53 protein-coding genes (2 of these 53 running past the window's edge) are annotated in these 57,016 nt (G+C 70.3%); 18 read left to right on the plus strand and 35 right to left on the minus strand.

Translation table 11 applies throughout. The features are described 5' to 3' along the window. The 3 genes from M1203_RS32685 to M1203_RS32695 all read left to right on the plus strand — a co-directional run. Window positions 1–445, plus strand: the 3' portion of a protein-coding gene (locus M1203_RS32685) for an AIM24 family protein (RefSeq protein WP_249953462.1). 206 nt of this gene lie to the left of the window's left edge; only the last 445 of its 651 coding nucleotides appear in the window; the start codon falls outside the window, past its left edge; it ends in the stop codon at window positions 443–445. After that, a complete protein-coding gene (locus M1203_RS32690) occupies window positions 442–1,233 on the plus strand; it encodes an AIM24 family protein (RefSeq protein WP_249953463.1) in 792 nt (263 codons plus the stop codon). Before M1203_RS32685 ends, M1203_RS32690 begins: the two co-directional genes overlap by 4 nt. 115 nt (window positions 1,234–1,348) lie before the next feature. Then, window positions 1,349–1,825, plus strand: coding sequence for a MarR family winged helix-turn-helix transcriptional regulator (locus tag M1203_RS32695; protein ID WP_249953464.1), 477 nt, complete (start codon window positions 1,349–1,351; stop codon window positions 1,823–1,825). A 63-nt stretch (window positions 1,826–1,888) separates the two neighbouring features. Here M1203_RS32695 and M1203_RS32700 read toward each other — a convergent pair whose 3' ends face one another. Beyond that, window positions 1,889–3,469, minus strand: coding sequence for a HAMP domain-containing sensor histidine kinase (locus M1203_RS32700; RefSeq protein ID WP_249953465.1), 1,581 nt, complete (start codon window positions 3,467–3,469; stop codon window positions 1,889–1,891). Continuing rightward, the gene (locus tag M1203_RS32705) at window positions 3,466–4,128 is read right to left on the minus strand and encodes a response regulator transcription factor (protein WP_249953466.1); all 663 of its coding nucleotides are present in this window, start codon (window positions 4,126–4,128) and stop codon (window positions 3,466–3,468) included. The genes M1203_RS32700 and M1203_RS32705 overlap by 4 nt, the downstream gene beginning before the upstream one ends. Before the next feature lie 125 nt (window positions 4,129–4,253). Here M1203_RS32705 and M1203_RS32710 point away from each other — a divergent pair, with 125 nt between their 5' ends. Further along, on the plus strand, window positions 4,254–5,045 hold the full coding sequence (locus M1203_RS32710; RefSeq protein WP_249953467.1) for a PepSY domain-containing protein: 792 nt from the start codon (window positions 4,254–4,256) through the stop codon (window positions 5,043–5,045). Window positions 5,046–5,131: 86 nt separating this feature from the next. Here M1203_RS32710 and meaB read toward each other — a convergent pair whose 3' ends face one another. Next, window positions 5,132–6,091, minus strand: coding sequence for a methylmalonyl Co-A mutase-associated GTPase MeaB (meaB, locus tag M1203_RS32715; RefSeq protein WP_249953545.1), 960 nt, complete (start codon window positions 6,089–6,091; stop codon window positions 5,132–5,134). 75 nt (window positions 6,092–6,166) lie between these two features. Continuing rightward, window positions 6,167–7,366: an acetyl-CoA C-acetyltransferase gene (locus tag M1203_RS32720; protein ID WP_249953468.1), complete on the minus strand. Its 1,200-nt coding sequence runs from the start codon at window positions 7,364–7,366 to the stop codon at window positions 6,167–6,169. A 145-nt stretch (window positions 7,367–7,511) separates the two neighbouring features. Between M1203_RS32720 and mce the strand changes: the two genes are divergently transcribed. From mce to M1203_RS32755, 7 genes are all read left to right on the plus strand, one after another. Beyond that, on the plus strand, window positions 7,512–7,940 hold the full coding sequence (mce, locus tag M1203_RS32725; RefSeq protein ID WP_249953469.1) for a methylmalonyl-CoA epimerase: 429 nt from the start codon (window positions 7,512–7,514) through the stop codon (window positions 7,938–7,940). A 159-nt stretch (window positions 7,941–8,099) separates the two neighbouring features. Then, entirely contained in the window at window positions 8,100–11,819 is a 3,720-nt protein-coding gene (gene scy, locus M1203_RS32730) for a polarized growth protein Scy (RefSeq protein WP_249953470.1), read from the plus strand. 114 nt (window positions 11,820–11,933) lie between these two features. Beyond that, window positions 11,934–12,872, plus strand: coding sequence for a cellulose-binding protein (locus tag M1203_RS32735; protein ID WP_030351964.1), 939 nt, complete (start codon window positions 11,934–11,936; stop codon window positions 12,870–12,872). 124 nt (window positions 12,873–12,996) lie between these two features. Further along, a complete protein-coding gene (locus tag M1203_RS32740) occupies window positions 12,997–14,004 on the plus strand; it encodes an ABC transporter ATP-binding protein (protein WP_249953471.1) in 1,008 nt (335 codons plus the stop codon). A 1-nt stretch (window position 14,005) separates the two neighbouring features. Continuing rightward, window positions 14,006–14,785 carry an ABC transporter permease subunit gene (locus M1203_RS32745; protein ID WP_249953472.1) on the plus strand — a complete coding sequence of 260 codons (780 nt, stop codon included), beginning with the start codon at window positions 14,006–14,008 and terminating at the stop codon, window positions 14,783–14,785. Window positions 14,786–14,976: 191 nt separating this feature from the next. Continuing rightward, on the plus strand, window positions 14,977–16,188 hold the full coding sequence (locus M1203_RS32750; RefSeq protein WP_249953473.1) for an ABC transporter ATP-binding protein: 1,212 nt from the start codon (window positions 14,977–14,979) through the stop codon (window positions 16,186–16,188). After that, window positions 16,185–17,063 (plus strand): ABC transporter permease subunit, encoded by an 879-nt coding sequence (locus tag M1203_RS32755; RefSeq protein WP_249953474.1) that lies wholly within the window; start codon window positions 16,185–16,187, stop codon window positions 17,061–17,063. Before M1203_RS32750 ends, M1203_RS32755 begins: the two co-directional genes overlap by 4 nt. A gap of 31 nt (window positions 17,064–17,094) precedes the next feature. Here the strand turns inward: M1203_RS32755 and M1203_RS32760 are convergent, their stop codons facing one another. After that, window positions 17,095–17,424: an ATP/GTP-binding protein gene (locus tag M1203_RS32760; RefSeq protein ID WP_249953475.1), complete on the minus strand. Its 330-nt coding sequence runs from the start codon at window positions 17,422–17,424 to the stop codon at window positions 17,095–17,097. 211 nt (window positions 17,425–17,635) lie between these two features. Between M1203_RS32760 and M1203_RS32765 the strand changes: the two genes are divergently transcribed. Beyond that, window positions 17,636–18,664 (plus strand): LLM class flavin-dependent oxidoreductase, encoded by a 1,029-nt coding sequence (locus tag M1203_RS32765; protein WP_249953476.1) that lies wholly within the window; start codon window positions 17,636–17,638, stop codon window positions 18,662–18,664. Between the two features lie 61 nt (window positions 18,665–18,725). Here M1203_RS32765 and M1203_RS32770 read toward each other — a convergent pair whose 3' ends face one another. Beyond that, the gene (locus M1203_RS32770; protein ID WP_249953477.1) at window positions 18,726–19,118 is read right to left on the minus strand and encodes an SCO5389 family protein; all 393 of its coding nucleotides are present in this window, start codon (window positions 19,116–19,118) and stop codon (window positions 18,726–18,728) included. Window positions 19,119–19,330: 212 nt separating this feature from the next. Between M1203_RS32770 and nucS the strand changes: the two genes are divergently transcribed. Further along, entirely contained in the window at window positions 19,331–20,002 is a 672-nt protein-coding gene (gene nucS, locus M1203_RS32775) for an endonuclease NucS (protein WP_193563976.1), read from the plus strand. Window positions 20,003–20,234: 232 nt separating this feature from the next. Continuing rightward, a complete protein-coding gene (locus M1203_RS32780; protein WP_249953478.1) occupies window positions 20,235–21,266 on the plus strand; it encodes a medium chain dehydrogenase/reductase family protein in 1,032 nt (343 codons plus the stop codon). Window positions 21,267–21,299: 33 nt separating this feature from the next. On the opposite strand, the gene M1203_RS32785 is transcribed toward M1203_RS32780, so the two are convergent. The 3 genes from M1203_RS32785 to M1203_RS32795 all read right to left on the minus strand — a co-directional run bounded on the left by M1203_RS32785 (window position 21,300) and on the right by M1203_RS32795 (window position 25,411). Further along, on the minus strand, window positions 21,300–23,885 hold the full coding sequence (locus tag M1203_RS32785; protein ID WP_249953479.1) for an ATP-binding protein: 2,586 nt from the start codon (window positions 23,883–23,885) through the stop codon (window positions 21,300–21,302). A 205-nt stretch (window positions 23,886–24,090) separates the two neighbouring features. After that, window positions 24,091–24,414, minus strand: a complete 324-nt coding sequence (locus tag M1203_RS32790) for an STAS domain-containing protein (RefSeq protein ID WP_030351976.1) — start codon at window positions 24,412–24,414, stop codon at window positions 24,091–24,093. Between the two features lie 148 nt (window positions 24,415–24,562). Beyond that, complete coding sequence (locus M1203_RS32795; protein ID WP_249953480.1) at window positions 24,563–25,411, minus strand: 3-hydroxyacyl-CoA dehydrogenase family protein; 849 nt, start codon at window positions 25,409–25,411, stop codon at window positions 24,563–24,565. A gap of 247 nt (window positions 25,412–25,658) precedes the next feature. Between M1203_RS32795 and M1203_RS32800 the strand changes: the two genes are divergently transcribed. Then, a complete protein-coding gene (locus M1203_RS32800) occupies window positions 25,659–26,231 on the plus strand; it encodes a cob(I)yrinic acid a,c-diamide adenosyltransferase (protein WP_249953481.1) in 573 nt (190 codons plus the stop codon). A 2-nt stretch (window positions 26,232–26,233) separates the two neighbouring features. Here M1203_RS32800 and M1203_RS32805 read toward each other — a convergent pair whose 3' ends face one another. Beyond that, window positions 26,234–26,821, minus strand: a complete 588-nt coding sequence (locus M1203_RS32805) for a hypothetical protein (protein ID WP_249953482.1) — start codon at window positions 26,819–26,821, stop codon at window positions 26,234–26,236. 243 nt (window positions 26,822–27,064) lie between these two features. Here M1203_RS32805 and M1203_RS32810 point away from each other — a divergent pair, with 243 nt between their 5' ends. The 3 genes from M1203_RS32810 (at window position 27,065) to M1203_RS32820 (ending at window position 30,871) form a co-directional block, all read left to right on the plus strand. Further along, entirely contained in the window at window positions 27,065–28,222 is a 1,158-nt protein-coding gene (locus M1203_RS32810; protein WP_249953546.1) for a sensor histidine kinase, read from the plus strand. Beyond that, window positions 28,219–28,869: a response regulator transcription factor gene (locus tag M1203_RS32815; RefSeq protein ID WP_249953483.1), complete on the plus strand. Its 651-nt coding sequence runs from the start codon at window positions 28,219–28,221 to the stop codon at window positions 28,867–28,869. The genes M1203_RS32810 and M1203_RS32815 overlap by 4 nt, the downstream gene beginning before the upstream one ends. Window positions 28,870–29,014: 145 nt before the next feature. Beyond that, window positions 29,015–30,871 (plus strand): glycoside hydrolase family 18 chitinase, encoded by a 1,857-nt coding sequence (locus M1203_RS32820; protein WP_249953484.1) that lies wholly within the window; start codon window positions 29,015–29,017, stop codon window positions 30,869–30,871. Between the two features lie 84 nt (window positions 30,872–30,955). On the opposite strand, the gene M1203_RS32825 is transcribed toward M1203_RS32820, so the two are convergent. The 25 genes from M1203_RS32825 to M1203_RS32945 form a co-directional block, all read right to left on the minus strand. Next, entirely contained in the window at window positions 30,956–31,402 is a 447-nt protein-coding gene (locus M1203_RS32825) for a DUF2550 domain-containing protein (RefSeq protein ID WP_249953485.1), read from the minus strand. A 127-nt stretch (window positions 31,403–31,529) separates the two neighbouring features. Continuing rightward, window positions 31,530–31,904, minus strand: a complete 375-nt coding sequence (locus M1203_RS32830) for a F0F1 ATP synthase subunit epsilon (protein ID WP_249953486.1) — start codon at window positions 31,902–31,904, stop codon at window positions 31,530–31,532. Between the two features lie 121 nt (window positions 31,905–32,025). Continuing rightward, window positions 32,026–33,480 carry a F0F1 ATP synthase subunit beta gene (gene atpD, locus M1203_RS32835; RefSeq protein WP_249953487.1) on the minus strand — a complete coding sequence of 485 codons (1,455 nt, stop codon included), beginning with the start codon at window positions 33,478–33,480 and terminating at the stop codon, window positions 32,026–32,028. Then, window positions 33,480–34,394 carry a F0F1 ATP synthase subunit gamma gene (locus M1203_RS32840; protein WP_249953488.1) on the minus strand — a complete coding sequence of 305 codons (915 nt, stop codon included), beginning with the start codon at window positions 34,392–34,394 and terminating at the stop codon, window positions 33,480–33,482. Before M1203_RS32840 ends, atpD begins: the two co-directional genes overlap by 1 nt. Window positions 34,395–34,414: 20 nt before the next feature. Then, a complete protein-coding gene (gene atpA / locus M1203_RS32845; RefSeq protein WP_249953489.1) occupies window positions 34,415–36,010 on the minus strand; it encodes a F0F1 ATP synthase subunit alpha in 1,596 nt (531 codons plus the stop codon). A 172-nt stretch (window positions 36,011–36,182) separates the two neighbouring features. After that, the gene (locus M1203_RS32850) at window positions 36,183–36,998 is read right to left on the minus strand and encodes a F0F1 ATP synthase subunit delta (RefSeq protein WP_249953490.1); all 816 of its coding nucleotides are present in this window, start codon (window positions 36,996–36,998) and stop codon (window positions 36,183–36,185) included. Next, window positions 36,995–37,549 (minus strand): F0F1 ATP synthase subunit B, encoded by a 555-nt coding sequence (locus tag M1203_RS32855; RefSeq protein WP_249953491.1) that lies wholly within the window; start codon window positions 37,547–37,549, stop codon window positions 36,995–36,997. The genes M1203_RS32850 and M1203_RS32855 overlap by 4 nt, the downstream gene beginning before the upstream one ends. Before the next feature lie 44 nt (window positions 37,550–37,593). Beyond that, window positions 37,594–37,821, minus strand: coding sequence for an ATP synthase F0 subunit C (atpE, locus tag M1203_RS32860; RefSeq protein ID WP_249953492.1), 228 nt, complete (start codon window positions 37,819–37,821; stop codon window positions 37,594–37,596). 73 nt (window positions 37,822–37,894) lie between these two features. Continuing rightward, window positions 37,895–38,731 (minus strand): F0F1 ATP synthase subunit A, encoded by an 837-nt coding sequence (atpB, locus tag M1203_RS32865; RefSeq protein WP_249953547.1) that lies wholly within the window; start codon window positions 38,729–38,731, stop codon window positions 37,895–37,897. A 210-nt stretch (window positions 38,732–38,941) separates the two neighbouring features. Beyond that, a complete protein-coding gene (locus tag M1203_RS32870) occupies window positions 38,942–39,379 on the minus strand; it encodes a hypothetical protein (protein WP_249953493.1) in 438 nt (145 codons plus the stop codon). Between the two features lie 274 nt (window positions 39,380–39,653). Continuing rightward, window positions 39,654–41,006, minus strand: coding sequence for an MraY family glycosyltransferase (locus tag M1203_RS32875; RefSeq protein WP_249953494.1), 1,353 nt, complete (start codon window positions 41,004–41,006; stop codon window positions 39,654–39,656). A 145-nt stretch (window positions 41,007–41,151) separates the two neighbouring features. Further along, on the minus strand, window positions 41,152–42,408 hold the full coding sequence (gene glyA, locus M1203_RS32880; RefSeq protein WP_249953495.1) for a serine hydroxymethyltransferase: 1,257 nt from the start codon (window positions 42,406–42,408) through the stop codon (window positions 41,152–41,154). A 313-nt stretch (window positions 42,409–42,721) separates the two neighbouring features. After that, a complete protein-coding gene (locus M1203_RS32885; RefSeq protein ID WP_249953496.1) occupies window positions 42,722–43,381 on the minus strand; it encodes a protein-tyrosine-phosphatase in 660 nt (219 codons plus the stop codon). Beyond that, window positions 43,378–44,025 carry an L-threonylcarbamoyladenylate synthase gene (locus M1203_RS32890; protein WP_249953497.1) on the minus strand — a complete coding sequence of 216 codons (648 nt, stop codon included), beginning with the start codon at window positions 44,023–44,025 and terminating at the stop codon, window positions 43,378–43,380. The genes M1203_RS32885 and M1203_RS32890 overlap by 4 nt, the downstream gene beginning before the upstream one ends. A gap of 104 nt (window positions 44,026–44,129) precedes the next feature. After that, a complete protein-coding gene (gene prmC / locus M1203_RS32895; protein ID WP_249953548.1) occupies window positions 44,130–44,969 on the minus strand; it encodes a peptide chain release factor N(5)-glutamine methyltransferase in 840 nt (279 codons plus the stop codon). Window positions 44,970–45,065: 96 nt separating this feature from the next. Then, on the minus strand, window positions 45,066–46,145 hold the full coding sequence (gene prfA / locus M1203_RS32900) for a peptide chain release factor 1 (RefSeq protein WP_249953498.1): 1,080 nt from the start codon (window positions 46,143–46,145) through the stop codon (window positions 45,066–45,068). 101 nt (window positions 46,146–46,246) lie between these two features. After that, window positions 46,247–46,471: a 50S ribosomal protein L31 gene (gene rpmE, locus M1203_RS32905; RefSeq protein ID WP_066950131.1), complete on the minus strand. Its 225-nt coding sequence runs from the start codon at window positions 46,469–46,471 to the stop codon at window positions 46,247–46,249. A gap of 212 nt (window positions 46,472–46,683) precedes the next feature. Then, window positions 46,684–47,784 (minus strand): LCP family protein, encoded by a 1,101-nt coding sequence (locus M1203_RS32910; RefSeq protein ID WP_249953499.1) that lies wholly within the window; start codon window positions 47,782–47,784, stop codon window positions 46,684–46,686. A 209-nt stretch (window positions 47,785–47,993) separates the two neighbouring features. Beyond that, entirely contained in the window at window positions 47,994–50,069 is a 2,076-nt protein-coding gene (rho, locus tag M1203_RS32915; RefSeq protein WP_249953500.1) for a transcription termination factor Rho, read from the minus strand. 394 nt (window positions 50,070–50,463) lie between these two features. Further along, the gene (gene thrB, locus M1203_RS32920) at window positions 50,464–51,381 is read right to left on the minus strand and encodes a homoserine kinase (protein WP_249953501.1); all 918 of its coding nucleotides are present in this window, start codon (window positions 51,379–51,381) and stop codon (window positions 50,464–50,466) included. 279 nt (window positions 51,382–51,660) lie between these two features. Next, window positions 51,661–52,743: a threonine synthase gene (thrC, locus tag M1203_RS32925; RefSeq protein WP_249953502.1), complete on the minus strand. Its 1,083-nt coding sequence runs from the start codon at window positions 52,741–52,743 to the stop codon at window positions 51,661–51,663. A 7-nt stretch (window positions 52,744–52,750) separates the two neighbouring features. After that, window positions 52,751–54,052: a homoserine dehydrogenase gene (locus M1203_RS32930; RefSeq protein ID WP_249953503.1), complete on the minus strand. Its 1,302-nt coding sequence runs from the start codon at window positions 54,050–54,052 to the stop codon at window positions 52,751–52,753. A gap of 108 nt (window positions 54,053–54,160) precedes the next feature. Next, window positions 54,161–55,555, minus strand: a complete 1,395-nt coding sequence (gene lysA / locus M1203_RS32935) for a diaminopimelate decarboxylase (RefSeq protein WP_249953504.1) — start codon at window positions 55,553–55,555, stop codon at window positions 54,161–54,163. Between the two features lie 23 nt (window positions 55,556–55,578). Next, window positions 55,579–56,736, minus strand: a complete 1,158-nt coding sequence (nrtL, locus tag M1203_RS32940; RefSeq protein WP_249953505.1) for an ArgS-related anticodon-binding protein NrtL — start codon at window positions 56,734–56,736, stop codon at window positions 55,579–55,581. Window positions 56,737–56,791: 55 nt separating this feature from the next. Continuing rightward, a protein-coding gene (locus M1203_RS32945; protein ID WP_374404577.1) for a response regulator crosses the window boundary here: on the minus strand, window positions 56,792–57,016 show its end. It continues 258 nt past the right edge of the window; 225 of the gene's 483 nt are visible here — the last part of the coding sequence; its start codon lies beyond the right edge, outside the window; its stop codon occupies window positions 56,792–56,794.

The raw sequence follows: 57,016 nt of genomic DNA on the forward strand, positions 1-57,016 counted from the left end.
CGGCACGGTGATGTTCGGCCATGGCGGCCATCACATCCAGGTCATCAATCTGGCGGGCGACACCCTGTATGTGGAGGCGGACCGGCTGCTCGCCTTCGACGGGACCCTCCAGCAGGGCACGATGTTCATGGGCTCGCAGGGCGGGGTCATGGGCATGGTGCGGGGACAGGTGACGGGCCAGGGCCTGTTCACCACCACCCTCAAGGGCCATGGCGCGGTCGCGGTGATGGCGCACGGCGGGGTGATCGAGGTGCCCATCGCCCCGGGGCGCGAGGTCCATGTGGACCCGCAGGCGTATGTCGCGCACCACGGCGACGTACGGAACAAACTGTCCACGGCGCTCGGCTGGCGCGACATGGTCGGGCGCGGCTCCGGCGAGGCCTTCCAGCTGGAGCTGAGCGGCAGTGGCGCGGTGTACGTCCAGGCGTCGGAGGAGAAGCTGTGAGCGCGCCCGTGATCCATGACCCGATGACGCTGCCGAGCGACGACAACGTCAACGCGTACACCTTCTGTGTGGAGTTGAAGGGGAGCCAGTGGTTCCTGCAGAAGGGGAAGATGATCGCCTACTACGGGCAGATCACCTTCGACGGCGTCGGCCACGGCCGGTTCGAGCGGCTGATGCGTACGAGCTTCCACTCACCGCTGCACGCCAGTGACTGGGTGGTGGCGGAGGGCAGCGGCAAGATGCTGCTCGCCGACCGCGCCTTCGACGTCAACTCGTTCGATCTGGAGGACGGCAATCTGACGATCCGGTCCGGCAATCTGCTGGCCTACCAGCCCACGCTGGCGCTGAAGCAGTCGATCGTGCCGGGCTTTCTGACGCTGATCGGTACGGGGAAGTTCGTGGCCGCGTCCAACGGGCCCGTGGTCTTCATGGAGCCACCCCTGCGGGTGGATCCGCAGGCGCTGGTGGGCTGGGCGGACTGCCCGTCGCCGTGCCACCACTACGATCATGGCTATATGTCCGGAGTGCTGGGCGGGATCAGGTCGTTGACGGGGATCGGCGGTACGTCGGGCGAGGAGCATCAGTTCGAGTTCGTCGGGGCCGGGACGGTGCTGTTGCAGTCCTCGGAGGCGCTGATGGCGGAGCAGCCGTTGGGCGCGGTCACCACGGAGCCCGGGGTGCCGGGCGGCGGCGCCCCCTCGGGGCACTCCGGGCATCAGGGGTCACACGGGTCCACGCCCCGGATGCCGGGGCAGCTCGGCGATCTCCAGCGTCGCTTCGGGCTGTGAGCGGTAGTCTGCGGAGTGTGACGTCGAACGCCTGCGCCCCTGGCCGGTGATCGGGTGCGCGGGGTCACATCCGGAGGCTTCGTACAGATTTCAACTTCTTAGGTAGAATCCATACATGGAGACCGAGACCGCCACCCGCTGGCTGACCGACGCTGAGCAGTGCGCCTGGCGCACCCATCTGGATGTCAACAAACTGCTGACGCACCAGCTGGAGAAAGACCTCCAGCCGTTCGGCCTGACCATGAACGACTACGAGATCCTGGTGAATCTCTCGGAGTCGGCGGAACGGCGCATGCGGATGAGTGACCTCGCGGCCACCACGCTCCAGTCCAAGAGCCGGCTCTCCCACCAGATCACCAGGATGGAGACCGCGGGGCTGGTCCGCCGGGAGAACTGCGAGTCCGACCGGCGCGGGCTGTACGCGGTCCTGACGGACCAGGGGATGGAGACCATGCAGAAGGTCGCGCCGCACCATGTCGCGTCCGTACGCAAGCACTTCATCGATCTGCTGACGCCCGAGGCGCTGGCGGAGCTGCGGGCGTCGCTGACGCCGGTGGCCGAGCAGCTGCGCGGACGGCGCGGCAGGAGCTGATACGGGGCGGTCGCCGGGCCCGGGTCGAGGGCTCGGCCGCCGCGTCGCCGGGCCGCCCTTGGCTCAGGCGCCCGCTGCCGCGTCGGTGGTGTCGGTGCTTTCGCTGCCGTCGGCGCTCGTACCGTCCGCACGGGGCAGGCGCAGCTCGAAGAGGGCGCCGCCCGTCCGAGCTCCGCCGACCGTGAGCGTCCCGTCGTGGCGCACGGCCACATCGCGTGCGATGGCCAGCCCGAGACCGGCGCCGCCGTCGTCGCGGCTGCGCGCGTCGTCGAGCCGTACGAACCGCTCGAAGATCCGCTCACGCTCCGCCTCCGGCACCCCGGAGCCGTCGTCGGCCACCGCGAGCACCACCTGATCGCCCGACCGGTACACGGACGCGGTGACCGAGGCGCGGGTGTGCCGCTGGGCGTTGTCCAGCAGATTCCCCAGCACCCGGGCCAACTGCCCCCGCGACCCGGCCACTTCGAGCCCCGACCCGACATCGAGCGTGACCGGGACGCGGTCCCTGGTCCGCTGCGAGACCTCCTCGCGGACCAGCGCGCCCAGGTCGAACCGCGCCCGGCCCGGCCGCTCCCCCGCGTCCAGCCGGGCCAGCAGCAGCAGATCCGCGGCGAGTTGCTGGAGCCGTACGGTGTCCGCGACCGCGCCCGGCACATCCAGCAACTCCGGGTGCGCGTCGCCCACTTCGAGCTGAGTACGGAGCGAGGCGATGGGGCTGCGCAGTTCGTGCGAGGCGTCCGCGACAAAGCGGCGCTGCCGCTCCACGGCGGCCTCCAGCGCGGTGAGCGTCTCATTGGTCGTACGGGCCAGCCTGGCCACCTCGTCGTCCGAGGCGGGCTCCGGCACCCGGCGGGAGAGATCCGTCGAGGCGGTGATGGCCGCCATCTCGCGCCGGATGCCCTCCACGGGCCGGAACGCCCGCCGGGTCATCAGCCAGGTCACTCCCCCGACGACCAGCAGCAGGACGGGGAGCCCCAGCAGCATGGAGACGGTGGTCGTGTTGACGGCGGCCTGCCGGTCCGCGAGCGAGGCGCCCGCGTGGACGACGACCGTCTCGCCCGCGCGGTCGGTCACCTCGACGGCGGCGAAACGGTACTCACCGCTCTCGCCGTCGACGGTCGCGCTGCCGGTGGTGAAGGAGGAGCGGTCGGCTATCTCGCCGACCGCGGGGTCGTCGTCACCGTGCCCGTTGTCGTCCCCGTCGTCGTCGCCCCCGTTGTCGTCCGTGCCGCTGTCGTCGTCGGCGCCCTCGTCGTCGTCATCACCGGGTGCGGCGGTCGCCCCCGGGGCGGGGATCTTCGCGGGGGTCACCGCGGACACCGCCGTACCACTGATCCGCTGGAGGCCCTTGGTCGCCGCGAGCAGCCTGCCGCCCTCGTCGGTGACCTGTACGGGGTGTTCCGCGTTGTCCTGCAGATCGAGCCGGGCGTACGAGGCCCGGTCGGTCACCAGGGAGGCGATGTCCAGGGCGACTTCGCGGGCCGCCCGATCCGCGCTGCGGTCGGCCCCGTCGGTGAGGTTCGAGCGGAGCGAGAGAACGACCGCGATCCCGGCGGCCACCAGCGCGACCGCCACGACGGCCGTCGCGCCGAGCGAGGCCCTGGCCCGTACGGAGGACGCGAACCGGCGTCCGCCCACGCTCATGACGCGACCAGCCGGTAGCCGGCGCCGCGCACCGTCTGGATGGTCGCGGCCCCGAGCTTGCGCCGCAGGGCGCTGATGTAGACCTCGATGATGTTGGGGTCGCCGTCATAGGCGAAGTCCCAGACGTGCTCAAGGATCTCCGGTTTGCCGACCACTTCCCCCGCCCGGACCGCCAGTTGCTCCAGCACGGCGAACTCCTTCGCGGTGAGCGCCACCTCGGTCCCGTCCCGCACGACGCGGCGGGCGGCGGTGTCGACGCTGAGGCCCCCGATCCTCAGCACAGGCGAGGCGCCGGACGAACCGCGGCGGCGCAGCAGGGCCTTGACCCGGGCGACGAGCACGACGTAGGAGAACGGCTTGGTCAGATAGTCGTCGGCGCCGGTGTCCAGCCCCTCCGCCTCGTCGTACTCGCCGTCCTTCGCGGTGAGCATCAGGATCGGTACGTCATGACCGGCCGCGCGCAGTGCGGCGCAGACGCGGTAGCCGTTCATGCCGGGCAGCATGATGTCGAGCACGACCAGGTCGTACACGCCCTCGCCCGCCCGGTGCAGCCCTTCGAGGCCGTCGTGGACGACATCGACGGCGAAGCCTTCGGCCCGCAGCCCTTTGGCGAGCGACACCGCGAGCCGCTTCTCGTCCTCCACGATCAACAAACGCATGGCCCCAGCTTCCCAAACCGAACCTGAAGATCACTTCAGGTGGCTTCAGGCTGGCTTCAGCTTCGCTCCGCCACATTGAAGTCGTTCCACACGGACTGCACGGACCGACTCGGGGAGGAACCCTCATGAAGCGCAATCTCGCCATCGCGGCCATCACCATGGCGGCACTGATCGGCGGCGGCACCTACACGGCGGTCGCCATGGGAGACGACGACAGCCGGGGCGCGGGTACGGCGACGCTTCCCACGCCGGTCGCGAAGCTGGGGACGGTGCCGGACGACTCCGGGAACGACATCCTGGACGACTCCCAGAACGGCGGAAAGGACAGCGGGAAGGACGACAGGAGGGACGACCGGGCGCCGGAGAAGCGGCAGCCGGCCGCCGGGAGCGGTACGGGCCTGACCGCGAGCGAGGCCGCCGCCGTGGCGCTGAAGGAGTACCCGGGCGCCGTGGCCTCCGTCGAGCGGGACGACGACGGGGACCGCCACTGGGAGATCGACCTGTTCGGCAAGGACAACCGCTGGCACGAGCTGCGGGTCGACGCGGCCAACGGCACGGTGCGGGTGGACCGCGACGACGACGGGGACGACGACCACGGCGACGACCGTGCCACGCTGCGCGCCGCCTCGGTGGACGTCCGGCGCGCGACGGCCGCCGCCCTCGCCTCCGTACCCGGGGCGGTGACCTCCGCCGAGATCGACGACGACCACAACGGCCGCTGGGAGATCGACGTACGGGGCAAGGACGGCCGTACGCACGAGCTGAACGTCCACGCCAGGACCGGCAAGGTCACCGTGGACAGCGATGACGACCGCTGGGACGACAACGGCCGTGGCGACGACGACAGTCGGGACGACGACGGTCAAGACGACCGGGACGACCACGACGCCCGGGACGACGACGGTTACGACGACTGAGCCGACCCGGACGCGTCACCGGCGCGGTCACCCGCACTCCGCCCGGCCCCCTCGGCCGGGCGGTTCGGTCCGTCGTGTCCCGGCCGTCACGCCGGGTCCGTCAGCCCCGCCACCAGTTCGTCCGCCGCCGTGTACGGGTCCAGCTCCCCCGCCACGATCCGGTCCGCCAGCGCGCCCAGCCGCCGGTCGCCGTGCAGATCGCCGATGCGCCGGCGGAGCGTGGTGACGGCGATGGTCTCCACCTCATGGGCGGCGCGGCGGGCGCGGCGCCGGGTGAGGGCGCCGTGCTCCTCCAGCCAGGCGCGGTGCTTCTCCAGGGCCTCCACCACCTCGTCGATGCCCTCGCCCCGCGCGGCGACGGTCTTGACGATGGGCGGGCGCCAGTCGCCGGGCCCCCGGGCCTCGCCGAGGCCCAGCATGTGGTTGAGCTCACGGGCGGTCGCGTCGGCGCCGTCGCGGTCCGCCTTGTTGACCACGTACACATCGCCGATCTCCAGGATCCCGGCCTTGGCCGCCTGGATGCCGTCGCCCATGCCGGGCGCGAGCAGCACCACGGAGGTGTCGGCCTGGGAGGCGATCTCCACCTCGGACTGGCCGACCCCGACGGTCTCCACCAGGATCACGTCGCAGCCCGCCGCGTCCAGCACCCGGATCGCCTGCGGGGCGGCCCAGGCGAGCCCGCCGAGATGGCCGCGGGTGGCCATGGAGCGGATGTAGACGCCGGGGTCGGAGGCGTGCTCGGACATCCGCACACGGTCGCCGAGCAGCGCTCCGCCGGAGAACGGGGACGAGGGGTCGACGGCCAGCACCGCGACCCGCTTGCCCGCCTTGCGGTACGCGGTGACGAGAGCGGAGGTCGAGGTCGACTTGCCGACACCGGGCGATCCGGTCACCCCGACGACATAGGCGTTGCCCGCCAGCGGCGCCAGCGCGGCCATCACCTCGCGCAGCTGCGGGGACGCCCCCTCGACCAGTGAGATCAGCCGGGCCACGGCTCGCGGCCGGCCCTCCCGCGCCTGAGCCACCAGCTCGGGGACGTCCTGCATCACAGCTCCGCTCCTTCGATCCGTACCCGTGCCCGCGGCCCGTACCCGTGCCCGCGGCGCGTTCCCGCTCGGTTCCTACTTGGCGACGCGCAGGATCAGCGCGTCACCCTGGCCGCCGCCACCGCACAGCGCCGCCACACCGGTCCCGCCGCCGCGCCGCTTCAGCTCCAGCGCGAGATGGAGGACGAGCCGGGCGCCGGACATGCCGATCGGATGCCCGAGCGCGATCGCGCCGCCGTTCACATTCACCCTTTCCGGGGAAACCCCGAGGTCCTTCATCGACTGCACCGCGACGGCCGCGAACGCCTCGTTGATCTCGATGAGGTCGAGGTCCTCGACGCCGATGCCCTCCTTCTTCAGGGCGTGCTGGATCGCGTTCGAGGGCTGGGACTGGAGCGAGTTGTCCGGGCCCGCCACATTGCCGTGCGCGCCGATCTCCGCGATCCACTCAAGACCCAGCTCCTGGGCCTTGGCCTTGCTCATCACCACGACCGCCGCCGCGCCGTCGGAGATCTGTGAGGACGTGCCGGCCGTGATCGTGCCGTCCTTGTCGAACGCGGGCCGCAGCTTGGCCAGGGACTCCACGGTCGTCTCGGCCCGGATGCCCTCGTCGTGCGAGAAGAGCACCGGATCGCCCTTGCGCTGCGGGATCTCGACGGGCGTGATCTCGGCCTCGAAGACACCGTTCTTCTGTGCCGCCGCGGCCCGCTGGTGGGAGAGCGCGCCGAACTCGTCCTGAGGGGCGCGCGCGATACCCAGCCGGGTGTTGTGCTTCTCCGTCGAGGCGCCCATGGCGATGTCCTCGAACGAGTCCGTCAGCCCGTCGTACGCCATGGAGTCGAGCATCTCCACGGCGCCGTACTTGTAGCCCTCACGGGACTTGGGGAGCAGGTGCGGGGCGTTGGTCATCGACTCCTGGCCGCCCGCGACCACCACCTCGAACTCGCCGGCGCGGATCAGCTGGTCCGCCAGCGCGATCGCGTCGAGTCCGGAGAGACAGACCTTGTTGACGGTGAGCGCGGGGACGCTCATCGGGATGCCGCCCTTGACCGCGGCCTGACGTGCCGGGATCTGCCCTGCCCCGGCCTGGAGCACCTGGCCCATGATCACGTACTGCACCTGGTCGCCGCTGATCCCGGCCCGGTCCAGCGCCGCCTTGATCGCGAAGCCGCCCAGCTCCGCGCCGGAGAAGGACTTCAGCGAGCCCAGGAGCCGCCCCATGGGGGTGCGGGCGCCCGCGACGATCACAGACGTGGTGGTGTTCGTATCCGACATGAGACGCGATCCCCTTTGCGTACAGCTTGAGGAGTGAACGAGGGTTTACTTTCAATGTACTGAGCCGTTCTCCCACGGGTCACCAGGCAGCGCGTGTGATCGCGCGCACGTTGCGTAATCACCGCGGTACCGCTGCACTGTCCCCATGCTGACGCGAATCGACCACATCGGAATCGCCTGCTTCGACCTCGACAAGACCGTCGAGTTCTACCGGGCGACCTACGGCTTCGAGGTCTTCCACACCGAGGTCAACGAGGAGCAGGGCGTACGGGAGGCCATGCTCAAGATCAACGAGACGTCCGACGGCGGGGCTTCGTACCTCCAGCTCCTCGAACCCGTCCGGGAGGATTCGCCCGTCGGGAAATGGCTGGCGAAGAACGGCGAGGGTGTTCACCACATCGCGTTCGGTACGGCGGATGTCGACGGTGACGCCCAGTCGGTCCGTGACAAGGGCGTACGCGTTCTGTACGACGAGCCGCGCACCGGCTCCATGGGCTCCCGCATCACGTTCCTCCACCCCAAGGACTGCCACGGCGTACTCACGGAACTGGTCACCTCCCGCCCGGAGCACTGACCTTAAGGATTCCCGGCCCGGTAGAGTGGGGCGCTCCGGGCCGGGGCCGGGCCGGGGCCGCGCCCCTGCCGTAGATCTGTCACCATTCCCCGGGGGGCCGTTCGCCGCGAACGGTGCTCGATTGGGCAGTTGCGACCAGGGGACGGATGGGACCGCGCAGTGCGGGGCTACGAACGCCAGGAGAGCCACCGAGCTGACGACGACCACCTCTCGCGGTTCGAAGCCGAGATGGACCGGCTGAAGACCGCGCGGGAGAAGGCCGTCCAGCACGCCGAGGACCTCGGTTACCAGGTCGAGGTCTTGCGCGCCAAGCTCCACGAGGCACGCCGTGCGCTGGCGACCCGTCCCTCGTCGTACGACAGCGGGGACCTCGGCTATCAGGCCGAACAGCACCTGCGCAACGCCCAGATGCAGGCGGAGCAGATGCGCGCGGACGCCGAGCGCGAGCTGCGGGACGCGCGCGCCCAGACACAGCGCATCCTCCAGGAGCACGCCGAGCACCAGGCCAGGCTCCAGGCCGAGCTGCACGCCGAGGCCGTCCAGCGCAGGCAGCGGCTCGACCAGGAGCTGGCCGAGCGCCGGCAGACCGTCGAGTCGCATGTCAACGAGAACGTCGCCTGGGCCGAGCAGCTGCGGGCCCGTACCGAATCCCAGGCCCGCCGGCTGCTCGACGAGTCCCGTGCCGAGGCCGAGCAGTCCCTGGCCGCCTCCCGCGCGGAGGCCGCCCGGGTCACCGAGGAGGCGCGGCGGCGGCTGGGCGCGGAGTCCGAGGCGACCCGCTCCGAAGCGGAAGCGATCCTGCTGCGGGCCCGCAGGGACGCCGAGCGGCTGCTGAACGCCGCCTCCTCGCAGGCGCAGGAGGCCACCAGCCACGCCGAGCAGCTGCGTACGTCCACCACCGCCGAGGCCGACCAGGCCCGCCAGCAGGCAGCCGAGCTGGGCCGCGCGGCCGAGCAGCGGATGCAGGAGGCGCAGGAGCGGCTGCGGGAGGCCCGCGCCGAGGCGGAGAAGATCGCCGCGGAGGCCAAGGAGACCGCGGTCAAGCGGGTGGCCGCGGCCGAGTCACAGAACGAGCAGCGCACCCGTACCGCCAAATCGGAGATCGCCCGGCTGGTCGGTGAGGCCACCAAGGAGGCCGACGCCACCAAGGCCGAGGCCGAGCAGGCGCTCGCCGACGCCCGCGCGCAGGCCGAGAAGCTGGTCGCGGAGGCCGCCGAGAAGGCCCGTACGGTCGCCGCCGAGGACACCGCGGCCCAGCTGGCCAAGGCGGCCCGTACCGCCGAGGAGGTGCTGACCAAGGCGTCCGACGACGCGAAGGCCACCACCAAGTCCGCGAGCGAGGAGGCCGAGCGGATCCGCCGCGAGGCCGAGGCCGAGGCGGACCGGCTGCGCGGCGAGGCGGCGGAACAGGCCGACCAGCTCAAGGGCGCGGCCAAGGACGACACCAAGGAGTACCGCGCCAAGACGGTCGAGCTCCAGGAGGAGGCCCGCAGGCTGCGCGGCGAGGCCGAGCAGCTGCGGGCCGACGCGGTCGCGGAGGGCGAGCGGATCCGCGGCGAGGCGCGCCGCGAGGCCGTCCAGCAGATCGAGGAGGCGGCCAGGTCCGCCGAGGAACTGCTGACGAAGGCCAAGGCGGACGCCGACGAGCTGCGCTCCGGCGCCACCACGGAGAGCGAGCGGGTACGCACCGAGGCCATCGAGCGCGCCACGACGCTGCGCCGGCAGGCCGAGGAGACCCTGGAGCGCACCCGCGCCGAGGCCGAGGCGCTGCGCGCCGAGGGCGAGGAGCAGGCCGAGGCCACCAAGGCCGCCGCCGAGCAGGCCGCGGCCGAGCTGCGCGAGGAGACCGAGCGGGGCGTCAGGTCCCGTAAGGACGAGGCCGCCGGCGAGCTGACACGGCTGCACACGGAGGCCGAGCAGCGGCTGTCCTCCGCCGAGGAGGCGCTCGCCGAAGCCCGCGCGGAGAGCGAGCGGATCCGGCGGGAGGCCGCCGAGGACATCGACCGGCTGCGCGCCGAGGCCGCCGAGCGGATCCGTACGCTCCAGGCACAGGCGGAGCAGGAGGCGGAGCGGCTGCGTGACGAGGCCGCCGCCGACGCCTCGCAGTCCCGCGCCGAGGCGGAGAACGCGGCCGTACGGCTGCGGTCCGAGGCCGCCACGGAGGCGGAGCGGCTCAAGACCGAGGCGCAGGAGAGCGCGGACCGGATCAGGGCCGAGGCCGCCGCCGCGGCCGAGCGGGTGGGCACCGAGGCCGCCGAGGCGCTGGACGCCGCGCAGGAGGAGGCGACCCGCCGCCGCCGCGAGGCCGAGGAGACGCTGACGGCCGCCCGCGGCGAGGCGGACCAGGAGCGCGAGCGGGCCCGTGAGCAGAGCGAGGAGCTGCTCGCCTCGGCCCGCAACCGGGTCGAGGAGGCCCAGACCGAGGCACAGCGGCTGGTCTCGGAGGCGGACTACCGCGCCACGGAGCTGGTGGCCGCCGCCGAGCAGACCGCACAGCAGGTACGGGACGCCGTCGCCGGTCTCCAGGACCAGGCCGAGCAGGAGGTCACCGGGCTGCGGGCCGCCGCCGAGCACGCGGCCGAGCGGACGAGGACCGAGGCGCAGGAGGAGGCCGACCGGGTACGCGCGGACGCGTACGCGGAGCGGGAGCGCGCCACCGAGGACGCCAACCGGGTCCGGGCGCGGGCGCAGGAGGAGTCGGACGCCGCGCAGGTGCTCGCGGAGCGCACCGTGGGCGAGGCAATCGCCGAGGCGGAGCGGCTGCGCGCCGACACCGCCGAGTACGCGCAGCGGGTGCGGACCGAGGCGTCGAACTCGCTCGCGTCGGCGGAGCAGGACGCGTCCCGCACCCGCGCCGAGGCCCGTGAGGACGCCAACCGGATGCGTGGCGACGCGGCGGGCCAGGCCGACCGGCTCATCGGCGAGGCCACCGGTGAGGCCGAGCGGATGCGCGCGGAGGCCGCGGAGACGGTGGGCGCCGCGCAGCAGGCGGCCGAGCGGTTGCGGGTCGAGGCCGAGCAGTTCAAGCGGGACACCGAGGCCGCCGCGGAACGGCTCAGGACCGAGGCCCAGGAGGAGACGGACTGGCTCCTGGACGAGGCGCGCAAGGACGCGGCCAAGCGCCGCGCGGACGCCGCCGAACAGGCCGACCAGCTCATCAACAAGGCCCAGGAAGAGGCGCTTCGGGCCGCCACCGAGGCCGAGACGCAGGCCGATACGATGGTGGGGGCCGCCCGCAAGGAGGCGGGCCGTATCACCGCGGACGCCACCGTCGAGGGCAACTCCCTGGTGGAGAGGGCCCGTACGGACGCGGACGAACTGCTCGTCGGAGCGCGCCGGGACGCGACAGCCGTCCGGGACCGGGCCGAGGAGCTTCGTGTCCGCGTCGAGGGCGAGATCGAGCAGCTGCACGAGCGGGCCAGGCGCGAGACGTCCGAGCAGCTGAGAACGGCGGGAGAGCGTGTCGACAACCTGATGAAGGCGGCCAATGAGCAGCGCGCCGAGGCCGAGGCGAAGGCCAAGGAGCTGGTGGCCGAGGCCAATTCGGAGGCGAGCAAGGTCCGTATCGCCGCCGTGAAGAAGGCCGAGGGGCTGCTCAAGGAAGCCGAGCTGAAGAAGGGCGAACTCGTCAGGGAGGCCGAGAAGCTGCGCGCGGACGCCGCTCAACAGGCCAAACAGACAGTCGACGAGGGCAAGCGCGAACTCGATGTACTGGTCCGCAGACGAGAGGACATCCAGGCCGAGATCTCCCGTGTTCAGGACGTACTCGAAGCGCTGGAGTCATTCGAGGCACCTTCCGTGCCCGCGAAGGACAACCCCGTCAAGGCGGGTGCGGCGGCGGGGACCACCCGTTCGAGTGGCAAGTCTTCCGACAGCTAGCCACTCAAAAGGCTGGACATTCTCCATATCAAACCCGCATCAGCTCGATGACACGCCGCTTTGGCCCCTAGGATTCCCCCTATCACCTCACCGGTCTCATTCGACAGGAACCCCATGAGCGACACTTCCTCCCCATTCGGCTTCGAGCTCGTGCGGCGTGGTTACGACCGCGGTCAGGTGGACGACCGCATTACCAAACTCGTCGCCGACCGTGACAGTGCTCTGGCCCGCATCACCTCTCTGGAAAAGCGCATCGAGGAGCTCCACCTCGAAACGCAGAACGCCCAGGCCCAGGTCAGCGACGCGGAGCCGTCGTACGCCGGGCTCGGTGCCCGCGTCGAGAAGATCCTCCGCCTCGCCGAGGAGGAGGCGAAGGACCTGCGCGAGGAGGCCCGCCGCGCGGCCGAGCAGCACCGCGAGCTGGCCGAGTCGGCGGCGCAGCAGGTGCGCAACGACGCCGAGTCGTTCGCGTCCGAGCGCAAGGCCAAGGCCGAGGACGAGGGCGTCCGTATCGTCGAGAAGGCGAAGGGCGACGCCGCCACGCTGCGCTCGGAGGCGCAGAAGGACGCGCAGTCCAAGCGCGAGGAGGCCGACGCGCTCTTCGAGGAGACCCGCGCCAAGGCCGCCCAGGCCGCCGCGGACTTCGAGACGAACCTCGCCAAGCGGCGTGAGCAGTCGGAGCGCGATCTGGCGTCGCGTCAGGCGAAGGCCGAGAAGCGTCTGGCCGAGATCGAGCACCGCGCCGAGCAGCTGCGTCTGGAGGCCGAGAAGCTGCGCACGGACGCGGAGCGCCGGGCCCGTCAGACCGTCGAGACGGCCCAGCGTCAGTCCGAGGACATCGTGGCGGACGCGAACGCCAAGGCCGACCGGATCCGCAGCGAGTCGGAGCGCGAGCTGGCGGCGCTCACCAACCGCCGCGACTCGATCAACGCCCAGCTGACCAACGTCCGCGAGATGCTGGCCACGCTGACCGGTGCCGCGGTGGCCGCCGCCGGCACCCCGGCCGACGACGAGCCGATCTCGCGCGGCGTCCCGGCCCAGCAGTCCCGCTGAGCCGGGGCGACCGTCCGGCCGGTGGCGCTTCGCCGGTCGGTAGGGATCGCGTCGGATAACGATCGCGCCAAGCCCCCCGTCACTCCGGTGGCGGGGGGCTTCGTGCCCCCCTAGGTTGGTCCGCATGATCGAGGTCCACGGGCTCACCAAACGCTTCGGCCGCAAGGTGGCGGTCGATCAGCTCTCCTTCCAGGTGCGGCCGGGGGTGGTGACGGGTTTTCTCGGCCCCAACGGCGCGGGCAAGTCGACCACGATGCGGATGATGCTCGATCTCGACAATCCGACCAGTGGTTCGGTACGGATCGACGGCAGGCATTACCGCGAGCTGGCGGAGCCGCTCAAGCACATCGGGGCGCTGCTTGAGGCGAGGGCGATGCATGGCGGCCGCACCGCGTACAACAATCTTCTGGGTCTGGCGCAGAGCAATCGCATCCCGGCGAGCCGGGTGGACGAGGTGCTGGACATGGTCGGACTGAGCGCCGTCGCGAAGAAGAAGCCGAAAGGTTTCTCTCTCGGAATGGGGCAGCGGCTCGGGATCGCTTCCGCGCTCCTGGGTGATCCCGAGATCCTGATGTTCGACGAACCGGTGAATGGTCTGGACCCCGAAGGCATCCACTGGGTACGCAATCTGATGAAGGCTCTGGCCCGCGAGGGACGCACCGTCTTCGTTTCGAGCCATCTGATGAGTGAAATGGCGCTGACCGCCGACCATTTGATCGTGATCGGTCAGGGCCGGCTGCTGGCGAACACCTCGATGGCCGACTTCATCCGCGAGAACTCCCGCAGTTACACGCGGCTGCGTTCGCCGGAGCGCGGGCGGCTCGAAGACGCCCTGCGCGACGCGGGGTTCACGGTGGTCGAGGCCGAGGATGGCGTACTGGAGATCGACGGCGCGTCCACCGAGGAGCTGGGGGAACTGGCCGCGCGGCACGGGATCGTGCTGCATGAGCTGAGTTCCCAGCGCGCCTCGCTCGAAGAGGCGTTCATGCGGATGACGGCGGAGTCGGTGGAGTATCACGCCCACGCCGGCCCCGGTGGCGGGCCGACGCCCGCGGGCCCCCGATGGGGAGCGGACCCGGGCGCGGCCCCGGGCGCGGACCGGGGCGACGACCGGCGCGGCGAGGGGATCTGACATGGCATCGGTAACGGCGGTCCTCCGGTCCGAGTGGACCAAGATCCGTACGGTCTCCTCGACGACCTGGACGCTGATCAGCGCCCTGGTGGTGACCGTGGCGCTGGGCGCCGCGCTGTCCGCGGTGCTGAACTCGCAGTTCGGTGATCTCTCCGCGGAGGAGCGGGCCACCTTCGACCCGACGTACACCAGCTTCTCGGGGATGGTCCTCGGTCAGCTGGCGATGGTGGTCTTCGGGGTGCTGGTGGTCGGCTCCGAGTACTCCTCGGGCATGATCCGCACCTCGCTGGCCGCCGTGCCGCGGCGCGGCACGTTTCTCCTCTGCAAGATCCTGGTGGCCGGGGTGCTGGCGCTGGTGGTGGGGGTGCTGACCGGATTCCTCGCGTTCTTCGTGGGCCAGGCGCTGCTCGGCGAGCACGGTACGACCATCGGCGAGCCGAACGTGCTGCGCGCGGTGATCGGCAGCGGGCTGTACATGACGCTGATCGCGCTCTTCTCGATGGGGGTGGCGGCGATGCTGCGCAGCTCCGTCCTCTCGCTCGGCATCCTGATGCCGTTCTTCTTCCTGGTCTCGCAGATCCTGGCGGCCGTTCCCGGCGCCAAGGAGGTCGCCCGGTACTTCCCCGATCAGGCCGGCCGCCAGATCACCCAGGTCGTCCCGAACGCGCTGAGCGCCAGCCCGGCCCCCTACGGACCCTGGGCCGGTCTCGGGATCATGGCCCTGTGGGTGGTGGCGGCGCTGGCGGGCGGATACGCGGTCCTCAAGAAGCGCGACGCGTAGGCTCGGGCCGTGGGGACTCCGCTCGTCGCGGCGCTCCGCGGCATCTCGTACGAGGAAATCACCCGGCGACGCCCCGTCGTAACGACTTGGCCGGAACCGTCAAGGCACGGATATCCTCGTAACTCTTACGGGGGCTTCAGGTCAGGAACGGCCACTGCCCCGACGACCTGACCTGTCGATGGGGCTGGAGAATGATCGAGGCAGTCGGCCTGACGAAGCGCTACGGCGCCAAGACGGCCGTGTACAACCTTTCCTTCCAGGTACGGCCGGGATACGTCACCGGGTTCCTGGGCCCCAACGGTTCCGGCAAATCGACGACGATGCGGATGATCCTCGGGCTGGACCGGCCGACCGCCGGCCAGGTGCGGATCGGCGGGCATCCCTTCCGGCAGCTCCCGAACGCACCGCGCCAGGTGGGCGCGCTGCTGGACGCCAAGGCCGTGCACGGCGGGCGCAGCGCGCGCAATCACCTGCTGTCGCTGGCCCAGCTCTCCGGGATCCCGGCCGCCCGGGTCGACGAGGTCCTCGGGGTCGTCGGTCTCCAGGGCGTGGCCAAGAAGCGTTCCAAGGGCTTCTCGCTCGGTATGGGCCAGCGGCTCGGTATCGCGGCGGCGCTCCTCGGCGATCCGCAGGTGTTGCTGTTCGACGAGCCGGTGAACGGGCTCGACCCCGAGGGCATCCTCTGGGTCCGGAATCTGATGAAGCAGCTGGCCTCCGAGGGCCGTACCGTCTTCGTCTCGTCCCATCTGATGAGCGAGATGGCGGTGACCGCCGACCATCTGATCGTGATCGGCCGCGGTCAGCTGCTGGCCGATATGACGATCAAGGATTTCATCTCGGCCAACTCCGCGGACTTCGCGCGGGTGCGTACGCCGGAGACCGATCCGCAGCGGCGCGAGAAGCTGACCACGGCGCTCGCCGAGGCGGGCGGCCAGGTGCTGTCCGAGCCGGACGGGGCGCTGCGGATCACGGGGCTGGCGCTGTCGCGGATCAGTGATCTGGCGCACGAGGCGGAGGTACGGCTCTGGGAGCTCTCGCCGCACCAGGCGTCGCTGGAGGAGGCGTATATGCGGATGACCCAGAGCGCCGTGGACTACCGTTCGACGGCCGACGCGCTGGAGGGCTTCGAGCCGCCCTATCAGCCCGGCTACGGGCCGCCGGGGGCCTCCGCGGCGCCCGTCGTCCCTGAGGTGCCGCAGCAGGGCTGGTACGCCCCGCCGCCGCCCGGAGCCAACCCGTACGCGGGCGCTCCCCCGGCCTCGGCGACGGCACAGGCACCGGCGTCGGCACCCGCGCCGGCCCCCGCGTCCACACCCCCACCCGCGTCCGCACCGTCGGCCGCTCCCGCGGCGGCTTCCGCCGCAGACATGACGAAGCGCGACAGCAACGAGGACGCCCGATGACGACCCCGTACCAGCAGCCTCCGCAGCCCCCGACGTCACAGCGGACCGCGCAGTGGCAGGGCGGCGGCCCCACGGCCGGTTACACCTCGCCGATCCCGGTCCGCCGGACACATCTCGGCGACGCCCTCGCCTCCGAGTGGACCAAGCTGCGTTCCGTACGGTCCACGATGTGGACCCTCGGCGTCATGGTCGTGCTCATGCTGGGCATCGGACTGCTCGCGGCCCTGCTGGTCTCCACCGTTTCGAGCGACCCGGCGACCCCCAGCGGCCAGGACGCGCTCTCCCTCGGCTTCTTCGGTGTGCTGCTCGGCTCGATGTGCGTGATCACGCTGGGCGTGCTGACGATCGCGTCGGAGTACGGCACGGGCATGATCCGTACGACCCTCACCGCGTGCCCGAGCCGGGGCCGGGTGCTCGCGGCCAAGTCGCTGGTCTTCTTCCTGCTGGTCTTCGTGATCTCGATGGTGGTCACGATGACCGTCGCGGCGCTCCAGGTCTCGATCGTGGGCGCGGAGTCGCCCGACGCCCGGGGCTGGCTGCTGGCGACGGCCGGGGTCAGCCTCTATCTGGCGACGCTCGGACTGCTCTCGCTGGCGGTCGGCACGCTGATCCGGCACTCCGCCGGAGCGATCACCGTCATGATCGGTGTGGTGCTGCTGCCGCTCGTGCTGGCGATGTTCATGTTCTCGGACTCGCTCACGGCGCTGCGCGAGAGCCTGTTCGACTACTCGATCCCGAACCAGATGGCGGCGTTCTACAGCGACGGCGTCCGCGTCTCCGGGCCTTCGGGCTGGGAGCCGCTGTGGCTTCTGCTGGGCGTGACGGCGATCGCGTTGGCGGCGGCGTACTTCGCGCTGGACAAGCGGGACGTCTGAGCGGTCCCGCGTCGCCGCGTCGCCGCCTCGCTCAGTACTTCGGTGCGTTACGGGACCGCTGCACCCGCGTGGTGCGGCGGTCCTTCGCGTTCCAGCACGCCTGGTGCCAGTGCCGCCGGTCATCGACACCGCCGTACTCCGGCCAGGCCACCACATGCGGCACCGCGCCGGGGATCTCCTGGTCGCAGCCGGGGCAGCGATAGCGCTTGCCCTCGGCGCTGGCCCCGGCGACATGGCGCACCGACCAGCCCTCGCCCTGCCAGGACTCGGACCGCTGGAAGCCGCCGTACCGGTCCCCCGCCTCGCCTGCTCGCTCGGTCGGGTTCTCGCCGCCTCGGGGGCGGTTGCGGCGCGGGGACACAGGACACCTCACGGGGCAGACAGCACGGTTCCCTCCAGCCTACGGCCCGCGACACGGGGTACACGCCCCTCGCGGCCCTGGTCCGTCCGGGGCGGGAAAGGCACTGACCGGACAATCGCAAGAATTTCCCAAGAGGGCCGTGCCCTTGGCACGTGTCAGACGTTGTTGCCAGGCAGGGGGAGTCGCGTCGGCCGCAAGGAGGCAGAAGGCGATGCGTGTGGGAGCTTTTGTACTGGCCGCCCAGTTCCCGGGCCAGGGACAGGGGGAGGCGCTGCACCGGGCGGTGCGCACCACGGAGTTGGCGGAGGAATCCGGGCTCGACTCGGTCTGGCTCGCCGAGCACCATTTCGTGCCGTACGGCGTCTGTCCGTCGGCCGTGACCCTGGCCGGAGTGCTGCTCGGCCGAACCCGACACATCCGGGTGGGAACGGCGGTCAGCGTGTTGCCGAACGTACATCCGGTGGCCCTCGGCGAGCAGGCGACGCTGCTGCATCTCGTCTCCGGCGGCCGGTTCACGCTCGGTGTGGGACGCGGCGGCCCCTGGGTCGACCTGGAGGTCTTCGGCACGGGTCTGAGCGCCTACGAGGAGGACTTCCCGGAATCCCTCGCCCTGCTGCTGCGCTGGCTGCGCGAGCCGAGTGTGGGGGCATCGGGGGAACGTTTCCGCTTCCGCGAGGTCCCCGTCGTACCGCGCCCCGACGAGCTGATCGAGCCGAACACGGGCCCCGAGACGGTCATGGCCTGCACCTCGCCCAAGAGCGTCAGACTGGCCGCCGAGCACGGTCTGCCGATGCTGCTCGGCATGCACTGCGGCGACGAGGAGAAGGCGGAGATGGTCGCCCTGTGGCGTACGCACGCGCGCGCGGCGGGCCGTACGGCCGGCGAGATCGACGGCGCGGCGCATGTGTCGGCCGGGGTGGCGCAGATCGGCGACGGCCGCGCGGAGGCGACCGAGACGCTCGTCAAGGCGATGCCCGGCTGGCTGCGCCAGGGCCTCGGCGCCCATGTCACGGTCGACGGAAGAGTCCGACCGATGCGGGACCCCGTGGAGTACACCGAACTGCTCTGCGCTCTCCACCCGGTGGGCCCGCCCCGGCTGGCCGCGGACCGTCTCGCGGCCACCGCGGAGCGCACCGGCATCACCCGCTTCGCCCTGCTCGTGGAGGGCTCGGGCGATCTGGCGACAACGGAGGAGAACGTACGGCGGCTGGGCGCGGACGTACTGCCCCAACTCGCCTGAGGGACGCTGCCGCTCCGACACCGTGCAGCCGGGGCGCGATGCGGAGCGGCAGCAAGAGGCGTCAGCAGTCCCGGAGTTCGGGTGACTGATTGAGCAACTGGGCCCGCACCGAGGTGAAGAGGGCCAGCCGCTCATCGACCGTGGAGTCCAACGGGAACACCGCGACACGGTGGCAGTTCTGGAATGCGAGACGCACCCCGAAGTGACGCTGCAGCGCACCGCGAATGGCATCACTCGCGAGCGCGCGCAACAGCTGACCACGTGCTTGCTCGTCCGGCGGGGGCGTCTGGTTGTCGGCGAACTGTCCACCGTCCACCTTCAGCTGTGCCACCAGAGAACTGATCATCTCCCATGCGTAGGGCAGGGAGGTCCGGACGCAGTCGACGAAAGCCGCTTCATCGACCTCGCCTCGCTCGGCCTGATCCAACAGCGCCGGTGAGACGTCGAGCGACATGGGTTCTCCTCTCGCGACCCCGGGAGGCGGGGTCTTACGGGCAGGGAAGGAGGCGACGACGACGCAGCGTGCACGACCGGCGACCTCCTGCATCCACGTTAGGCGCGCTGTCCGGACCACACCAGCAGAATGGGAACACAACCGGCCAACAACGAAGGGGGCTTCCGGGGCGAATCGCGCGCGGCGGCGGCAGTCGAGTAGCGTTGCCGACCATGCGTCTCGTCATTGCCCGCTGCTCCGTGGACTACGCGGGCCGGCTCACCGCCCACCTGCCCTCCGCTCCCCGTCTCATCCTGGTCAAGGCCGACGGGAGTGTGTCGATCCACGCCGATGACCGGGCGTACAAACCGCTCAACTGGATGTCACCGCCCTGCACACTGAAGGAAGGCGCCGACGCGGACGCCGGCGTATGGACCGTCGTGAACAAGGCGGGCGAGAAATTGATCATCACCATGGAGGAGGTCCTCCATGACTCCTCGCACGAGCTGGGCGTCGATCCCGGCCTCATCAAAGACGGCGTAGAAGCACACCTTCAGGAGCTGCTGGCCGACCGGATCGAGACGCTGGGCGAGGGCTACACACTGATCCGCCGCGAGTACCCGACGGCCATCGGCCCGGTGGACATCCTGTGCCGGGACGCCGACGGCGTGACGGTCGCGGTGGAGATCAAGCGGCGCGGTGAGATCGATGGCGTGGAACAGCTGACGCGCTACCTGGAGCTGCTGAACCGCGATCCCCATCTCGCGCCGGTGCGGGGGGTGTTCGCCGCGCAGGAGATCAAGCCACAGGCCCGGGTGCTGGCGACGGACCGGGGCATCGGATGCGTGGTGCTGGACTACAACGGGATGAGGGGCATCGAGGACGACAAGTTGCGGTTGTTCTGACGGGGAGTTCACCGCCGTCCCGTGACGAGGGGCCCGAGCGCTCGGCCGATGCCGCGCCCGGGCCCTCTCTCATGTCCGCGCCCGCGCGCCCCTCTCCGCATCCACGCCATCACACTTCTCGCTTTAGTTAGAGGCTATCGCGAAACCTGTTGACACTCCCCTTCCGTACTGGTTATAACTTATAACGAACGCGAGAGTGAGTAACCCAACGGAGTGCGCGGTGGAGGTCGTCATGAACCCCGAAGAACTGGTCGAAGTCATCCTGCCCGGCAAGGTGGAGCCGGAAGGGCTGCGGATCCGGCGCGGAACCGTCCCCACCCCGGGCCCGGGACAGGTCGTGATCCGGATGGAGGCGACCGGGGTCTCCTTCGCCGAGCAGCAGATGCGCCGCGGCAGGTACTACGACCAGCCGGCGTTCCCCTTCGTGCCCGGCTACGACCTGGTCGGCACGGTGGTGGCGACCGGCGAGGGGGTCGGGCCCGGTGTGGCCGGCACCCGGGTGGCCGCGCTGGTCAAGGTCGGCGGCTGGGCCAGCCATGTGCGCGTCGACGCGGCGGACACCGTCGAGGTTCCCGCCGGGATCGGCGCGGCCGAGGCGGAGACCCTGGTGGTCAACGGCATCACCGCCTGGCAGATGCTGCACCGCAGGGCACGCGTCCGCGCGGGGCAGACCATCGTGGTGCACGGCGCCAACGGCGGCGTCGGCTCGGTCCTGGTCCAACTCGCCCACGCCGCCGGGGTGGAGGTGATCGGCACGGCGTCCGCCCGCCACCACGACGCCCTGCGGGAACGGGGCGTCACGCCCGTCGACTACCGCACCGAGGACGTCACCGCGCGGATCCGCGAGCTGGCCCCCGGCGGGGTGGACGCCGTCTTCGACCATGTCGGCGGCCGGGGCATCGTCGACTCCTGGAGCCTCCTCGCCCCCGGCGGGACGCTCGTCTCGTACGGCAGCGCCTCCACCCGGGACGACGAAGGGTCCAAGCAGTGGCCCGTGTTCAAGCTGCTCGGCCGGGTGTGGGTGTGGAACGCGCTGCCCAACCGCCGCCGTGCCTACTTCTTCAACGTCTGGGCCGGACGCGCCCTGGCCAAGGACCGGTTCCGGGCCCGGCTGCGCGCCGACCTGACCGAGGTCTTCGCCGCCTTCCGGCGCGGTGATGTCACCGCTCAGATCGCCGCCCAACTGCCGCTCACCCGCGTCGCCGACGCCATGCGGCTGGCGGAGTCCGGCACCGTCGCCGGAAAGGTCGTACTCACCCCGTAGCGCGGCCGGACAGGACCGGGCCCTGGCCCCGGCCTACACGACCGTCGGATCCGGCGAGGGTTCGGACTCCGCCGGATTCGAGCCGCTCACCGTGGTCTGAGGGGACGACGGCGGTGGCGGGGTGTCCGTGGGATCCCCCGTCGGATCGTCGTCGCTCGGCGTCGTCGACGGTGACGGCGGCGGGCTCGACGAGCTGGTCGGCGGCTTGCTCGGCGAGGTCGGCGGCTTCGGCGGCGGCTCGGACGGGGAGCCGGGCTCCGAGGGGTCGTCGTCGGGGGACGAGGCGCTGTCCGACGGGGTGCCCGAGGGGGACGCCGATTCGGAAGGGCTCGCGCTGTCCGTCGGAGCGGCGCTGCCGGAGGCGCTGGGTGCGGGCAGTTGGACGTCCGGGTTCGGGGGCACGTCGTCGACGGGCTGGTCGGCCGGCAGGTCGTCGCCGCCGTTGTCCGCGTCCGGGGACTGTCCCGTACGGACGTTGTCCGACGGGGTGTTGTCGCTGCCCGAGGTCGCGCCCAGCGTCACCACCGTGCCCAGAACGGCCGCGAGCACCGCGCCCGCTCCCGCCGCGACCAGGTTGCGGCGGGCGCCGAAGACAGGGCCGCGGCGACGGTGGGGCGCGGGCAGCGGAGCGGTGCCGGGTCCGGGGCCGGGGCCGGGTCCGGGCACCGGGGACTCGCGCCGGGTGACCAGCGTCTCGCTCTCGCCCGGGGCCGGGGCCGCGTCGGGAGCGAAGGCCGGTCCCGGGCCCAACGCCGGCGGCCCCTCCGCGCCCGTCGGCAACGCGGGCAGCACAAGCGGCGCGGACGTGCCGGGCCGTTCGGTCTCGCGGTCACTGACCAGTGCCAGCGCCCTGCGTCCCGCGACCGTACCGACCTTGTCGGCGACGGCCCCGCGCATACCGATCGACGCCTCCAGCTCCGCGCGGGCCCGCTCCAGGTTTCCCACGCAGAGCGCGAGGATGCCCAACTCGTGGTGGAAGTACGCCTCCTCCGCGACCTCTCCGGCGATCCTGGCGGCCTCGGAGCCGGACCGCAGCACACGCTCCCAGGCGCCCCAGTGGAGCCCGGCCAGAAAGGCGGGCGCGGCGCTGCGGGCCAGCAGGACGGCCGCGCTCGGGTGTCCCGATTCCTGACCCGGGACCAGCGGGCCCATCGCCGCGAGGATCGCGTCCGCCTCCGCCGCCGCGCGTTCGGGGGTGACCGAGGGGTGCCCCGCCCACCAGGCGTAGTGCTGGGCGGCGGTGTGCGCGTGGGCCACGGCGTCGTCCGCGTAACCCTTCGCCTCCAACTGCGTGGCGACGCCAGGCGCGAGCCGGTAGCGCGCGCCGACCGGGGTGAGCAGGCCGCAGCTCATCAGCTCGCCGAGTGCGGCGTCCGCGTGGGTGTCGCCCACCAGCGCCGGCAGATGCGCCTGGTGCGGGACCTCACCGCCGAGCGCGACCGCGAAGCGCAGCGTGGCGCGGGCGGCCTCGCTCAGCCGGGAGGCGAGCAGGACGGCGGGCGCGGCGCCCTCGCCGAGGGTGGGCAGCGGAATGTCGTAGCCGTCGGGGGTGGCGGCGGCGAGTGGTGACGCGTCGTCGGATTTCCGCTCGAAGGGCCGTACGAAGGGCTCGAACTCGTCGGAGGCCTCGGAGTTGCCGCGCAGCTGGTCGCGCTGCCGCAGCAGCGCGCCCGCCTGGACGAAGCGCACCGGCAGTCCCTCGGACTCGAACCAGAGGTCACCCGCCCAGTTCGCCTCCTCGTCGGTGAGGGCCCGTTCGACGACGCGCTCAAGCAGTTCGAGCGAGGAGCCGCGGCCGAGACCGCCGAGGGCGACCTCCTCCAGTCCCGCGTCCGCGGAGGGCGGGTCGGTGTCGGGCGTCGCGGCCAGCAGATAGGCGCATTCGGGGGTCGCGGCGAGGAGTTCGTCCAGCGCCTCCCCGCCGAGCTCCAGATCGTCCAGGACGACGATCGCGCCGATCTCATGGACCAGTGGGAGCAGTTCCGCGCGGTCGGGGCGGTGGAGCGCGGAGTGGTGGACGGCCGCGAACAGCTCGTACAGCAGCTCGGTGGTGGTGCGGCGGTGGCCGGAGAGGCGTACGACCCCGTCGGGCGCGAGGTCCGCGCAGTCCACGGCGACGGCTTCGAGCAGCGCGGTACGTCCGGAGCCCGGGGAGCCGGTGAGACGTACGGACCGGCCGCGCCCCAGCAGCCCCGCCAGCCGCTCGCGTTCCTCGCCGCGCTCCAGCAGCGGAAGGGGTGGCGCGGCGGGTCCCGGTGGTACGGAGGGCCGGCCCGCGCGCTGGACATCGGCGCGTTCGGCGGCGGTGCGCCGCGCGGGGGCGTCGGGCTGTCTGCCGGGCGGGCAGAGTTCGATCTCGCTGCCGTCGACGGGGTTGACGGTGAGCAGGTACTCGCCGGAGATCAGCTGGACCGTGCGGACGGGCGGCGGGGTGGTGACGGGCCCGGCGCCCTTGAGATGCGCCAGGGCAGGGGTGACATGGGCGGGGGTGACATGGGAAGGCGCGGCGGGCGTGGCCGCGGGCACGATCTCGGCGCGCGGCGGACGTGCCGAGTCCGCGCCCTCACCCGCGCGTTCGTCGTGGCCGTACTCTGCCGGTCCCCGGTCTATCGGGTCCATGGTGAAAAGCTCCCCAGATCCTGGTGTGCGATGCCCCCCGGCCTCACACACCCATCTGTCGCTTCTGGTGCCGGTGTCTGCGTCTACGGGTCAGTCATTCGGCAGACGGCCGAACCCTAGACCTCCGCAGGGTATCCGCCCGCAGCCGGGGTACCACGCCGTCCAAGACATCACGGTCTCATGAGAATTGTGCGATGTGGGACGGTCAGACCCGAGGAAGTGACTCTGCGGCGATTCCACCCTCGATGGCGAGAATGCGGTGCAGTCGGGTCGCCACCAGCAGTCGCTGCATCTGCGGCGGGACACCGCGCAGCACAAGCCTACGGCCGCACCGCCCCGCGCGTCGGTGGGCTCCCATGATGACGCCGAGTCCGGTGGCGTCCCAGGAGTCCAGTGCGGTCAGGTCGAGCACCAGATCGCCGACGCCGTCGTCGACCGCCGAGTGCAGGACCGTACGGGCGTCCGCCGCGCTGCGTACGTCGAGGCGGCCCCCGACGACCAGCTCGGCGTGGTCGCCCCTGATGTGCATATGCGCTCCCCGAGAGTGCTTTCCGTGCTCCGTAGTCTGTTCTGTCTTCCAACAACTGACTGCCGCGCGACCCAAGAAGTTGCCGTCTGTAAGCGAACCGATATCGAATTCACCCTGTGGGGTGAGGTGCGGGTACCGGTGGCGCGGCTCAGTGCTTGTAGAACCCCTGCCCGCTCTTGCGGCCGATGTCACCCGCGTCCACCATCCGGCGCATCAGCTCCGGCGGTGCGAACTTCTCGTCCTGCGACTCGGTGTAGATGTTGTCGGCCGCGTGGAGCAGGATGTCGACACCCGTCAGATCGGCGGTGGCGAGCGGGCCCATGGCGTGGCCGAACCCCAGCTTGCAGGCGGTGTCGATGTCCTCGGCCGAGGCGACGCCCGACTCGTAGAGCTTGGCGGCCTCGACGACGAGGGCGGAGATGAGCCGCGTGGTCACGAAGCCCGCCACATCGCGGTTGACGACGACACAGGTCTTGCCCACCGATTCGGCGAACTCCCGTGCGGTGGCGAGGGTTTCGTCGCTCGTCTTGTAGCCGCGCACCAGCTCGCAGAGGCGCATCATGGGCACCGGCGAGAAGAAGTGTGTACCGACGACACGTTCCGGGCGCTCGGTCACGGCCGCGATCTTCGTGATCGGGATCGCCGAGGTGTTGGAGGCGAGGACGGTGTCGTCCCGTACGAGCTTGTCGAGCGTACGGAAGATCTCGTGCTTGACGTCGAGCTTCTCGAAGACGGCCTCGACGACGATGTCCGCGTCGGCCGCGGCGTCCAGGTCGGTGGTCGTGGTGATCCGGGCGAGCGCCGCGTCGGCGTCGGCCTCTTCGAGCTTGCCCTTGGCGACGAACTTGCCGTACGAGGCCCTGATCCCGTCGATGCCCCGGGCCAGCGCGGCGTCGGTGACATCCCGCAGCACGACGTCCCAGCCCGCCTGCGCCGAGACCTGCGCGATTCCGGACCCCATGAGTCCGGCCCCGATGACGGCGAGCTTCCTTGCCACGACGCACCCCATGATTCCTGTACGGCTTCTGTTCAGCCTTAACACCTGTTTACAATCGGAGATTAGCGGTCACGGACGGCCAAGTGACGGTGAAGAGATGCGCGTCACGTCTCACATGACGGACATCACACCGGCGGCGCCCATCAGGCGCCGCGCGGCGCGTACTTGAGCACCTTTCCCCACGGCGCCCGCTCCCCTCGGGAATCGGGTACCTGACCGCACCCGTGTCCGGGAATAGGCTGGCCATATGGTCAATCTGACGCGCATCTACACCCGCACCGGCGACAAGGGCATGACGGCGCTCGGCGACATGAGCCGCACCGCCAAGACCGATCCGAGGATCGCCGCGTACGCCGACGCCAATGAGGCCAACGCGGTCATCGGTACGGCCATCGCCCTGGGACAGCTCTCCCCGGAGGTCGTGAAGGTCCTCGTCCGGGTCCAGAACGATCTGTTCGACGTGGGCGCCGATCTGTCCACACCCGTGGTGGAGACACCGAAGTTCCCGCCGCTGCGGGTCGAGCAGTCCTACATCGACAAGCTGGAGGCGGACTGCGACCACTTCCTGGAGGGGCTGGAGAAGCTGCGCAGCTTCATCCTCCCCGGCGGCACCCCGGGCGCGGCGCTGCTGCACCAGGCGTGCACGGTGGTACGCCGCGCCGAGCGCTCCACATGGGCGGCGCTCGACGCGCACGGCGAGACCATGAACGCGCTGGCGGCGACCTATCTGAACCGTCTCTCCGACCTCCTGTTCATTCTCGCCCGTGTGGCGAACAAGGAGGTCGGGGACGTCCTCTGGGTCCCGGGCGGCGAGCGCTGAGGTCAGCCCTTCTCACCGACTGACGAGGGCCGTTCCACCCGGACGGGTTCGTCGTCCGCCGGGGGCTTCTTCGGCCAGAGTGTGTACGTCAGGGCGATCAGCCCGTGGATACCGGCGACGCGGGCCGCGTTGAACTGCCACGCGAGCAGCGAATCCGTGTTGCCCGCGTCGCCCACGTACCAGATCGCGATCTGGAGCAGGACGGCCGCGACGGCGGCGGCCACCACCGTACGGACCCACAGCCGGCCCTCGTGCCGGGCGCGGGCCATGCCGTACTTCGGCGGTTTGACCGGCGGGGGGCCGCCGGCGAAGCGATGGGCGAACCAGCCGTCGATCCGCTTGATCGTGTAGTGGCCGTAGCCGACCGTGAAGCCGATGTACATCGCGGCCAGACCGTGCTTCCAGTCCGGCTCCGCGCCGTTTTTGAGATCGATGGTCGTGACCACCAGCAACACGACCTCCAGCAGCGGTTCCAGCAGCAGGACCGCCGCGCCCAGTCGCGGCATCCTGGCCAGATAACGCAGGGCCAGCCCGACGACCAGCAGTACCCAGAAGCCGATCTCGCACGCGATGATCAGTGTGACGATCACAGTGCCTCTCCTTCCTGTTGGCCTGTTGGCTCCAGCCTCCCGTCCGTACGGGCACGGCACGTCGTCGTCAGTGACGAACCGTGACTGCATCCTTCGATGTACTCGGACCTCGGCCGCCCTGTGGAGGACGGCGCCGCGCGGGCCGTGTTTGATGGGGGGATGATCGCTTCCCCCCGATCTGCCGTGTTCCTCCCCGCCCATGGGTCCGGGTGCCCCTCCCGTCGGCCGCACCGCGTGGACGCGATGATCGCCCTGGCCGGACTGCTCGGCGGGGTCGCCCTGTGGTCGGCGGGTCTGCACACCCAGGGGGGCCGCGTGCTGCCCGGGGCCTGGGTGCTGCTGCCGCTGGCCGTCATGGCGGGGGTGGAGCTGCTGCGCAGGACCGCGCCGGCGACCGCCTTGGCCGTCGGCACGCTCGCGCTGATCGCCGACCAGCTCACCACCGGCAGCCTGGCGACAGTCGTGATGTTCACGGATGTGATGTACGCGGCCGTGCTGTACGGGACACCGGCCGCCGCCCGCCGGATCCCCTGGACCACGGGGGCGATCACGGTCGCGGTGACCATCGGTTTCTTCGCCTGGCTGCGCGTTCCCGACGCGCTGCTCATCGGTGTGGTCACCGCGTTGATCAGCTTCTTCCCTGCCAGTACCGGTGTTCTCGTACGCAACCACCGGGACGCCGCCGAGTCGGCCAGGCTGCGGGCCGAGCAGACCGCTCTGCTGGCCGAGATGGACCGGACGCAGGCGGTGGCGGCCGAGCGCACCCGGATGGCGCGTGACCTGCATGACATGGTCGCCAACCATCTCTCGGCGATCGCCCTCCACTCGACGGCCGCGCTCTCGCTGGACGACGAGCGCACGACCCGGGACGCGCTCGGCGTCATCCGGGAGAACAGCGTGGAGGGGCTGGCCGAGATGCGCCGGCTGATCGGGCTGCTGCGCGAGCGCGACGGGAGCGGCACGGTGTCCGCCGCGCCGACGCTGCGCGCGCTGGACTCGCTGGTGGAGCAGGCCCGTACGAACGGCGCCTCCAGCGGACTGCGCTTCGCCCTGGACGACCGGCGCGGCGAGGGCGTCGCGCTGCCCACACCCATCGATCTGGCCGCGTACCGCATCATTCAGGAGTCGCTGACCAACGCGCTCAAACACGCGGTCCCCGGCACGACCACCGTCGAGCTGGACGGGTCGGACCGCGCCCTGACGGTGGAGGTCCGCAGCCCGTTCGGTGACCGGCCGGGGCCGCGCGTGCCGGGGTCGGGCGCCGGACTGATCGGGATGCGCGAGCGGGTCGAACTGCTGGACGGAGAATTCGAGGCGGGTCCCGTCACCGCTGCCGACGGGGGAAAGATCTGGCTGGTACGGGCCGAACTGCCCGTCCTGGAAGGGCGGGAGAGCGCGTGACGATCCGGGTGCTGGTCGCGGAGGACCAGTCGGCGGTACGGGCGGGGCTGGTGCTCATTCTGCGCAGCGCGCCGGACATCGAGGTCGTCGGGGAGGCGTCGGACGGCGAGGAGGCGGTCGCGCTGGCCCGGGAGCTGCGGCCCGATCTGGTGCTGATGGATGTGCAGATGCCACGGCTCGACGGGGTGTCGGCGACCCGCGAGGTGGTCGCGGAGCGGCTGGCCGATGTGCTGGTACTGACCACCTTCGATCTGGACGAGTATGTCTTCGGGGCGCTGCGGGCCGGGGCGGTGGGCTTTCTGCTGAAGAACGCGGAGGCGGGTGAACTGCTCGCCGCGGTGCGGACGGTGGCGCGCGGCGAGGGCCTGATCGCCCCGGCCGTCACCCGCCGGCTCATCGCCGAATTCGCCGTGCCGACCCCCGTACGCTCACCCGACGCCCCCGACCCGGCGATCCTGGACGTCCTCACGCGCCGGGAGCGCGAGGTGCTTTCCTGCCTGGGCGAGGGGCTGTCGAACGCGCAGATCGCGGCCCGGCTCACGATGGCCGAGGCGACCGTGAAAACCCATGTGAGCAGGCTGCTGGGCAAGTTGGAGCTGCGCAGCCGGGTGCAGGCCGCCGTACTCGCCCAGGAGCTGGGAATCTGACCGGCGGCTCCCCACCTTTGGTCTGGACCTATTGACGAGTGGTCCAGACCTTCCTACTCTCACCGCACACACTGCGGTGAGCCGTCGCAGGGTGAGCAGTGCACGGACCACCCCTTTTTGTCCTGTACTCACCTGAGGAGCACGCTTGAACTCCCAATCCGCCCTCCACAGACCCGGATTCAGATCCAGAGCCGTCGCGGGTCTCACCGCGCTGCTGCTGCCGCTGGCCGCCCTCGTCGGGCTTGCCACCCCCGCGGAGGCCGCCACCTCGGCCACCGCCACGTACACCAAGGCCTCCGACTGGGGCACCGGCTTCGAGGGCAAGTGGACGGTGAAGAACACCGGCACCACGAGCCTCAGCTCCTGGACCGTCGAGTGGGACTTCCCCGCCGGTACGGCGGTCACCTCCGGCTGGGACGCCGACATCACCGGAGCGGCCAACCACTGGACGGCCAAGAACAAGACCTGGAACGGCACGCTCGCCCCGGGCGCGACCGTCACCTTCGGCTTCAACGGCACCGGCTCGGGCGCCCCGACCGGCTGCAAGCTCAACGGCGGCTCGTGCGACGGCGGCCCGAGCGTCCCGGGCGACAACCCGCCCTCGGCCCCCGGCACCCCGACCGCCAGCGAGATCACCAACACCTCGGTGAAGCTGAGCTGGACCGCGGCCACCGACGACAAGGGCATCAAGAACTACGACGTCCTGCGGGACGGCGCGAAGGTCGCCACGGTCACCGGTACGACGTACACCAACACCGGTCTGACCGCGGGCACCGACTACTCGTACACCGTCCAGGCCCGTGACACCGCCGACCAGACGGGTCCGGTCAGCGGCGCCCGCGCGGTCCGCACCACCGGTGGCGACCCGGGCCCCGGTCCCGGCCCCGGCAGCAAGGTCAAGCTCGGCTACTTCACCGAGTGGGGTGTCTACGGCCGGAACTACCACGTCAAGAACCTGGACACCTCCGGTTCCGCGGCCAAGATCACCCATATCAACTACGCCTTCGGCAATGTCACCGGCGGCAAGTGCACCATCGGTGACTCCTACGCCGACTACGAGAAGGCGTACACCGCCGACCAGTCCGTCGACGGCGTCGCCGACACCTGGGACCAGCCGTTGCGCGGCAGCTTCAACCAGCTGCGCAAGCTCAAGGCCAAGTACCCGCACATCAAGGTCCTCTGGTCGTTCGGCGGCTGGACCTGGTCGGGCGGCTTCGGCCAGGCCGTGCAGAACCCCGCCGCCTTCGCGCAGTCCTGCTACGACCTGGTGGAGGACCCGCGCTGGGCCGATGTCTTCGACGGCATCGATCTGGACTGGGAGTACCCCAACGCCTGTGGTCTGACCTGTGACACCAGCGGCCCCGCGTCGTTCAAGAACATGATGCAGGCCATGCGCGCCAAGTTCGGTCCCAACTACCTGGTCACGGCCGCCACCACGGCGGACGCCTCGGCCGGCGGCAAGATCGACAAGGTCGACTACGCGGGCGCGGCCCAGTACATGGACTGGTTCAACGTCATGACGTACGACTTCTTCGGCGCCTTCGCCGCGCAGGGCCCGACGGCCCCGCACTCCCCGCTCACCTCGTACCCGGGCATCCCGCAGGCGGGCTTCAACTCCGCCGAGGCGATAGCCAAGTTCAAGGCGCAGGGCGTACCGGCCAACAAGCTGCTGCTCGGCATCGGCTTCTACGGGCGCGGCTGGACCGGCGTGACCCAGGCGACCCCGGGCGGTACCGCCACCGGAGCCGCTCCCGGCACGTACGAGGCCGGGATCGAGGACTACAAGGTCCTGAAGAACACCTGCCCGCCCACCGGCACCATCGCGGGCACCTCGTACGCCAAGTGCGGCAGCAACTGGTGGAGCTATGACACCCCGGCCACCATCACATCCAAGATGGCCTGGGCGAACCAGCAGAGCCTGGGAGGCGCCTTCTTCTGGGACTTCACGGGTGACACCGCCAACGGCGAGCTGGTGACCGCGCTCAACAACGGTCTCGGATAGCCGCGACAGCACAGGTGAAGGGGGCGGCGCCCGAGCGCCGCCCCCTTCATCATGTCCGTCCGGGCCCTGACAGCGGGTCAGGGCTCAGGCCACATTCACCCGCTGACCCGGCGGAGCCGCCTCCAGCCAGGCCAGAAAGCCGGTGAGGGCGTCATCACTCATCGCCAGCTCCAGCCGGACCCCGCGGTGCGCACAGCCCAGGATGACCGCGTCGGAGAGCAGCGCCAGCTCCTCCTCGCCCTCGGGCGCACGGCGCGACACCACCTCGATCGCGGAGCGCTCCAGCGTACGGCGCGGGCGCGGGGCGTAGGAGAAGACCCGGAACCAGTTGATGCGGTCGCCGTTGTAGCGGGCCACGCCGTACACCCAGCCCTTGCCGGAGAGATCGGGTTCCGCCGGCACGTTCCAGCGCAGACTGCAGTCGAACGTCCCGCCGGAGCGCTGGATCAGCCGCCTGCGCAGACCGAAGACGAAGAGCCCCACCGCAACCAGTACGACGACCAGTCCGCAAATGAGCAGAGCGAGGACCATCAAACACCGACCTCCTCGCCTCATTCAGTACCGGAACAGGAACCGCACCCGCATCGCCTCAGCCGCGACCCGGTCCGGAGGGATCCGGAACGAGCCGCGGCTGAGGATAAATCCGTGATAGCAGCGCTCAGCGCACCGCCACCGCACGCAGTCGGACATCGGCGCGCCGTTCGGCGGCGTCGTCGTCACCCGACTTCGCGCGTTCCAGCGCACGCTCGGCGCGCTGGGTGTCGATCTCGTCCGCCAGCTCGGCGATCTCCGCCAGCAGCGAAAGCTTGTTGTCGGCGAACGAGAGGAAACCGCCGTGCACAGCGGCCACGACTGTTTCGCCCTCACTCGTACGAATGGTCACCGGGCCCGACTCCAGCACACCGAGCAGCGGCTGGTGACCGGGCATGACGCCGATGTCGCCGGACGTGGTGCGCGCGACGACCAGGGTGGCCTCGCCGGACCAGATACTGCGGTCAGCGGCGACCAGCTCGACATGCAGCTCAGCAGCCAAGGGTGGCTCCTCGGGTCACCACCCGGCCGTATCGCCGGGTGTTGGCTTCAATTCTATGGGGTGTCGATAAGAGCGTCGGAGGGGGGCGGGAGGTACCCGCCCCCCTCCGTGCGCCGACGGCTCAGGAAACGCCGAGTTCCTTGGCCTTGGCCTTCAGGTCCTCGATGCCACCGCACATGAAGAACGCCTGCTCGGGGAAGTGGTCGTACTCCCCGTCACAGATCGCGTTGAACGCGGCGATCGACTCGTCGAGCGGCACGTCGGAACCCTCCAGACCGGTGAACTGCTTGGCGGCGTGGGTGTTCTGCGACAGGAAGCGCTCGACGCGACGGGCCCGGTGGACAACGAGCTTGTCCTCCTCGCCCAGCTCGTCGATACCGAGGATCGCGATGATGTCCTGGAGGTCCTTGTACTTCTGCAGGATTCCCTTGACGCGGCTGGCCGCGTCGTAGTGCGCCTGCGAGATGTAGCGCGGGTCCAGGATGCGGGACGTCGAGTCCAGCGGGTCCACCGCCGGGTAGATGCCCTTCTCCGAGATCGGACGCGACAGCACGGTCGTCGCGTCGAGGTGCGCGAAGGTCGTGGCGGGCGCCGGGTCGGTCAGGTCGTCCGCGGGAACGTAGATCGCCTGCATCGAGGTGATCGAGTGACCGCGGGTCGAGGTGATGCGCTCCTGGAGCACACCCATCTCGTCCGCCAGCGTCGGCTGGTAACCCACCGCGGACGGCATACGGCCGAGCAGCGTGGAGACCTCGGAACCGGCCTGGGTGAAGCGGAAGATGTTGTCGATGAAGAGCAGCACGTCCTGCTTCTGCACATCGCGGAAGTACTCCGCCATGGTCAGCGCGGAGAGCGCCACCCGCAGACGCGTGCCCGGCGGCTCGTCCATCTGGCCGAAGACCAGCGCGGTCTTGTCCAGCACGCCCGACTCGGTCATCTCGTCGATGAGGTCGTTGCCCTCACGGGTGCGCTCACCGACACCGGCGAACACGGAAACACCGTCGTGCAGCTTGGCCACACGCATGATCATTTCCTGGATGAGGACGGTCTTGCCGACGCCCGCACCACCGAACAGACCGATCTTGCCGCCCTTGACGTACGGGGTCAGCAGGTCGACGACCTTCAGGCCGGTCTCGAACATCTCGGTCTTCGACTCAAGCTGGTCGAAGGCCGGGGCCTTGCGGTGGATCGGCCAGCGCTCGGTGATCTGCGACTCGGCCTCGGGCTCGTTCAGGATCTGACCGAGGGTGTTGAACACCTTGCCCTTGGTCACATCGCCGACCGGCACGGTGATGCCGTCGCCCGTGTCGGTCACCGGGGCCTGGCGCACCAGACCGTCGGTGGGCTGCATCGAGACCGCGCGGACCAGACCGTCGCCCAGGTGCTGGGCGACTTCGAGGGTCAGCGTCTTGAGCTTGCCCTCCTCGGCCGGGTCGGCGACCTCGACGTGCAGCGCGTTGTAGATGTCCGGCATCGCGTCGACGGGGAACTCCACGTCGACGACCGGGCCGATGACCCGGGCGACGCGGCCCGTGGCCGTGCTTCCCGGGGTGGCCGCCTCAACTGTGGTCGTCATTAATTTTCACTCCCCGCGGTCGCGTCGGCCAGGGCGCTCGCGCCACCGACGATCTCGCTGATTTCCTGGGTGATTTCGGCCTGGCGGGCCGCGTTGGCAAGCCGGGACAGGCTCTTGATGAGGTCCCCGGCGTTGTCGGTCGCCGACTTCATCGCGCGGCGGGTGGCAGCGTGCTTGGAAGCGGCGGCCTGGAGCAGCGCGTTGTAGATACGGCTCTCGACGTAGCGCGGCAGCAGGGCGTCGAGGACGTCCTCCGCCGACGGCTCGAAGTCGAAGAGCGGAAGGATCTCGCTCTTCGTGCCCGACTCCTCGGCCGTCTCCAGGCTGAGCGGCAGCAGCCGGTGCTGCACCGGCGTCTGCGTCAGCATCGACACGAACTCGGTGAAGACGATGTGGAGCTCGTCCACGCCGCCCTCGGCCGTGTCCTGCTGGACGGCCGCGATCAGCGGCGCCGCGACCTGCTTGGCGTCCGCGTACGTCGGGCTGTCGGTGAAGCCGCTCCACGAGTCCGTGACCTTGCGCTCACGGAAGCCGTAGTAGGCGACACCCTTGCGGCCGACGATGTACGTGTCGACCTCCTTGCCCTCACCGCGGAGCCGCTCGGTGAGCCGCTCCGCCGCCTTGATGGCGTTCGAGGAGTAGCCGCCGGCCAGACCGCGGTCGCTCGTCACGAGCAGGACCGCGGCGCGGGTCGGCGTCTCCGCCTCGGTGGTCAGGGGGTGCTTGGTCGTCGACCCCGTCGCCACCGCGGTGACCGCGCGGGTCAGCTCGGTCGCGTACGGGGTGGAGGCCGCCACCTGGCGCTGCGCCTTGACGATGCGCGAGGCGGCGATCATCTCCATCGCCTTGGTGATCTTCTTGGTCGCGGTGACGGATTTGATGCGACGCTTGTAGACCCGGAGCTGGGCTCCCATGAGTCAGGTCCCTTCCGTCGTCACTTGGAGACGCTGACGGCCGGCGCGTCGTCGCCGAGGAGCTTGCCGTCCGAGGTCTCGAACTGCCGCTTGAAGGCGGTGATGGCGTCCGCGATCGACTGGATCGTGTCGTCGGACATCTTCGCGCCCTCGGCGATGCTGGTCAGCAGGTCCTTGCGCTCGCGGCGCAGGTACTCGAGCAGCTCGCTCTCGAAGCGACGGATGTCGGCGACCGGTACGTCGTCCATCTTGCCGTTGGTGCCGGCCCAGACGGAGACGACCTGCTCCTCCACCGGGAACGGCGCGTACTGCGGCTGCTTCAGCAGCTCGACCATGCGCTTACCGCGCTCCAGGGACGCCTTGGAGGCCGCGTCCAGGTCGGAACCGAAGGACGCGAACGCCTCCAGCTCACGGTACTGGGCGAGGTCCACACGCAGTCGGCCGGAGACCTGGCGCATCGCCTTGTGCTGGGCGGAGCCACCGACTCGGGAGACCGAGATACCGACGTTCAGCGCGGGCCGCTGGCCGGCGTTGAACAGGTCGGACTCCAGGAAGCACTGTCCGTCGGTGATGGAGATGACGTTGGTCGGAATGAACGCCGACACGTCGTTGGCCTTCGTCTCGACGATCGGGAGACCCGTCATCGAACCGGCGCCCATGTCGTCGGAGAGCTTGGCGCAGCGCTCCAGCAGACGCGAGTGCAGGTAGAAGACGTCGCCCGGGTAGGCCTCACGGCCCGGCGGACGGCGCAGCAGCAGGGACACGGCGCGGTAGGCGTCGGCCTGCTTCGAAAGGTCGTCGAAGATGATCAGGACGTGCTTGCCCTGGTACATCCAGTGCTGGCCGATGGCCGAGCCGGTGTACGGCGCCAGGTACTTGAAGCCGGCCGGGTCGGACGCGGGGGCGGCGACGATCGTCGTGTACTCGAGGGCGCCCGCCTCCTCCAGCGCACCGCGGACACCCGCGATGGTGGAGCCCTTCTGGCCGATGGCGACGTAGATGCAGCGGACCTGCTTGTTGGTGTCGCCCGAGCGCCAGTTGTCGCGCTGGTTGATGATCGTGTCGACGGCCAGAGCGGTCTTGCCGGTCTGCCGGTCGCCGATGATCAGCTGACGCTGGCCACGGCCGATCGGCACCATGGCGTCGACAGCCTTGTAGCCGGTCTGCATCGGCTCGTGGACCGACTTACGGACCATGACGCCCGGGGCCTGCAGCTCCAGGGCGCGGCGGCCTTCGGTCTCGATCTCGCCGAGGCCGTCGATCGGGTTGCCGAGCGGGTCGACCACGCGACCCAGGTAGCCCTCGCCGACAGCGACGGAGAGGACCTCGCCGGTACGGGTGACCGACTGTCCCTCCTCGATACCGCTGAACTCGCCGAGGACGATCGAACCGATCTCGCGCTCCTCAAGGTTGAGGGCGAGGCCAAGGGTGCCGTCCTCGAACTTCAGCAGCTCGTTCGCCATGGCCGAGGGCAGACCCTCGACCTTCGCGATGCCGTCACCGGCCACGCTGACCGTACCGACCTCCTCGCGCGAGGCCGCGTCCGGCTTGTACGACTGGACAAAGTTCTCCAGCGCGTCCCGGATCTCCTCCGGCCGGATCGTGAGCTCCGCCATCTGGGTTCCCTGCTCTCCTTGTTGGGCCCGAAGTTTCTTTGGGGGTCTGCGGGTCTGGGGGCGACCCCCAGGAATCTTCTGCAATTTCTGCACGGCCCAACCGGGCCGCTGGTGTTGCTCTGTTCTGTTGCCTGCGTCTGCCTGCGTCGACGGACGGCCGCGCCGCCCGCCGTCAGCCCGCGAGTCGCCGTTCCGCCTCTTCGAGACGGTCGGCGACAGTGCCGTTGATGACCTCGTCGCCCACCCGCACCGAGATCCCGCCGAGGACCTCGGGGTCCACGTCCAGGTTCAGATGCATCGGGTGGCCGTACAGTCCGGCCAGAGCGGCGCCGAGACGCTGCTTCTGCCCGTCACTGAGCGGCACGGCCGAGGTGACGATGGCGACCATCCGGTCCCGGCGCGCCGCGGCGAGCCGGGACAGGGTCTGGAGACCCGATTCCAGGCTACGTCCCCGGGGCCGGGTGACGAGACGCACTACCAGACGCTCGGTGGCCGGATTGGCCCGGCCGCCCAGCAGACTGTTGAGAAGGCCGGTCCTGGCGGTGGTCGTCGCCGACCGGTCGGTCAGCGCGGCCCGCAGCGCGGGGCTGGACTCGACGATCCGGCCGAACCGGAACAGCTCGTCCTCCACGTCGTCCAGCGAACCCGCCCGCTGAGCGGAGGTGAGCTCGGCGGTCGCCGAAAGCTCCTCCACCGAGTCGACCAGGTCACGCGGCTGCGACCAGCGGGAACGGACCATGCCCGCGACCAGATCGGCGGCCGGACCGCCCACCTGTCCGCTCAGCAGCCGTCCGGCCAGTTCCGCCTTGGCCTCGCCTGCCTGCGCCGGGTCGGTCAGGACCCGACGCAGCGAGACCTCACGGTCGAGCAGCGCGGTCACGGCGGCCAGCTCCTCGGCGAGCTTCGCCGCGTCGACCGACGTGGAGTCGGTCAGCGCGTCAAGACGCTCACGCGCGGCGGCCAGCGCCTCGCGGCTCGCTCCGTTCATCGCGTGGCCTCGGCCTTCGATGCGCCGTCCTCAAGCTCGTCGAGGAAGCGGTCGATGGTGCGGCTCTGCCGGGCGTGGTCCTCAAGGGACTCCCCGACCAGCTTGCCGGCCAGTTCGGTGGCGAGCTTGCCCACGTCCTGACGCAGCGCGCTGGCCGCGGCCTTGCGGTCGGCCTCGATCTGGGCGTGACCGGCGGCGACGATCTCTTCACGCTGCCGCTGACCTTCCGCCCTCATCTCCTGGATGATCGCGGTGCCCTGCTCGGTCGCCTCCTGGCGGAGCCTGGCGGCCTCGTGCCGGGCCTCGGCGAGCTGCGCCTTGTACTGCTCAAGGACGCTCTCGGCCTCGGTCTTGGCGGCGTCGGCCTTCTCGATACCGCCCTCGATGGCCTCGCGACGCTCTTCCAGAACCTTGTTGATGTTCGGAAGGAGCTTCTTGGCAAGGAAGCCGAAGACGATGACGAAAGCGATCAGGCCGATGACGAGCTCGGGAACCGGAGGAATCAGCGGGTTTTGCGCTTCCTCCGCCGCGAGCTGAACCAGAGGGTTCACATCAGTGCCTTTCGTCTAGGTAAAGCTGGCTGTCGCGGTTCGTCTTACGGGTAGACGAACGGCATGACCAGGCCGATAAGGGCCAGCGCCTCACAGAAGGCGAAGCCGAGGATCTGGTTGGTACGAATCAGACCGGCCGCCTCGGGCTGACGGGCGAGAGCCTGGGTTCCGTTACCGAAGATGATGCCGACGCCGACGCCGGGACCGATGGCGGAAAGGCCATACCCGACGGAGCTGAGGGAGCCGGTGACAGCAGCAAGGGTCTGGGACATGCCAGTTCTTCCTTCTCTTTCACGGACCGGTGGGGGTTGGCCACCGGACGTCTTGGGGGTCTGGGGCGGGGACTCAGTGGCTCTCGGCCAGCGCGCCCTGGATGAAGCTGCACGTCAGGAGCACGAACACATACGCCTGGACGGCCTGGATGAAGAGCTCGAAGACGGTCATCACGAGGACCATCACGAACGAGATGCTCGCGTAGGCGATGCCGATGCCGTTGAGCAGGTACCAGCTCGCGATCGTGAAGAGCAGCAGCAGCGTGTGGCCGGCGAACATGTTCGCGAAGAGTCGCACCGCGTGGGTGAACGGCCGGACCAGCAGGTTCGAGAAGAGCTCGATGGCCATCGAGAGCGGGAGGACCGGGCCGAGCGATTTGTCATAGCCGCTGAAGTTCTTGAAGGCACCGACGAAGCCGTGCCTCTTGAACGTGAGCGACACCCAGAGGACGTAGACGATCAGTGCGAGGCCCGCCGGGTAGGCGATGATCGACGTCACCGGGAACTGCGCGAGGGGGACGATCGACCAGATGTTCATCACCCAGACGAAGAAGAAGATCGAGACGACCAGAGGTACGTACTTCTCGCCTTCCTTCTTGCCGATGATCTCGTAGACGACGCCGCGGCGTACGAAGTCGTAGCCGGCCTCGGCCACCATCTGAAGCTTGCCCGGGACAACCTTCGGCTTGCGGAAAGCGGCCCAGAAGAAGCCCACGATGATGATGGAGCCGAGCAGGGCCAGCAGCATCGTCTTGTTGAAGTACAAGTTACTGTCCGCGTTGCCGAAGATCGGCTTGAACAGGAACGAGTGCAGGCCGGGTGCCGGGAAGCCACAGTCAGCGAAGATGTGGCAGTCGGTCTCGAAGGCGAGCACCTGCGTCGGGTCAGCACTCACCGCGGGCTCCTTCAGCATGGCGCATAGGTACGGCAACCTCGTTGTGTCGGCGCGGCGCGCAGCCGCGGTTCGGCACTGGACTGGTGTTACGGATGTGGGGACGGCGGTCGGGCGTTGAGCCTCGCGTAAGAACAGGCGTCAGCTCGGATGCCCGCGCCCGCAATGCCGCAGTTGGCACCGGACGATAGCAGGATCCCGAACGGGCACTTATCCCGGCCCTACCTCTCACGCCGACGATCCCGTCTTCTCGGCCGTACCGGCCGACGAGGATTCGGGGTCGACGTAGAGGATCTTGGCCTTCATGTGCGCGCGAGCCTGAGCGGCGACCCAGACGAGGGTCGTCACAACGAGCGTGAGAGCGAACGCCTTCGGGTGGAACAACGTGGTGTCCTTGAAGGCGGCCACGAAGATGAGCACCAGCAGCAGCTGGGCCGTGTAGAGCATCAGCCCCATCGCCTGGAACAACTGCGGCAGGGACTTCGCCGTGCGCTGGAGAACCGTGAGCCCCATGCCCATGAAGAAGATGACCAGCAGCGCGCCGACGGCGGCTCCCAGAGCCCCCTTACCTCCCGCGACCACACCGCTGACCACAGCGGCGACAACGCCGACGGCGGCAGTGGGCACGGCGGCGTGAAGGAGGGTCCGGACGTCGTTGGACGGCATGGCGGCAGCTCCGCTGAATGGGTGGGGCAGATGGTGTCGTCATGGACGAGCGTAGGCCCGGTCCGAGAGAGGGTTTCTCGGGCCAACGGACCGTCGCACTACGGTCCTTCGGCTCTGTCGCCGGGTCTCGTGAACAGTATCACAAACTATTTGATGAGGTCTTTACCATGGTGGTGTGCTGACTGTCACACATGAGAGTTAACCCGCGCGTGTGCGCACGACAGCGGTGTGTTGTGTCTGGTATTGGGCACCGACGAGTGTAATGGCCCCAGGGTCAGCGCCTGGAATCGGCCTTTCTTCTGTCGGAAAAACGCGAACGAGCGCCGAGGGCGGTCGCCCCGTTGACGCCGGCGGGAACAGGCGTACGCTCCGCCGCGATCTCCTGCGCCCCCAGCGGCTCCGGGACCGGCTCGGGAACGATCTCCTCGTGCGATCCGTCCGGCCCGGCGGCGGCCCGCTTGCGGCGCCGGTAGCGCGGCGGTACGAAGGCCTGCGCCCAGAGCGGGGCCCGCGGTGTGAAGCGCGGCAGCAGCAGGAGCACCAGCCCCACCGCGCTCAGGACGACGACCACCGGCAGGATCCACATCGACGCCGAGTGCACCGAGTACAGCACCACACCGAACGCGATCAGCGCCGACCAGAAGTACATGATCAGGACGGACCTGCTGTGCGAGTGACCGATCTCCAGCAGCCGGTGATGGAGATGGCCGCGGTCCGCGGCGAACGGTGACTGACCGTTCCAGGCACGGCGTACGACCGCCAGCACCAGGTCCGCGAAGGGGATCGCGATGATCGTCAGCGGCAGCAGCAGCGGGATGAAGACCGGCAGTGCCGCGTGGGTGGCCGCGCGTCCCGAACCCTCGAAGACCTTCAGGACATCCAGGTCGACCTGGCCCGTCACGGAGATCGCGCCCGCCGAGAGCACCAGGCCGATCAGCATCGAACCCGAGTCGCCCATGAAGATGCGGGCCGGATGCATGTTGTGGGGCAGGAAGCCCACGCACATGCCCATCAGGATGACGGCGAAGAGGGTGGCGGGGGCGGCGGCCTCGATGCCGTACCCGTACCAGAGCCGGTAGGTGTACAGGAAGAAGGCGGTGGCGGCGATACAGACCATGCCCGCGGCGAGCCCGTCGAGACCGTCCACGAAGTTGACCGCGTTGATGGTGATCACCACCAGCGCGACGGTGAGCAGCGTGCCCTGCCAGGAGGTCAGCGAGACCATGCCGATACCGGGCACCGGGATCCACAGGATCGTCAGACCCTGCATCACCATCACACCGGCGGCGATCATCTGGGCGCCCAGCTTGATCAGCGCGTCGATCTCGAACTTGTCGTCGAGGACACCGATCAGCCAGATCAGGGCGGCACCGGAGAGCAGCGCACGCGGTTCGTTGGAGAGCTCGAAGACCCCGTTGAGGTTCTGCAAATTGTCGGCGACGAGCAGTCCGGCGCACAGCCCGAAGAACATGGCGATGCCGCCGAGCCTCGGCGTCGGTTCGCGGTGCACGTCGCGGGCGCGGATCTCCGGCATCGCTCCGGTCGCGATGGCGAACTTCCGCACCGGGCCGGTCAGCAGATAGGTCACCGCAGCCGTCACACAGAGCGTCAGCAGGTAATCACGCACGGGCTGCCCCACAGGAATCGCTGGCCATCTCAGCCCCACACACTAGCCCGCTCCGGATCCACCGATGGAAACCGAGTCGCCTTATGAGCAAGGACAACGCACCGGGCGAGATGGTTGCACGGCTTCCCGCCCCCGGATGTTCCATTCAGGAAAGGGTCCCATACGGCGGAAAACGCCCGGTCAGGCTCCGTACTTCACCGCGGACCCCCCGCGCCTTCGCGATATCCTCACGCAGCGCCGCGGCGAACAGGGCCGCGATCCGGCGCATTTCCGCCTCTCCCATGCCCTGTGTGGTCACGGCGGCGGTGCCCAGCCGGAGGCCGCGCCCGTCCGGGTGGGGCAGCGCGCAGGTGTCCAGCACCACCCCGGCGGCGGCCAGCCGGCCGCGGGCCGTCCTGCCTTCCACCCCCAGGGGCGAGGGGTCGGCGGTGATCAGATGCGTATCGGTACCACCCGTAGTGATGAGAAGACCCTCCGCGGCCAACGCCTCGGCCAGCGCACGGGCGTTGGCGACGACCCGGTGCGCGTACGCCGTGAACGCCGGGGTCGCCGCCTCCCCGAAGGCGACCCCTTTTGCCGCGATCGTGTGCATCTGCGCGCCGCCCTGCGTGAAAGGGAACACCGCCCGGTCGACACGCTCCGCGTACTCCTCGTCGCACAGGATCATCCCGCCGCGCGGTCCGCGCAGCACCTTGTGTGTCGTCGCGCACACGACATCGGCATACGGCACGGGATTGGGCGCCGCTCCCCCGGCGACCAGCCCGATCGGATGCGCGGCGTCCGCGATCAGATACGCGCCGACGTCGTCGGCGATCTCCCGGAACGTGGCGTAGTCGATATGCCGCGGATAGGAGATCGACCCGCAGACGATCGCTTTGGGCCGGTGCGTCCGCGCCAGCTGGTGCACCTGCGCGTAGTCGATGATCCCGCTCTCCGCGTCGACCCCGTACCCGACGAAGTCGAACCAGCGGCCGGAGAAGTTCACGGGCGCGCCATGGGTGAGATGCCCGCCGTACGGCAGCCCCATGGCCAGCACGGTGTCTCCTGGCCGCAGCAGGGCGGCGTACGTGGCCAGGACGGCGGAGGAGCCTGAGTGCGGCTGTACGTTGGCGTGCTCGGCCCCGAACAGCGCCTTCGCCCGCGCGATCGCGATCCGCTCGGCCGCGTCGACCAGCTCGCAGCCGCCGTGGTGGCGGGCGCCGGGATAGCCCTCGGCGTACTTGTTGGCGAGCGGGGAACCGAGCGCGGCGAGGACGGCGGGCGAAGTGAAATTCTCGGCGGCGATCAGTTGAAGACTGTCCGCCTGCCGACGTGTCTCCCCGAGGATGACCTCGGCCATCTCGGGATCCTGCCGCCGCAGGGCGTCCGACGCTGTCGTATGGGGGGCGCTGACGACGGACATGGCGGACTCCGGACCTCGGAGGGGGTGCGTGCCTTCCAATGTAGGCGGGCGGGCACGCCGATGCGCGACGGGCGACACGGGTTTCCCGGATGCCGATCCGTTCCGGGTGCCCACGTATGGGGGACCCGGGTGCCCAGACGTTCCGGGTGCCCACGGCCGCCGGCGAGTGAGCCGAAGGGCGCGCCGCTGTCGAAAGGGAGGCTGTGCTCGATATGCGGCTCCGCCGCGTGGGCGGAGGTTCCCGAGGTACGAGGGAATCGAGCACGGTCGACCGTCGACAGGGGCATAGAGCGCCCGGAGGCGAACCGAGCCCTCAAAAAGAACTCGGCTTCGCCGGGACTCCCGTCAGTGCCGTGACGACCGGGTCCAGCGCCTGGTGGATCTCCTCGCCGATGGAGCGGAAGAACGTGATGGGCGCCCCGTACGGGTCGTAGACCTCGTCCGCGTCCGCCGTGGGCGCCAGCAGCCAGCCGCGGAGCGCCGCCGCCGCGCGGACCAGGGCGCGGGCGCGCTCGACCACGCCCTCGTCGAGGGGGTCCGGCAGCGTCGCCGGGTCTATGGCGCGCACCAGCCGGGTGAACTCCTTGAGCGTGAAGGTACGCAGCCCCGCCGAGTGGCCCATGGAGATCACCTGGGCGCGGTGGTCCCGGGTCGCGGTGAGGACCAGGTCGGCACGGATGACATGTTCGTCGAGCAGCTCACGGCCGACGAAGCCGGAGGCGTCCGCGCCGAAGTCGGCCAGCACGGCTTCGGCGTTGGCCTCCATGGCGGCGCCCTCGTGCCCCCAGGTGCCCGCGCTCTCCACGATCAGGCCGCCGGTGAGCCGTTCACCGAGGCGGACGGTCAGGGCATGCCGGTTCAGCCGCTCGGTGATGGGCGAGCGGCACACGTTGCCGGTGCTGACGTGGAGGATGCGGAAGGTGTTGCCGGTGAATACGGTCTCCGCTATGCCACGCCCCTCAGGGGCGGTCAATTGGCCACCTCAAGGTCGGGTACCACCTTGCGGAGCTCGTCCGCGTCCAGGGCGCCGGCCCGCAGCAGTACCGGGACCCCGCCGGTGACGTCGACGATCGAGGAGGGGACGATCCCGGGCGTCGGGCCGCCGTCGAGATAGACGGAGACGGCGTCCCCGAGCATCTCCTGCGCGGCATCGCAGTCCTCGGGGGCCGGGTGTCCCGTGAGATTGGCGCTGGAGACGGCCATCGGGCCGACCTCGGTGAGCAGTTCGATGGCGACGGGGTGCAGCGGCATCCGGATGGCGACCGTGCCGCGGGTGTCCCCGAGGTCCCACTGGAGGGACGGCTGGTGCTTGGCGACGAGGGTGAGGGCGCCGGGCCAGAACGCGTCGACCAGTTCCCAGGCCTGCTCGGAGAAGTCGGTGACCAGGCCGTGCAGGGTGTTCGGGGAACCGATCAGGACAGGGGTGGGCATATTGCGGCCACGCCCCTTGGCCGCCAGCAGATCGGCGACGGCCTCGGAGCTGAAGGCGTCCGCACCGATCCCGTAGACGGTGTCGGTGGGCAGCACGACCAGCTCACTACGGCGGACGGCCGACGCGGCCTCGCGCAGACCCGTCGTACGGTCGGTCGCGTCGTTGCAGTCGTATCGCCGTGCCATTTAGCCGGCCCTCCTGTGGTGTGATGCCCGGTTCGCCGCCGGTGCGGCTGTCTGTGCGGCGCTCGAAACGGCGCCCGGTGCTGCGCTCGGTGCGGCCGGCGCGGTCACGGCATGGCCTTACGGGCCGTCGCGAAGCGCGGTCGCTTGTTCAGATCGGGGTGGTCGGCGGCGTCGGCCCAGCCGGATTCCTCGCTGAAGATCCACGGCACCTGGCCGCCCTGGGTGTCCGCGTGCTCGACGACGACCAGACCGCCCGGCCGCAGCAGCCGGTGCGCGGTGCGTTCGATGCCACGGATCGTGTCGAGGCCGTCCTCGCCGGAGAAGAGGGCCATCTCCGGATCGTGGTCACGGGCCTCGGGCGCGACGTACTCCCACTCGGTCAGCGGGATGTACGGCGGGTTGGAGATGACCAGGTCGACCTGGCCGTCGAACTCCGTGAGGGCGCTCAGAGCGTCTCCCTGGTGGACGGTGACCCTGGACCCCTCCGCGTTCTTCCGCGTCCAGGCGAGGGCCTGCTCCGACAGCTCCACGGCGTGTACGCGCGAGCGCGGCACCTCCTGTGCCATCGCGAGCGCGATCGCGCCTGAGCCCGCGCACAGGTCGACGATCAGCGGCTCCACGACGTCCATGGCGCGCACCGCGTCTATCGCCCAGCCGACGACCGACTCGGTCTCCGGGCGCGGCACGAACACGCCGGGGCCCACCTGGAGTTCCAGATAGCGGAAGAAGGCACGTCCGGTGATGTGCTGGAGCGGCTCGCGGGCCTCGCGGCGGGCCACGGCCTCCCAGTAGCGGGCGTCGAAGTCCGCGTCCTTGACGTTGTGCAGCTCTCCCCGCTTGACGCCGTGCACATACGCGGCCAGCTCCTCCGCGTCGAAGCGCGGCGAGGGCACGCCCGCGTCCGCCAGCCGCTGAGTGGCCTGGGCCACCTCGGCGAGCAGCAGGCTGCCGCGGCTGGCGGGCCCGCGACGGAGCCGCTGAGGGTCGCTGTGCCCACCGGGAAGTGGCTGCACGCTGGTTCCTCCGGACTGCGAGAGTGGTTACTGGGCGGCGGCGAGCTTCGCCGCGGAGTCGGCGTCGACACAGGCCTGGATGACCGCGTCCAGCTCTCCGTCGAGCACCTGGTCCAAGTTGTACGCCTTGAAGCCGACGCGGTGGTCGGAGATCCGGTTTTCCGGGAAGTTGTACGTCCGGATCTTCTCGGACCTGTCGACCGTGCGCACCTGGCTGCGCCGGGCGTCCGCGGCGTTCTTCTCCGCCTCCTCCTGCGCCGCCGCGAGAAGCCGCGAGCGAAGGATACGCATGGCCTGTTCCTTGTTCTGGAGCTGGCTCTTCTCGTTCTGGCAGGAGGCGACGACGCCGGTCGGCAGATGGGTGATGCGGACGGCGGAGTCGGTGGTGTTGACGGACTGGCCGCCGGGTCCCGAGGAGCGGTAGACATCGATCCGCAGATCGTTCGCGTGGATCTCGACGTCGACCTCCTCCGCCTCGGGCGTGACGAGCACTCCGGCGGCGGAGGTGTGGATACGGCCCTGCGACTCGGTGGACGGCACGCGCTGTACGCGGTGCACCCCGCCCTCGTACTTCAGCCGGGCCCAGACGCCCTGTCCTGGCTCGGTGGCGCCGTTGCCGCCCTTGGTCTTCACCGCGACCTGGACGTCCTTGTAGCCGCCCAGCTCGGATTCGGTGGCGTCGATGATCTCGGTCTTCCAGCCGACGCGCTCCGCGTACCGCAGATACATGCGCAGCAGGTCGCCCGCGAAGAGCGCCGACTCGTCGCCGCCCGCACCGGCCTTGACCTCCAGGATGACGTCCTTGTCGTCGCTGGGGTCGCGCGGTACGAGCAGCAGGCGGAGCTTCTCGGTCAGCTCCTCGCGCTGCTTCTCCAGTTCCTTGACCTCGGCGGCGAAATCGGGATCGTCGGCCGCGAACTCGCGGGCGGTCACGATGTCCTCACCGGTCTGCTTCCAGGAGCGGTAGGTGCCGATGATCGGGGTGAGTTCGGCGTAACGCTTGTTGAGCTTGCGCGCGTGTCCCTGGTCCGCGTGGACCGACGGGTCGGCGAGCTTCTTCTCCAGATCGGCGTGCTCGCCGATCAGTTCCTCGACCGCCTCGAACATCGGGGGCTCCTGGTTTCCGTACGAAAGGTGCTTCGGGACGCCAAAGCGCCGGTCTCGGCGCCCCGGTCAACGGGGCACCGAGAACCGGCGCGGGTTGCTCGCTACTTCTTGGCGGAGGCGGCGGCCTTGCCGAAGCGGGCCTCGAAGCGGGCCACGCGGCCACCGGTGTCGAGGATCTTCTGCTTGCCCGTGTAGAACGGGTGGCACTCGGAGCAGAGGTCGGCACGGATGGTGCCGGACTCGATGGTGCTCCGGGTGGTGAACGACGCACCGCAGGTGCAGCTGACCTGGGTCTCGACGTACGCGGGGTGGATGTCGCGCTTCAAGGGGTTCTCCTAGGGAACTTCCCCACGCGGAGGCGGGGAGGGTGCCGGGTCGCACGTGCGGAGTGCGCGTGCGTGAACCGGGACCGACGTACCAGTCTGCCAGGACCGGCCGTATCTCCCAAAACGGGGGTGCGGCGGAAAGTATTCCGGATTCCGCCCCACACCCATGGAAAGCCGGTGCCCCTCGCGGGCGGATCGCGGGGGCGGACCGGTCAGCCGCCCCTCACCACGCCATTCGCGTCGCGCTGGTCGCCCGCGGAGTCCTTGGTCGCGGAGGCGGGGATGGGCCTGTCCTGCCTGAGCGCCGTCCAGACCTGCTCGGATTCGGCCTGGAGGGGCAGTACGCGGTTGCGGTCGGCGGGGTCGTACCGGACCGGGAGCGTGATCATCTTGACGTCCTTGGCGCCGAGATCCTTGAGGCCGTCGGCGAATCCGACCAGTTTGGCGATCGAATCGAGCTGGGAGTCGAGGGTGATCGCACGGGTGGCGGTGTCGGCGAGGCCGTACAGCTTCTTCGGGCTGCTGAACAGACCGATGCTCCTGACCTGGTCGATCAGCGCCTTGACGAAGGCCTGCTGGAGCTCTATCCGGCCCAGGTCGCTGCCGTCGCCGATGCTGTGCCGGGTCCGTACGAGACCGAGGGACTGCTCACCGTCGAGGATGTGGGTGCCGGGCGCGAGCTTCAGATGGCTCTTGGGGTCGTCGATGGCCCGCGTGGTGGTGATCCGCACGCCGCCGAGCTGGTCGACGACCTTCTTGAAGCCGGTGAAGTCGACCTCGATGTAGTGATCCATACGGATACCGGACATCGTCTCGACGGTCTTCACGGCGCAGGCGGGGCCACCGACCTCGTACGCCGTGTTGAACATGGCGAGCCGCGCGCCGGGCACGGTGGCGCCCTTGGAGTCGGTGCACTCGGGGCGGTCGATCAGGGTGTCCCGCGGTATCGAGACGACGCTGGCCGTCTTGTGGCCCTTGTGGACATGGACGATCATCGCGGTGTCGGAGCGGGCGCCGCCGCCGTCCTGGCCGTAGGCGGCGTTCGCGCCGGCCCGGGAGTCGGAGCCGAGGACGAGGATGTCCTCGGAGCCGTTGTCGGGGTCGGGCGGGCGGTCGCGGCCCAGCAGGGCGTTGATGTCGATGCCCGAGAGGTTGCCGTCGAGCTTGAAATAGACGAAACCGAGCCCGGAGCCGCCGAGGAGCACCAGAGCCGCGGCGCACCACGCCACGAGGGTGGTCGCGCGCCGGCGCTTGCCCGAGGTCTTGCGGCTCTTGTCGCCGCCATGTATTCGGCTGTCGCTCCGGTCGGTCATGGTCTCCCTCATCCGTCGCGCCGGTTCCGCTACCTCCCGCCAGGTGATGTGGGACGTTCTGTCGCCACTCGTCCCCACAGTGAAGCACCAAGAAGGGTGGGACGGCACGCTGTGGCGGGCCCGGAGACGCCGGCCCGGAGACGGAAAACCGCCCCCTCGCCGGAGCGAGAGGGCGGTTTTCCGTGAGCGTCGGACCTGGTCGGTCCCGGTCAGTCGGTGCCGTTGCCGTTTCCGGGGCCGGGCGTCGTCTTCTGGATCTGGAGCAGGAACTCCGCGTTCGACTTCGTCTGCTTCATCTTGTCCAGCAGCAGCTCGATCGCCTGCTGCTGGTCGAGGGCGTGCAGCACGCGGCGCAGCTTCCAGACGACAGCGAGCTCGTCGCTGCCGAGCAGGATCTCTTCCTTACGGGTGCTGGACGCGTCCACGTCCACCGCCGGGAAGATGCGCTTGTCGGAGAGCTTCCGGTCGAGCTTGAGCTCCATGTTGCCGGTGCCCTTGAACTCCTCGAAGATCACCTCGTCCATGCGCGAGCCGGTCTCGACCAGCGCGGTGGCCAGGATGGTCAGCGAGCCGCCGTCCTCGATGTTGCGCGCCGCGCCGAAGAAGCGCTTCGGCGGGTAGAGGGCGGTCGAGTCGACACCACCGGACAGGATGCGTCCGGAGGCGGGAGCCGCGAGGTTGTACGCACGGCCCAGACGGGTGATGGAGTCCAGCAGGACGACCACGTCGTGACCCAGCTCGACCAGGCGCTTGGCGCGCTCGATGGCCAGTTCGGCGACGGTGGTGTGGTCCTCGGCCGGGCGGTCGAAGGTCGAGGAGATGACCTCGCCCTTGACCGACCGCTGCATGTCGGTGACCTCTTCCGGGCGCTCGTCGACGAGGACGACCATCAGATGGCACTCGGGGCTGTTGACCGTGATCGCGTTGGCGATGGCCTGGAGGATCATGGTCTTACCGGTCTTCGGCGGGGCCACGATCAGACCGCGCTGGCCCTTGCCGATGGGGGCGACCAGGTCGATGATCCGCGTCGTCAGCACACCCGGGTCGGTCTCCAGCCGGAGCCGGTCCTGCGGGTAGAGCGGCGTCAACTTCTGGAACTCCGGTCGGCCGCGGCCGGTTTCGGGCGCCATGCCGTTGACGGAGTCGAGGCGGACCAGCGCATTGAACTTCTCGCGGCGCTCGCCTTCCTTGGGCTGGCGGACCGCGCCGGTGACATGGTCACCCTTGCGCAGGCCGTTCTTGCGGACCTGGGCGAGCGAGACATACACGTCGTTGGGACCGGGCAGGTAGCCGGAAGTCCTGATGAACGCGTAGTTGTCGAGGATGTCGAGGATGCCCGCGACGGGGATCAGCACATCGTCGTCGGCGACCTGCGGCTCGCCGGGCCCGAACTCGTCACGGCCACGACGGCCGCGGCGGTCGCGGTAGCGCCCGCGCCGGCCGCGCCGGCCGCCCGCCTCGTCGTCGAAATCGTCCTGCGGTCCGGTGTTCTGGCCGCCGCCCTGGCTCTGGCCCTGGCCGCCGCCGCGGTTGTCGCGCTGCTGGCGGCTGCCGCCGCCCTGCTGCTGACCGCCCTGGCCGCCCTGCTGGTCCTCGCCCTTGCCCCGGCGGTCGCGCTGGCGGTCACGGCGGTCGCCGCGCTCGCCGCGGTCACGGTCGCCGCGCTGACCGCGCTCCTGGCGCTCGCCGCGCCGGCCGTCGGCCTCGGCCTGCGCCGAGCCGTTGGCGGACGCGGAGACGGCCGCCTCGGCCTTGGCGTCGGGCTGGGCCTCGACCTTGACATCGGCCGGGGCCTCGGCCCTGGCGTCCGCGGCGATCTCGGGGCTGCCCGCCTGCGCGGTGGCCCTGCGACGGCGGCGCTCGCCCGTGGGCTGATCGTCACTGGCGGGCTGGCCGGGGATATCGATCTGCTGCTGGGCCACGGCCGTCTCGGCCTTGCCGGACTTGTCCTCGGCGGCGTCGCCCGTGCGGGCCTTGGAGGTCGCGCGCCGCTTCGGCTTGGTCTCGGCGTCGGCGCTGCCGGAGTCGGCGCTCTTGGCGGCGGACGAGCCCCCGGCCTGCGCCTCCTTGATGACCTCGATCAGCTGGCTCTTGCGCATCCGCGCGGTGCCCCTGATGCCGAGGCCTGACGCGACCTGCTGCAGCTCGGCCAGGACCATGCCCTCGAGGCCGGTGCCGGAGCGGCGGCGCCGTGCGGTGGTGCCAGTGGCAGCACCTTCGGCGGGCGCGGTCGTGTCGACAGTGCTGTCGGCAGTCACGCCCATCAGATCGGTGGTGTCGCTCACGAAGGGTCCTTCCCTGGAGCGGACGTCGGCCTTCTGGCTCGGCGACCGGTTGTGCTGTCCGACTGCGGTCCTGTCTTGTGGACCGTGCCGGGGCGGTGGTCCCGCCGGGTATGGCGGAGAAATCTGCAAACGTGCATACGTGCAATGGGTCCGGCCCGAGGTCCCCCTGCTCGGCCCACCGCTGGGAAAAGCGGGGGGTGTCGTGCCGGTTCCGGTGCGTGCTCAAAACTGCTCAGGCAGGCTGCTCAGGCAGTTGGGGAGGCTCCCGGAAGAAGGGTGGTCCCGAAGCGGGACACGAAGCACCGCGCCTCAAAGACGTCGGCTGCAGACTTGAGGTTAACACTACCGGCTCCAACAAACATTCCCCCTCTCACTCACCGGCAATCTCCTGTGGCTACGAGCCGAGCGGCAGAACGCTCGTCCCCGCGTCGTCGAGAGAGAGCCGATTGGCCGCCCATCCCTCGCCCGCAAGCCGTGCGACCTTGTCGGCCGCACCGTCCTCGACCAGCGCCAGGACCGTGGGGCCCGCGCCGGAGATGACCGCGGGGACGCCGTCCGCGCGCAGTCGGTTGACAAGTGCGATGCTCTGCGGCATCGCCGGGGTCCGGTAGTCCTGGTGGAGCCGGTCCTCGGTGGCCGCGAGCAGCAGCTCGGGGCGCCTGGTCAGGGCCTCTACGAGCAGGGCGGCACGGCCGGCGTTGACCGCCGCGTCCACATGCGGGACGTTACGCGGCAGCAGGCCGCGGGCGGTCTCGGTGAGAACCGGGCTCCCGGGCACGAAAACCACCGGAACGATGGAATCGGCGGGCTTCATCCTGATGGCGCGCGCCGCCCCGCCGTCCGTCCAGGCCACCGTGAATCCGCCGAGCAGACAGGCGGCGACATTGTCGGGGTGCCCCTCGATCTCGGTGGCCAGTTCGAGCAGCGCCACATCGTCCAGCCGGACGTCGCCGCCTATGGTCACCGCGCGCGCGGCGACGATCCCGGCGCAGATCGCGGCCGACGAGGAGCCCAGACCGCGGCCGTGCGGGATGCGGTTGGCGCAGACGACCTCCAGGCCGCGCGGCTGCCCGCCGAGCAGTTCGAAGGCCGTGCGCAGGGACCGTACGAGCAGGTGGTTCTCGTCACGGGGAAGCGTTTCCGCGCCCTCACCCGCGATGTCGACATGCAGGCCGGAGTCGGCGACGCGGACGACCACGTCGTCGTAGAGCCCCAGCGACAGGCCGAAGGCGTCGAAGCCCGGACCGAGATTGGCGCTGGTGGCGGGGGTGCGCACCCGTACGGCGGCGGCGCGGAACGCGGGACCGGCCATCGCTCTGACGACTCTCCTTGTGGCTGCGGGACTACCGGGGTGGTGACTGCGGATTCGGCTGCGAGACAGGGGCTGCTGCGAGATGTTCGAGGACATACAGAACACCCGAGGGCCACAGGGGCAACACCGCGGCATATGCGGCGTGGCGGGTTGAGTACAGCTTATCGAAGGAAGGTTCCATGGCGACATAGGGCGCACAGGAGGCGCACGATGCGTGTCGCACGGCTCCTGTGCGCCGAAGGCCGGGCCGGTGGCGCCGTCCGGTCCTGTGGCCGGTTTCTACGCCAGGCCCAGGCGCTGGGCCGCCGCGACCGCGTCCACCGGTACGGTGACCGGCTGAGGCGCCCCCGCGACCGCCCAGTCCGGGTCCTTGAGACCGTTTCCGGTGACGGTGCAGACGATGCGCTGGCCGGGGTCGACCTTGCCCTCTTCCGCGGCCTTGAGCAGACCGGCGACCGAGGCGGCCGAGGCGGGCTCGACGAAGACGCCCTCCTGAGAGGCCAACAGCCGGTAGGCGGCCAGGATCTGCCGGTCGGTCACCTCGTCGATGAAGCCGCCGGACTCGTCGCGGGCCGCCAGCGCGTACTGCCAGGACGCCGGGTTGCCGATCCGGATCGCGGTGGCGACGGTGTGGGGGTCCTTGACGATCTCGCCGCGCACGATCGGCGCGGAGCCGGACGCCTGGTAGCCCCACATACGCGGGGTGCTCGCGGCGGGGCCGTCGGCGGCGTACTGGGTGTAGCCCTTCCAGTACGCCGTGATGTTGCCGGCGTTCCCGACGGGCAGCACATGAATGTCGGGGGCGTCGCCCAGCGCGTCCACGATTTCGAAGGCGGCGGTCTTCTGGCCTTCGATACGGACGGGATTGACCGAATTGACCAGCGCCACCGGGTAGTTGTCGGACAGTGAGCGCGCCAGCGTCAGACAGTCGTCGAAGTTGCCCTCGACCTGGAGGATGCGCGCGCCGTGGACGAGCGCCTGGCCCATCTTGCCCAGCGCGATCTTTCCCTGGGGTACGAGCACGGCGCAGACCATTCCGGCGCGCACCGCGTAGGCGGCGGCCGAGGCCGAGGTGTTGCCGGTGGAGGCGCAGATGACCGCCTGGGCGCCCTCCTCCTTGGCCCGGGTGATGGCCATGGTCATGCCGCGGTCCTTGAAGGATCCGGTGGGGTTGGCGCCCTCGACCTTGAGATGAACGTCACATCCCGTGCGCTCGGACAGCACCTGCGCCGGGACGAGCGGCGTACCGCCCTCACGGAGCGTGACGACTGGCGTCCCATCCGTCACCGGGAGGCGGTCCCGGTACTCCTCGATGATGCCTCGCCACTGGTGGGTGCCCTGGCGGGTACCGATGCTGGTCATGGGTCCCTTACTCCCCTTCTACGCGCATGATGCTGGCGACACCGCGCACGGTGTCGAGCTTGCGCAGCGCCTCGACGGTCCCGGAGAGGGCGGCGTCCGGCGCGCGGTGGGTGACGACGACGAGGGCGGCCTCGCCGCCACCGTCCTGTCGGCCTTGCTGACGTACCGTATCGATCGAAACACCATGCTCGGCGAAGACCGTGGCGACCTGGGCGAGTACGCCCGGTTTGTCGGCCACGTCGAGACTGATGTGGTAGCGCGTCACGACCTCGCCCATGGGGCTCACGGGCAGCTGGGTGTACGCCGACTCGCCGGGGCCCGTGGCCTCGTTGAGCTTGTTGCGGCAGACGGCGACGAGGTCGCCGAGCACGGCGGAGGCCGTCGGTGAGCCGCCGGCGCCGGGGCCGTAGAACATCAGCTGCCCGGCCGCCTCGGCCTCGACGAAGACGGCGTTGTACGCCTCGCGCACGGAGGCGAGCGGATGGCTGAGCGGGATCATCGCCGGGTGGACCCGCGCGGTGACGGACCGGCCGTCGGCGGCGCGCTCGCAGATGGCGAGGAGTTTGACGGTGCAGCCCATCCGTTTCGCCGAGGCGAGGTCGGCGGAGGTGACCTCCGTGATGCCCTCGCGGTGAACGGAGTCGAGGCGTACCCGGGTGTGGAAGGCGATCCCGGCGAGGATGGCGGCCTTGGCGGCGGCGTCGAAGCCCTCGACGTCGGCGGTCGGGTCGGCCTCCGCGTAGCCGAGGGCGGTGGCCTCGTCGAGCGCCTCGGAGTAGCCGGAGCCCGCGGTGTCCATCCGATCGAGGATGAAGTTGGTGGTGCCGTTGACGATGCCGAGGACCCTGTTCACCTTGTCACCGGCGAGGGACTCGCGCAGCGGTCTGATCAGCGGGATGGCGCCGGCGACGGCCGCCTCGAAGTACAGGTCCCGGCCGTGCCGCTCGGCCGCCGCGTAGAGCGTCGCGCCGTCCTCGGCGAGCAGGGCCTTGTTGGCGGAGACCACGGAGGCGCCGTGCTCGAACGCGGTGGTGATCAGCGCGCGGGCGGGCTCGATCCCGCCGATGACCTCGACCACCACGTCGATGTCGCCGCGCTTGACCAGCGCGGTGGCATCGGTGGTGATCAGCGCGGGGTCGATGCCCTCACGCACCTTGGAGGGGCGCCGGACGGCCACCCCGGCCAACTCGACCGGGGCCCCGATCCGCGCCGCGAGGTCGTCGGCGTGCGTCGTCATGATGCGCGCCACCTCTGAGCCGACCACTCCACAGCCCAGCAGCGCCACCTTCAGCGGACGCGTACGCATCATCCGACCTACGCCTTTCATCCATCACAGCTGTTTAAAGCAGGAATCCGAACCAGTCTCACTCACTGGACGGGGCTTTCTGTCCCTCGTCCAGATTGCGAGACATGTATTTCAGTGACCGACATCGAGACGCAGAAGATCTTCCTCCGTCTCACGCCGGACGATCACCCGTGCCTCACCGTCCTTGACGGCGACTACGGGCGGCCGGAGCGCGTGGTTGTAGTTGCTCGCCATCGAGCGGCAGTACGCGCCGGTGGCGGGGACGGCGATCAGATCACCGGGCGCCAGATCGGCGGGCAGGAACGCGTCACGTACGACGATGTCGCCGCTCTCGCAGTGCTTGCCGACGACGCGTGTCAGCATCGCCTCGGCGTCGGAGCGGCGGGAGACGAGCGCCACGCTGTACTCGGCGTCGTACAGGGCCGTACGGATGTTGTCGGACATGCCACCGTCCACACTGACATACGTACGCAGCCCTTCGAGCGGCTTGATCGTGCCGACCTCGTACAGGGTGAAGGCCGTCGGCCCCACGATCGCGCGCCCCGGCTCGACGGAGATCCGCGGGGTGCGCAGCCCGGCGGACTCACACTCACGGGTGACGATGTCGTTGAGGGCCTTCGCGATGTCGTTCGGCTCGCGCGGATCGTCCTCGGAGGTGTACGCGATCCCGAGGCCGCCGCCGAGATCGATCTCGGGAAGTTCCACGCCGTGCTCGTCGCGCACCTGGGCGAGGAGCTGGACGACGCGGCGGGCGGAGACCTCGAAACCGGCCATGTCGAAGATCTGCGAGCCGATGTGGGAGTGGATACCGATCAGTTCGAGCCCGTCGAGCTTGAGCGCCCGCCTGACGGCCTCCGCGGCCTGCCCGCCGGCGAGGGCGACCCCGAACTTCTGGTCCTCGTGCGCGGTGGCGATGAACTCGTGCGTGTGCGCCTCGACGCCGACCGTGACCCGGATCTGGACGGGCTGGCGCCTGCCGAGGCGCTGGGCGACATGCGCGACCTGGACGATCTCCTGGAAGGAGTCGAGGACGATACGGCCGACGCCGGCGGAGACGGCCCGCTCGATCTCCTGGACGGACTTGTTGTTGCCGTGGAAGGCGATCCGCTCGGCGGGCATGCCGGCCGCCAGCGCGGTGGCGAGCTCACCGCCGGAGCAGACGTCGAGGTTGAGGCCCTCTTCGTCGAGCCAGCGGACGACGGCCCGGGAGAGGAACGCCTTGCCCGCGTAGAACACATCGGCGTCCTTGCCGAAGGCGTCGGCCCAGGCGCGGCAGCGGGCGCGGAAGTCCGCCTCGTCGAGGATGTACGCGGGGGTGCCGAACTCCTCGGCCAGCCGGGTCACTTCGATCCCCGCGACGGTCGCCACCCCGTCCTCGTTCCGGCGGACCGTGCGCGACCAGACCTTCTCGTCAAGGGCGTTGAGGTCGGCGGCGGGCGCGGTGTAGTGGCCCTCGGGGAGGACATCCGCGTGACGGGGGCCTGCGGGGTGTGCGGAACGGCTCATGTTCTTGGCTCTCTTGGTTCTCTTCAGAGGTATGCGGGGGCTTCGATGCCGAGCAGGGACAGACCGCCGGCCAGCACGGTCCCGCTGGCGTCGGCGAGCGCGAGCCGGGAGCGGTGGGCGGCCGAGGGTTTCTCGTCACCGAGCGGCAGCGGGCGGCAGGTCTCCTGGAAGCGCAGGAACGCGTCCGCGGTCTGTTCGAGATGGCGGGCGAGCCGATCGGGCGCGCGCAGCCGGGCGGCGGCTTCGAGGACGGCGGGGTGGTCGCCGAGGGCGGTGAGGAGAAGCGCGGTGGCGCCGTCGGGAGCGGTGATCTCCGGGATGGGGTCCGCGTTCTCCGGGATCGGGTCCGTGATCTCCGGGACCGGGGGGGCATCGGGGGTCGGGGCGGTGGCCGGTGTGCGGGCCGGGTCGGGGGTGATGCCCAGGTGTGCCGCGTTGCGCGCGAGTGCGCGCGTACGGGCGTACGCGTACCGCACCCGGAACAGGGGGTTGCTCTCGCGCTGCACGAGAAGGCCGGCGCCGGTGAGCGGGCGGTCGTGGGCGGCCGGCCGCAGCAGCCCCCAGCGGGCCGCGTCGGGGCCCAGCCGGACGAAGAGATCGTCGCCGGCGGGGGCGGGAATCGGACGGGGCCTCTCCACGGCTCCGGCTCCGGCTCCGGCTCCGGCTCCGGCTCCGGCTCCGGGCACGATCTCCGCCCGTGCGCCCTGGGTACGTAGCAGGTCCACTACCGTGCGGGTCCAGAGGGCGGCCCGGGGCTCGTCGGAGGGGGCGAGCAGCACGCTCGTACCGGCGAGGGCGTCGCCGTGTCCGTAGCGCGGTCCCGCGCGCAGGATCGTACGGACCAGCTCGGCGCGGCTGTCACGGGCCAGGGTGAAGTTCAGGAAGCCGGGACCGGTGATCTCGATGCGGTCGATACCGGGAGCCGTGCCGGGGCTCGTCGCGGGAACCGCGTCGGCCGCGGAGCGGAGGATGCTCGCGCGCACGATCTCGGCGACCTCGCGGGGAGGCCGTCCTGCCGGGCCCGCCAGCCGCAGCGCGATATTGGTGGCGTAGTCCCCCCGGCCGCCGGGGCGGGGCCGCTCGACCGCGACCCGTTCGGGCACGGGCCCGGGGAGTGCGTCGTCCTCGACCGCGCGGCACACGGCGCGCCGTACGGTTCGGGAGAGCTCGGCGGGGGTCACGGGACAAGCGTATGGGAGGAGGGGGGCCTCTTCGCGAACCGGTTTCGCGATGCGGTCAGCCGCGGGCGCTTCCGGCCCGCCCGGCACCGTGCCTGCCGTCCAGCGAGGACGGGCCCTCCCGGTGCGTCAGCCGCCGTACGAGCCGGATCAGCTCGGCCGGCTCGAAGGGCTTGGCAAGGAAGGCGTCCACCCCGGCGGCGGTGCCGGAGTCCACCTCGTACTGCGTACAGGCACTGATGATCGCGACCGGCAGATCGCTGGTGCGGGGGTCGGCGCGCAG

The sequence above is a fragment of the Streptomyces sp. 35G-GA-8 genome (assembly GCF_023534745.1).
Lineage (GTDB): Bacteria > Actinomycetota > Actinomycetes > Streptomycetales > Streptomycetaceae > Streptomyces.

Coding starts and splice junctions, on each gene's coding strand:
- M1203_RS32695 (WP_249953464.1), top strand. CDS start 1,349: ATGGAGACCGAGACCGCCACCCGCTGGCTGACCGACGCTGAGCAGTGC.
- M1203_RS32700 (WP_249953465.1), bottom strand. CDS start 3,469: ATGAGCGTGGGCGGACGCCGGTTCGCGTCCTCCGTACGGGCCAGGGCC.
- M1203_RS32705 (WP_249953466.1), bottom strand. CDS start 4,128: ATGCGTTTGTTGATCGTGGAGGACGAGAAGCGGCTCGCGGTGTCGCTC.
- M1203_RS32710 (WP_249953467.1), top strand. CDS start 4,254: ATGAAGCGCAATCTCGCCATCGCGGCCATCACCATGGCGGCACTGATC.
- meaB (WP_249953545.1), bottom strand. CDS start 6,091: ATGCAGGACGTCCCCGAGCTGGTGGCTCAGGCGCGGGAGGGCCGGCCG.
- M1203_RS32720 (WP_249953468.1), bottom strand. CDS start 7,366: ATGTCGGATACGAACACCACCACGTCTGTGATCGTCGCGGGCGCCCGC.
- mce (WP_249953469.1), top strand. CDS start 7,512: ATGCTGACGCGAATCGACCACATCGGAATCGCCTGCTTCGACCTCGAC.
- M1203_RS32735 (WP_030351964.1), top strand. CDS start 11,934: ATGAGCGACACTTCCTCCCCATTCGGCTTCGAGCTCGTGCGGCGTGGT.
- M1203_RS32740 (WP_249953471.1), top strand. CDS start 12,997: ATGATCGAGGTCCACGGGCTCACCAAACGCTTCGGCCGCAAGGTGGCG.
- M1203_RS32745 (WP_249953472.1), top strand. CDS start 14,006: ATGGCATCGGTAACGGCGGTCCTCCGGTCCGAGTGGACCAAGATCCGT.
- M1203_RS32750 (WP_249953473.1), top strand. CDS start 14,977: ATGATCGAGGCAGTCGGCCTGACGAAGCGCTACGGCGCCAAGACGGCC.
- M1203_RS32755 (WP_249953474.1), top strand. CDS start 16,185: ATGACGACCCCGTACCAGCAGCCTCCGCAGCCCCCGACGTCACAGCGG.
- M1203_RS32765 (WP_249953476.1), top strand. CDS start 17,636: ATGCGTGTGGGAGCTTTTGTACTGGCCGCCCAGTTCCCGGGCCAGGGA.
- M1203_RS32770 (WP_249953477.1), bottom strand. CDS start 19,118: ATGTCGCTCGACGTCTCACCGGCGCTGTTGGATCAGGCCGAGCGAGGC.
- nucS (WP_193563976.1), top strand. CDS start 19,331: ATGCGTCTCGTCATTGCCCGCTGCTCCGTGGACTACGCGGGCCGGCTC.
- M1203_RS32780 (WP_249953478.1), top strand. CDS start 20,235: ATGAACCCCGAAGAACTGGTCGAAGTCATCCTGCCCGGCAAGGTGGAG.
- M1203_RS32785 (WP_249953479.1), bottom strand. CDS start 23,885: ATGGACCCGATAGACCGGGGACCGGCAGAGTACGGCCACGACGAACGC.
- M1203_RS32790 (WP_030351976.1), bottom strand. CDS start 24,414: ATGCACATCAGGGGCGACCACGCCGAGCTGGTCGTCGGGGGCCGCCTC.
- M1203_RS32800 (WP_249953481.1), top strand. CDS start 25,659: ATGGTCAATCTGACGCGCATCTACACCCGCACCGGCGACAAGGGCATG.
- M1203_RS32810 (WP_249953546.1), top strand. CDS start 27,065: ATGATCGCCCTGGCCGGACTGCTCGGCGGGGTCGCCCTGTGGTCGGCG.
- M1203_RS32825 (WP_249953485.1), bottom strand. CDS start 31,402: ATGGTCCTCGCTCTGCTCATTTGCGGACTGGTCGTCGTACTGGTTGCG.
- atpD (WP_249953487.1), bottom strand. CDS start 33,480: ATGACGACCACAGTTGAGGCGGCCACCCCGGGAAGCACGGCCACGGGC.
- M1203_RS32840 (WP_249953488.1), bottom strand. CDS start 34,394: ATGGGAGCCCAGCTCCGGGTCTACAAGCGTCGCATCAAATCCGTCACC.
- atpA (WP_249953489.1), bottom strand. CDS start 36,010: ATGGCGGAGCTCACGATCCGGCCGGAGGAGATCCGGGACGCGCTGGAG.
- M1203_RS32850 (WP_249953490.1), bottom strand. CDS start 36,998: ATGAACGGAGCGAGCCGCGAGGCGCTGGCCGCCGCGCGTGAGCGTCTT.
- atpE (WP_249953492.1), bottom strand. CDS start 37,821: ATGTCCCAGACCCTTGCTGCTGTCACCGGCTCCCTCAGCTCCGTCGGG.
- M1203_RS32870 (WP_249953493.1), bottom strand. CDS start 39,379: ATGCCGTCCAACGACGTCCGGACCCTCCTTCACGCCGCCGTGCCCACT.
- glyA (WP_249953495.1), bottom strand. CDS start 42,408: ATGTCCGTCGTCAGCGCCCCCCATACGACAGCGTCGGACGCCCTGCGG.
- M1203_RS32890 (WP_249953497.1), bottom strand. CDS start 44,025: ATGGCACGGCGATACGACTGCAACGACGCGACCGACCGTACGACGGGT.
- prfA (WP_249953498.1), bottom strand. CDS start 46,145: ATGTTCGAGGCGGTCGAGGAACTGATCGGCGAGCACGCCGATCTGGAG.
- M1203_RS32910 (WP_249953499.1), bottom strand. CDS start 47,784: ATGACCGACCGGAGCGACAGCCGAATACATGGCGGCGACAAGAGCCGC.
- thrB (WP_249953501.1), bottom strand. CDS start 51,381: ATGGCCGGTCCCGCGTTCCGCGCCGCCGCCGTACGGGTGCGCACCCCC.
- thrC (WP_249953502.1), bottom strand. CDS start 52,743: ATGACCAGCATCGGTACCCGCCAGGGCACCCACCAGTGGCGAGGCATC.
- M1203_RS32930 (WP_249953503.1), bottom strand. CDS start 54,052: ATGATGCGTACGCGTCCGCTGAAGGTGGCGCTGCTGGGCTGTGGAGTG.
- lysA (WP_249953504.1), bottom strand. CDS start 55,555: ATGAGCCGTTCCGCACACCCCGCAGGCCCCCGTCACGCGGATGTCCTC.